This is a genomic window from Flavobacterium cryophilum (genome assembly GCF_048286555.1).
Lineage (GTDB): Bacteria > Bacteroidota > Bacteroidia > Flavobacteriales > Flavobacteriaceae > Flavobacterium.
Genome location: NZ_JBLVPZ010000004.1, coordinates 1 through 57671 on the forward strand (window position 1 = coordinate 1; position 57671 = coordinate 57671).

46 protein-coding genes (1 of these 46 running past the window's edge) are annotated in these 57671 nt (G+C 33.5%); 34 read left to right on the forward strand and 12 right to left on the reverse strand.

Annotated elements, in window-relative coordinates:
* Positions 1 to 245: 245 nt before the first annotated feature.
* On the reverse strand, positions 246 to 1886 hold the full coding sequence (locus tag ACNQGJ_RS07945; protein WP_417974953.1) for an AraC family transcriptional regulator: 1641 nt from the start codon (positions 1884 to 1886) through the stop codon (positions 246 to 248).
* A gap of 388 nt (positions 1887 to 2274) precedes the next feature.
* Here ACNQGJ_RS07945 and ACNQGJ_RS07950 point away from each other — a divergent pair, with 388 nt between their 5' ends.
* The gene (locus ACNQGJ_RS07950; protein ID WP_417974951.1) at positions 2275 to 2604 is read left to right on the forward strand and encodes a hypothetical protein; all 330 of its coding nucleotides are present in this window, start codon (positions 2275 to 2277) and stop codon (positions 2602 to 2604) included.
* Between the two features lie 77 nt (positions 2605 to 2681).
* Here ACNQGJ_RS07950 and ACNQGJ_RS07955 read toward each other — a convergent pair whose 3' ends face one another.
* Positions 2682 to 3527 carry an RteC domain-containing protein gene (locus ACNQGJ_RS07955; protein ID WP_417974949.1) on the reverse strand — a complete coding sequence of 282 codons (846 nt, stop codon included), beginning with the start codon at positions 3525 to 3527 and terminating at the stop codon, positions 2682 to 2684.
* A 653-nt stretch (positions 3528 to 4180) separates the two neighbouring features.
* Here ACNQGJ_RS07955 and ACNQGJ_RS07960 point away from each other — a divergent pair.
* A complete protein-coding gene (locus ACNQGJ_RS07960) occupies positions 4181 to 5305 on the forward strand; it encodes a DNA cytosine methyltransferase (protein ID WP_417974947.1) in 1125 nt (374 codons plus the stop codon).
* Positions 5306 to 5323: 18 nt separating this feature from the next.
* Here the strand turns inward: ACNQGJ_RS07960 and ACNQGJ_RS07965 are convergent, their stop codons facing one another.
* The 4 genes from ACNQGJ_RS07965 to ACNQGJ_RS07980 are packed head-to-tail and all read right to left on the reverse strand — an operon-like array spanning position 5324 to position 12378.
* Complete coding sequence (locus ACNQGJ_RS07965; protein ID WP_417974945.1) at positions 5324 to 7366, reverse strand: AIPR family protein; 2043 nt, start codon at positions 7364 to 7366, stop codon at positions 5324 to 5326.
* Positions 7367 to 7377: 11 nt separating this feature from the next.
* A complete protein-coding gene (locus ACNQGJ_RS07970; protein WP_417974943.1) occupies positions 7378 to 8322 on the reverse strand; it encodes a PD-(D/E)XK motif protein in 945 nt (314 codons plus the stop codon).
* Positions 8315 to 10966 carry a Z1 domain-containing protein gene (locus tag ACNQGJ_RS07975; protein ID WP_417974941.1) on the reverse strand — a complete coding sequence of 884 codons (2652 nt, stop codon included), beginning with the start codon at positions 10964 to 10966 and terminating at the stop codon, positions 8315 to 8317. Before ACNQGJ_RS07975 ends, ACNQGJ_RS07970 begins: the two co-directional genes overlap by 8 nt.
* The gene (locus ACNQGJ_RS07980; RefSeq protein WP_417974939.1) at positions 10963 to 12378 is read right to left on the reverse strand and encodes an ATP-binding protein; all 1416 of its coding nucleotides are present in this window, start codon (positions 12376 to 12378) and stop codon (positions 10963 to 10965) included. Before ACNQGJ_RS07980 ends, ACNQGJ_RS07975 begins: the two co-directional genes overlap by 4 nt.
* 673 nt (positions 12379 to 13051) lie before the next feature.
* On the opposite strand from ACNQGJ_RS07980, the gene ACNQGJ_RS07985 reads away from it, so the two are divergent.
* Genes ACNQGJ_RS07985 through ACNQGJ_RS07995 form a run of 3 tightly spaced genes read left to right on the forward strand, consistent with a single transcriptional unit; the run spans position 13052 to position 16992 of the window.
* The gene (locus tag ACNQGJ_RS07985; RefSeq protein WP_417974937.1) at positions 13052 to 14119 is read left to right on the forward strand and encodes an HD domain-containing protein; all 1068 of its coding nucleotides are present in this window, start codon (positions 13052 to 13054) and stop codon (positions 14117 to 14119) included.
* Between the two features lie 2 nt (positions 14120 to 14121).
* Entirely contained in the window at positions 14122 to 16032 is a 1911-nt protein-coding gene (locus ACNQGJ_RS07990) for an ORC-CDC6 family AAA ATPase (protein WP_417974935.1), read from the forward strand.
* Positions 16033 to 16035: 3 nt separating this feature from the next.
* Positions 16036 to 16992 carry a hypothetical protein gene (locus tag ACNQGJ_RS07995; RefSeq protein ID WP_417974933.1) on the forward strand — a complete coding sequence of 319 codons (957 nt, stop codon included), beginning with the start codon at positions 16036 to 16038 and terminating at the stop codon, positions 16990 to 16992.
* 129 nt (positions 16993 to 17121) lie between these two features.
* Here ACNQGJ_RS07995 and ACNQGJ_RS08000 read toward each other — a convergent pair whose 3' ends face one another.
* Both ACNQGJ_RS08000 and ACNQGJ_RS08005 read right to left on the reverse strand, forming a co-directional pair.
* A complete protein-coding gene (locus ACNQGJ_RS08000; protein WP_417974931.1) occupies positions 17122 to 17586 on the reverse strand; it encodes a hypothetical protein in 465 nt (154 codons plus the stop codon).
* A 374-nt stretch (positions 17587 to 17960) separates the two neighbouring features.
* Positions 17961 to 18203: a helix-turn-helix domain-containing protein gene (locus ACNQGJ_RS08005; protein WP_417974929.1), complete on the reverse strand. Its 243-nt coding sequence runs from the start codon at positions 18201 to 18203 to the stop codon at positions 17961 to 17963.
* Positions 18204 to 19251: 1048 nt separating this feature from the next.
* On the opposite strand from ACNQGJ_RS08005, the gene ACNQGJ_RS08010 reads away from it, so the two are divergent.
* From ACNQGJ_RS08010 to ACNQGJ_RS08020, 3 genes are read left to right on the forward strand one after another with little or no spacing between them, the layout of a single operon-like run.
* Entirely contained in the window at positions 19252 to 22293 is a 3042-nt protein-coding gene (locus tag ACNQGJ_RS08010; RefSeq protein WP_417974927.1) for a SusC/RagA family TonB-linked outer membrane protein, read from the forward strand.
* A 10-nt stretch (positions 22294 to 22303) separates the two neighbouring features.
* A complete protein-coding gene (locus ACNQGJ_RS08015) occupies positions 22304 to 23734 on the forward strand; it encodes a RagB/SusD family nutrient uptake outer membrane protein (protein WP_417974926.1) in 1431 nt (476 codons plus the stop codon).
* Entirely contained in the window at positions 23734 to 26349 is a 2616-nt protein-coding gene (locus tag ACNQGJ_RS08020) for an LpqB family beta-propeller domain-containing protein (protein ID WP_417974924.1), read from the forward strand. Before ACNQGJ_RS08015 ends, ACNQGJ_RS08020 begins: the two co-directional genes overlap by 1 nt.
* Before the next feature lie 55 nt (positions 26350 to 26404).
* Here ACNQGJ_RS08020 and ACNQGJ_RS08025 read toward each other — a convergent pair whose 3' ends face one another.
* From ACNQGJ_RS08025 to ACNQGJ_RS08035, 3 genes are all read right to left on the reverse strand, one after another.
* Positions 26405 to 26683, reverse strand: coding sequence for a DUF6520 family protein (locus ACNQGJ_RS08025; RefSeq protein ID WP_417974922.1), 279 nt, complete (start codon positions 26681 to 26683; stop codon positions 26405 to 26407).
* 83 nt (positions 26684 to 26766) lie between these two features.
* Positions 26767 to 28281, reverse strand: a complete 1515-nt coding sequence (locus tag ACNQGJ_RS08030) for a MauE/DoxX family redox-associated membrane protein (protein ID WP_417974920.1) — start codon at positions 28279 to 28281, stop codon at positions 26767 to 26769.
* Between the two features lie 105 nt (positions 28282 to 28386).
* Positions 28387 to 29283 carry a helix-turn-helix transcriptional regulator gene (locus ACNQGJ_RS08035; RefSeq protein ID WP_417974918.1) on the reverse strand — a complete coding sequence of 299 codons (897 nt, stop codon included), beginning with the start codon at positions 29281 to 29283 and terminating at the stop codon, positions 28387 to 28389.
* Positions 29284 to 30109: 826 nt separating this feature from the next.
* On the opposite strand from ACNQGJ_RS08035, the gene ACNQGJ_RS08040 reads away from it, so the two are divergent.
* The 18 genes from ACNQGJ_RS08040 to ACNQGJ_RS08125 all read left to right on the forward strand — a co-directional run bounded on the left by ACNQGJ_RS08040 (position 30110) and on the right by ACNQGJ_RS08125 (position 47753).
* Positions 30110 to 30979: an ABC transporter permease gene (locus ACNQGJ_RS08040; RefSeq protein WP_417974916.1), complete on the forward strand. Its 870-nt coding sequence runs from the start codon at positions 30110 to 30112 to the stop codon at positions 30977 to 30979.
* Between the two features lie 319 nt (positions 30980 to 31298).
* On the forward strand, positions 31299 to 32567 hold the full coding sequence (locus ACNQGJ_RS08045) for an ABC transporter ATP-binding protein (RefSeq protein ID WP_417974914.1): 1269 nt from the start codon (positions 31299 to 31301) through the stop codon (positions 32565 to 32567).
* 9 nt (positions 32568 to 32576) lie between these two features.
* Positions 32577 to 33344 (forward strand): FkbM family methyltransferase, encoded by a 768-nt coding sequence (locus tag ACNQGJ_RS08050; protein WP_417974912.1) that lies wholly within the window; start codon positions 32577 to 32579, stop codon positions 33342 to 33344.
* Positions 33344 to 34420 carry a DegT/DnrJ/EryC1/StrS family aminotransferase gene (locus tag ACNQGJ_RS08055; protein WP_417974910.1) on the forward strand — a complete coding sequence of 359 codons (1077 nt, stop codon included), beginning with the start codon at positions 33344 to 33346 and terminating at the stop codon, positions 34418 to 34420. Before ACNQGJ_RS08050 ends, ACNQGJ_RS08055 begins: the two co-directional genes overlap by 1 nt.
* On the forward strand, positions 34417 to 35106 hold the full coding sequence (locus ACNQGJ_RS08060) for a WbqC family protein (RefSeq protein ID WP_417974908.1): 690 nt from the start codon (positions 34417 to 34419) through the stop codon (positions 35104 to 35106). Before ACNQGJ_RS08055 ends, ACNQGJ_RS08060 begins: the two co-directional genes overlap by 4 nt.
* Complete coding sequence (locus ACNQGJ_RS08065; RefSeq protein WP_417974906.1) at positions 35103 to 36056, forward strand: hypothetical protein; 954 nt, start codon at positions 35103 to 35105, stop codon at positions 36054 to 36056. Before ACNQGJ_RS08060 ends, ACNQGJ_RS08065 begins: the two co-directional genes overlap by 4 nt.
* The gene (locus ACNQGJ_RS08070) at positions 36046 to 36606 is read left to right on the forward strand and encodes a GNAT family N-acetyltransferase (protein WP_417974904.1); all 561 of its coding nucleotides are present in this window, start codon (positions 36046 to 36048) and stop codon (positions 36604 to 36606) included. The genes ACNQGJ_RS08065 and ACNQGJ_RS08070 overlap by 11 nt, the downstream gene beginning before the upstream one ends.
* Entirely contained in the window at positions 36566 to 37507 is a 942-nt protein-coding gene (locus tag ACNQGJ_RS08075) for a glycosyltransferase family 2 protein (RefSeq protein ID WP_417974902.1), read from the forward strand. Before ACNQGJ_RS08070 ends, ACNQGJ_RS08075 begins: the two co-directional genes overlap by 41 nt.
* A gap of 10 nt (positions 37508 to 37517) precedes the next feature.
* The gene (locus ACNQGJ_RS08080; RefSeq protein ID WP_417974900.1) at positions 37518 to 38426 is read left to right on the forward strand and encodes a glycosyltransferase; all 909 of its coding nucleotides are present in this window, start codon (positions 37518 to 37520) and stop codon (positions 38424 to 38426) included.
* Positions 38416 to 39438, forward strand: coding sequence for a glycosyltransferase family 2 protein (locus ACNQGJ_RS08085; RefSeq protein ID WP_417974898.1), 1023 nt, complete (start codon positions 38416 to 38418; stop codon positions 39436 to 39438). Before ACNQGJ_RS08080 ends, ACNQGJ_RS08085 begins: the two co-directional genes overlap by 11 nt.
* On the forward strand, positions 39435 to 40682 hold the full coding sequence (locus tag ACNQGJ_RS08090; protein WP_417974896.1) for a glycosyltransferase: 1248 nt from the start codon (positions 39435 to 39437) through the stop codon (positions 40680 to 40682). Before ACNQGJ_RS08085 ends, ACNQGJ_RS08090 begins: the two co-directional genes overlap by 4 nt.
* Positions 40672 to 41511, forward strand: a complete 840-nt coding sequence (locus ACNQGJ_RS08095) for a glycosyltransferase family 2 protein (RefSeq protein WP_417974894.1) — start codon at positions 40672 to 40674, stop codon at positions 41509 to 41511. The genes ACNQGJ_RS08090 and ACNQGJ_RS08095 overlap by 11 nt, the downstream gene beginning before the upstream one ends.
* Positions 41508 to 42443, forward strand: coding sequence for a glycosyltransferase family 2 protein (locus tag ACNQGJ_RS08100; RefSeq protein ID WP_417974892.1), 936 nt, complete (start codon positions 41508 to 41510; stop codon positions 42441 to 42443). The genes ACNQGJ_RS08095 and ACNQGJ_RS08100 overlap by 4 nt, the downstream gene beginning before the upstream one ends.
* Positions 42444 to 42522: 79 nt before the next feature.
* Entirely contained in the window at positions 42523 to 43728 is a 1206-nt protein-coding gene (locus ACNQGJ_RS08105) for a glycosyltransferase family protein (protein ID WP_417974890.1), read from the forward strand.
* 6 nt (positions 43729 to 43734) lie between these two features.
* Complete coding sequence (locus ACNQGJ_RS08110) at positions 43735 to 44589, forward strand: FkbM family methyltransferase (RefSeq protein ID WP_417974888.1); 855 nt, start codon at positions 43735 to 43737, stop codon at positions 44587 to 44589.
* Positions 44590 to 44653: 64 nt separating this feature from the next.
* Positions 44654 to 45655, forward strand: a complete 1002-nt coding sequence (locus ACNQGJ_RS08115) for a glycosyltransferase family A protein (protein WP_417974886.1) — start codon at positions 44654 to 44656, stop codon at positions 45653 to 45655.
* Between the two features lie 197 nt (positions 45656 to 45852).
* Positions 45853 to 46863 (forward strand): glycosyltransferase family 2 protein, encoded by a 1011-nt coding sequence (locus ACNQGJ_RS08120; RefSeq protein ID WP_417974884.1) that lies wholly within the window; start codon positions 45853 to 45855, stop codon positions 46861 to 46863.
* A gap of 5 nt (positions 46864 to 46868) precedes the next feature.
* Positions 46869 to 47753: a glycosyltransferase family 2 protein gene (locus ACNQGJ_RS08125; RefSeq protein ID WP_417974882.1), complete on the forward strand. Its 885-nt coding sequence runs from the start codon at positions 46869 to 46871 to the stop codon at positions 47751 to 47753.
* Positions 47754 to 47800: 47 nt separating this feature from the next.
* On the opposite strand, the gene ACNQGJ_RS08130 is transcribed toward ACNQGJ_RS08125, so the two are convergent.
* Complete coding sequence (locus ACNQGJ_RS08130; RefSeq protein ID WP_417974880.1) at positions 47801 to 48484, reverse strand: class I SAM-dependent methyltransferase; 684 nt, start codon at positions 48482 to 48484, stop codon at positions 47801 to 47803.
* Between the two features lie 256 nt (positions 48485 to 48740).
* Between ACNQGJ_RS08130 and ACNQGJ_RS08135 the strand changes: the two genes are divergently transcribed.
* The 8 genes from ACNQGJ_RS08135 to ACNQGJ_RS08170 all read left to right on the forward strand — a co-directional run.
* Positions 48741 to 49418 (forward strand): acylneuraminate cytidylyltransferase family protein, encoded by a 678-nt coding sequence (locus tag ACNQGJ_RS08135; RefSeq protein ID WP_417974879.1) that lies wholly within the window; start codon positions 48741 to 48743, stop codon positions 49416 to 49418.
* 8 nt (positions 49419 to 49426) lie between these two features.
* Positions 49427 to 50467: an N-acetylneuraminate synthase family protein gene (locus tag ACNQGJ_RS08140; protein WP_417974877.1), complete on the forward strand. Its 1041-nt coding sequence runs from the start codon at positions 49427 to 49429 to the stop codon at positions 50465 to 50467.
* 44 nt (positions 50468 to 50511) lie between these two features.
* Complete coding sequence (neuC, locus tag ACNQGJ_RS08145; protein WP_417974875.1) at positions 50512 to 51633, forward strand: UDP-N-acetylglucosamine 2-epimerase; 1122 nt, start codon at positions 50512 to 50514, stop codon at positions 51631 to 51633.
* Positions 51633 to 53030: a hypothetical protein gene (locus ACNQGJ_RS08150; protein ID WP_417974873.1), complete on the forward strand. Its 1398-nt coding sequence runs from the start codon at positions 51633 to 51635 to the stop codon at positions 53028 to 53030. The genes neuC and ACNQGJ_RS08150 overlap by 1 nt, the downstream gene beginning before the upstream one ends.
* Complete coding sequence (locus ACNQGJ_RS08155; protein WP_417974871.1) at positions 53023 to 54093, forward strand: glycosyltransferase family 4 protein; 1071 nt, start codon at positions 53023 to 53025, stop codon at positions 54091 to 54093. Before ACNQGJ_RS08150 ends, ACNQGJ_RS08155 begins: the two co-directional genes overlap by 8 nt.
* A gap of 61 nt (positions 54094 to 54154) precedes the next feature.
* Entirely contained in the window at positions 54155 to 55588 is a 1434-nt protein-coding gene (locus tag ACNQGJ_RS08160; protein ID WP_417974869.1) for an MBOAT family O-acyltransferase, read from the forward strand.
* A gap of 768 nt (positions 55589 to 56356) precedes the next feature.
* Positions 56357 to 57199, forward strand: a complete 843-nt coding sequence (locus ACNQGJ_RS08165) for a hypothetical protein (RefSeq protein WP_417974867.1) — start codon at positions 56357 to 56359, stop codon at positions 57197 to 57199.
* A gap of 2 nt (positions 57200 to 57201) precedes the next feature.
* Positions 57202 to 57671, forward strand: partial view of a glycosyltransferase family 4 protein gene (locus ACNQGJ_RS08170; RefSeq protein WP_417974865.1) — the 5' end (the start) only. Its footprint extends 670 nt past the window's final position; 470 of the gene's 1140 nt are visible here — the first part of the coding sequence; it begins with the start codon at positions 57202 to 57204; its stop codon lies beyond the right edge, outside the window.

The following is a 57671-nucleotide window of genomic DNA, read 5'->3' on the forward strand; positions in this document are numbered from 1 at the left end:
GCGAGTTAGAAGTACACATTAGTTCGATGATGCTTTATCAGTCAGCTTAGGGTCACTCCCTTCGGCCGGCGCTGAAATCCTTATCGTGATTTTCTGGTTTAAAAATATAAGGGCGGGTTGAAGTCGGAACTTACTTTGATTTTGCGTCGTCCTCGGGATTACTGCTGTGGCCAACACTGATAATCTTACCATGATATTTTGATATGGTAACTGTAAGGGTGTCTCAGATGATATCTTGTTATTATTTATGAATGTTGCTGGCTTCTTAATTTACTGATGAAGTAAGTGGGAGATAGGCCTGTTCGGTTATTGAATGCCCGCGTAAAGATTTGTGTGGAACCGAAACCGGATTCTTCACCCAGTGCCTTGTTGGTGTAATTGCGGTATTTGTTTTCGATTTTAAGTAATTCTATAATATGGTCAATCTTTAAATGGCTGATATAGTCAACGGTTCCTTTGTTTCGATATCGTGCTATAATTTTTGAAGCGTATTTCATATTCGTGTTTAATATTGAAGCCATTTTTGCTAAAGTCATGTCTTTTTCGAGATATTTTTTATTACGCTCAAATTTTTCTAGATTTTTTAGAATGGCGGCAACTACTTCGGGATTGATATCGAGTTCAGTTTCTTTATTAGTATTGTTTATAACTAATGATTGGTGCGTTTCGGGTTTGCGATTCATCAGCTCTTCAAATAATCTTTTATTTTTATAATGTCTGTGCATCAGTACCGCTATGATTACTGTCATTATCGAGACTACAATTGTCAAGTATTGTTCAATGTTTTTTTGTCTTTGAAATAATTTTTTTGTGTCGTATTCTTTGATTATTTTCCCCGAAAGGTATTTGTAATCTTTAAGTAGCACCTGGTCTACTTTTACGAGCGTGCTGACATAATATAACTCTAATTCTTTGTCGTTTCGTTGCTGATAATAATCAATTAATATTTCATAGGCTTCCCGTAAATGAGGACGTATGTACTTTTGTTTTTGGAACGCTTCATCTATCTTTTTTAAGTAGGGTAATGCCTTTTCCTGCAACTCTTGAGCCCAGTAACTTTTACCGATGTAAAAATAGGCCGTCGTTTCGTTTGTAAAATCTTTATTATCTATCACAACAGGCAGTGTCTTTGTCAATTTCTTTATTGCGTCCCTATAATTGTGTTTGAAATACTGATTTACTCCTTCGGAATGGATAAAGTAGGGCTCCATTTCTAAATTTTTAAATCGCACTCCCTCGTTCAGCCCCATTTGATTAATCTGGCTGCACAGCTTATATTTACCTATGCGGTTGTAACAAAGCCCTAAAGAGTGAAGTGAATTTAAATAGGCACGGTCATTTTTCTCCTTGAAATAGCTGACACATTCTTGAAATAATGCTGTTGCCTCATCGTAAAATCCAAGTTGATATTTGATCTGAGCAATAACATATTTTACTTTATATATTAGGTAGTGGTTGTTTGTCTTTGAAATGTATTCGTCCGCTATCAGGTAGCTGTCGAGGGCGTCCATGTGCTCTTTACGATCGAATTGTACAATCCCTTTTGTCATGTAGCTCGATCCGATTAATTCCATGTCGGCTGTCCGTTTCGCTGCTGTCAACATACTATCGGCATATACTAATTGTAGCTTATTATCGCTTGTATAAATTAAAGCTTTATAAGACTGGGTCATTTGACCGAAGTTTTTCTCCCGTTTTGCTTTAGTTAACCATGATTGTGCATACAGCTTTTCTTTGATGCTATCTTTTTCTTCATATCGTATGTTGTGGCTAAAATATTCATAGTTTTTAGCTGAAAGACTGTCCGGAATTACAAAATTATTTTGTTGTGCATAGGCATTATGACACAGGCATACCCAAAGTATAAGTAAGTAATTTTTCGTCATAGATCTAAAATATTGGGGGCTTACAGATTAGAAAATACAGAATTAGTGTATTGCATTATTCTATTCCTGTGCACTAAATGTAACTAAAATTACTTCATTGATGCAAGAATTACCTCAACAAATGGCTTTTCTATCTTGATGAGTACAAGTCGCTGGATGGTTGTTGTTTATCTAAAAATGTTACGTATTCAATTCGAGAATTGCGTATGGTAGATTCCCGAATCGAACAGTTATTGGCTTGCCGGGGAGGAAACGGCCCACTAGTTTTGCCCTGAATTCAAGCGGTTTTGTTATGAGTAAAACCAACAACCAACACTGTTCAGATTACCCCGGGAGAAATGAACTGATGAAAAAAAGTAATCAGTAACATTTAAAAACATTAACCAAAATGAAAAAATTCTATCCATGTCTTAGCACTTTAATTTGCTTGTCCTTTTTGTTTACACTTGATTCTTGCACTGCCGATTCTGTTTTTGTATCAGATGATACTTTAGACAAGGTAGATGCGAAGAATGAGAATCCTTATTATAATTCCAGAAAAGAAGATGTAGTGCCAGTCAATAGTGAGGATTTCTATGCCTCAGCCAAGCATATTCCTAATGCGTTAATGGAGACTCATCATGCGCCGGATAGTATTACGACTTATTCGACTACGGAAGCAGATAAGATTATTGACCCAGACTGGAAAAAGCTTATAACCCGCTTGGGTACCGAGTAGGGAACTGGATTTCAGTTTTATGATAGACAGTTTGTACAGTCAATTCTAAAAAGGTTGCTCATTTTGAGCAACCTTTTTTAATTTTCATCTGCTTTTTCCATCCGGATTATGAGTTTGTTTTTGAGTGTATTCAGAAATTTTGTTCTCTCGGATTTTCTGTTTCGAATTTCCAGAAAAACCCTATTGAACTGCCCTAAATCAATATTAAAAGAATACTCGAAAAAGCTTGTGACTTCTTTTAGTCCTGCGGTTCCGTTATTAAAAACGCCTTCGGTGTGAAGTGCATAAATCAACTCGATCAGTTCTACTTTTGATCCTGTCCATTTCGGGTCTTTATGGAGTGGGGAAGGTGATTGTATTGTTATTGTCTTTCGCTTTAATTTTGCTATTTGCTCCTCCAAAAAAACTTTTATCTCATCGTTGGCTAGTATGCGAGCTACTTTATAGTCATGAGAGGTAGAGAAGCGTTGGTCTGCTTGAAAATAATAACTGTCTACTAATAGCTTAAAATCATATTTTGCCCGTATAAAATATTTGTCATCGAGGTAGTTGTCAGCGGTACGGTAGTAACGGTAAAACGCCTGATTCTTCTCGAAAAAGACTTTTAATTTATTGAGTTCTGCTTTATAATATTTACCTATTGTTTTTTGAGACCCGAATGGCTTGTTGGTTTCAATAGTATAGATTTCGTTGTAGTAAATCAGTTTAGCCGCAAACTTTGGCTTGATGTCCCGGAAGAATTCTATTTCCTCTGTTTTGTTTAGCCTTTTATATTTTATGAAAAAGGTTTTTAGTGTCTCTAAGGCTGCAACGCTATTCTTTATTGCCTGCTCAGCCGATTGTATCGGATTTTCTGATTCCAGATGGATCAATTTTAATTGATGTTCTAATTCGGACATCAATGATTCAGCAAACAATTTCATTAGGACAGTTTTAGATTTACAATTTGACCGATTCAGTACTTGAATGGGAGGCAAATCTATTTGATGGTTGCTTGGGTTGCAAATGGTGTGGTGTTCGATTCCCGAATTGAATAGTGAAATTCCGGAATTGCATAGCGGTTATAATTTGTTTTTTTTCTTGTTACTGACTCTATGTTGATAGTTTTTGTAATTATGCGGTAAATGATAGTTTTAACGACCACAAAAATGATGTTTTTGGAAAAGTTGGGAGACTTTTATTGCGTTTAGGACTTTTAAGAATTAAAAAAAGCGTAAATTCATAAAGCTTTACCAAGTGGGTAATTAAGTGCTGATTTTACAAAATATTATAATAACGTAACACTATTCTATCTGTAGTAAATTGAAAAATGATTGATTTATTCTAAAAAGGCATCTGTTTTTTCTATTTCTTAACCTATTATGAGATGAATATTTTAAAAAAAAGATTAAAAAAAATCTTAACAAGCTAAGGCTGTTTTTTTTATGTAACAATTTGATAATATTATGCTTACAGGATAAAAAAAATATTGAAGTTATTAATAAATATACTTAAGTTTGTAACTCAAGCATATTATATCTATAATTTTATAATAGATATTTTTTATATAAATATTTTCTTACATTAAAAATTGTATATGAAATGTACCGAAGAAGTTGAGAGCGATAAATATATTAATAATAAAAGTAATCTTAACTTTGATGCTGTAGACATTTTTAGTGGTGCTGGAGGGTTAAGTATTGGAGCCGAAAGAGCGGGGTTAAATATTGCCATTGCAGTTGAAAAAGATGTTTATGCTGCTGAAACTTTTTTGCATAATCATCCTTTCGCTAAAATATTGTGTAACGACATTTGTGACATTAAACCTTTAGACCATACTAGTGTTAATCCTTTTATAGTATTTGGTGGACCGCCTTGCCAGGGGTTTTCTACATCTAATACAAAAACAAGGTCATTAAAAAATGCAAATAACTTTTTATTTCATCAGTTTCTTAGGTTTGTTGAAGAATTGCAACCATCTTGGTTTTTGTTTGAAAATGTTGAAGGAATAACCTCATTTGACAGTGGTAATACTGTAAAAGAAATCAAGAGATTATTCGGGGAGTTAGGTTATAGTACAACTGAACAGGTTTTATTTGCTTCAGATTATGGAGTGCCACAACATAGAAATCGATTTATAATGGTGGGTAACCGGCTAGGAATTGATTTTAAATTTCCAGAGAAATTTGATTATAAAGTATCCGTTGAAGATGCTATTTCTGATTTGCCATCACTTAAAAATGGAGATAGTATTAATGAACTTTCCTATTCAAAAAAAATATCAGAATCCAGTGATTACGCTAAGTTGATGAGAAAAAATTCAACTAAATCGTTTCAAAATTTTGTGTCCAGAAATAGAGATTATGTTTTGGAAAGATACAAGCATATTGGACAAGGTCAAAATTGGAAGGCGATTCCTGATGAATTAATGCAAAATTATACAGATAAGAATAATTGTCATAGTGGTATTTATAAACGTCTAAATTCAACAATACCTTCTGTAGTTATTTCTAATTATAGAAAGAATATGCTAATACATCCTTTTGAAGATAGAGGATTGTCGGTTAGAGAGGCAGCACGGCTTCAAAGTTTTCCGGATAATTTTATTTTTAAAGGAACATTATCTCATATACAACAACAAATAGGTAACGCTGTTCCACCTTTATTGGCAGAAGCCATTTTTAAAGCGATTAAGCTTCAGCATAGACAAGCTATTGATTAAGCTAATAAATAAAAATTGTTAAGTTAGTTTTAAACCTTCGTCTTCCGCTACTTTTTTTAGATTGTATAGTATTGCTGATTGTTTTTCTGACGGCAGTGAGATTTTCCCGCTTCCCATTTTAAATAAAATATCAGCTTGCATACTTGATAATTTTAATTCAGATTTATCTGCCGAATAATAGCTATTGAGCTTCTTCCAAGCTTCGATAGGAGTATTTATAATCTTAATTTGTATTTCTATTCCGGTATCGACCACTTTTTTCTTTTTCTCTTCTTTCTGGATGTATTTGATTTCTTGATTGTCTACAAACAGGGAATTATCTAGATTTTTAAATTCGACTTTTAATTCCTTTACACTTTCCCAACATTTTGCGTTTTTGGTCCATTGACTTATGTTCGCGAATCCTGCAGGTGGCGAAGTTATTTTAAAATATACCTTATTAGCAATTGTATCCAAGATGTTAAATAATGTTTCAGGGATAACTTGATTCTCCCAAATATTATTAAAGTTTAAATTGAACCCCATTTCTTTAACTATAAAAGAAAGATACGCCATACTATAGGTCACCGTTTGAGCTCTGAACCCCCCATCGTACCAGGTTGATTTTGTAATTAGCCTTTCTATAGTGCGAAACATGATAATTCTTGCTATAGCATCTTTAAAATATGATTCTGTTATTGCTAAGTTATCATTTTCCAATATCTCACTAATATTATCGGCAAATCTTTTGAAACTATCTTGTGCCCCTTTCGAAACAATATCAGGTCTTTGATTCCAAGAATTCTCTGCTTTGGAAAGTAGCGTTTTATCAATTAATTGATGCTTTGGATTTTCGAGAAGAAATTTCCTTTTGTCAAAAGCAGAAAGATAGGCTTGGTTATTCAAATATTCACCTCTAACTCTCTCATAATACCAATGTGTCCTTCTTTGTAAACCTTCGGCTGCTGGCGCAAAAATTCTAGTCGAATAATCTTTCATATCTTTATGAAATGGACTGTTAGAAAAGAAATCGGAGTTATTGATTTTATTTTGAGTATTTGCATACTCGGCTACTTTCGAAACAAAATCATCTTGATTATTTAGTTCTTTAACAACAGATAATTTCATTTGTACAGAAACTTTTGAAACATCAATTTTAGAAACCTTATTAGCAGAATAAATAGCAGAGGTAGTTTGACCACCATTCACAATCTGGAAATTTTTAATTAAGTTGATGTTACCATTATCTCCAAATTCAACAGAGGAGGCAGTTGCTGTTATACCATTATTATAAGCAAAAAACATTTCAGGTGCTGTTTCAATAGTATTACGTAATCCTCTATTTACACCTCCTCGGAATTGAAGAAAAGTTCTAACATTTTGTTCAAATAGTTTTTGGCCATAGTCTTCATAAATATCAACAAGAATGCTTCCATTAATTACAGCTAAATACGACTGATAAGCATCACTATCATGATTAATTTTAAGGTATGGTAAATTAACTTTTACTTCAAATTCGCCAATTCCATTGGCTGAAGTATAAATCTTATGGAGGTATTCAATATCAACTATTCTAAATTCCACAGGAATATTCAAAAAAGTTTCAGAGAAAATATCTTTTAGCGTTCTTGTTACTTTTCCATCTGTCAATAACATTAATCGAACTTTTAAAATCTGATTTCTGTCTTGATATTTTTTTAAATTATATGCCATAGAATAGGCATCAGATGTTTCTTCCATTTGAGAATGAAAACCTTCAAAGCTTTTTTTTAAGAACGATTTCATTCTGGTAAACTTTGAATCTAATTGGGTCCTTGTCAAAGTCTGTATTACATCATCTTGAAAATATTGGTGATTTAGAATTGTTAGAACTCCTCTTTCTTCATCGAAATCAAATCCAAATGCTTCAGTACCTTTTTTAATATATTCTGCATAAGTATAATTTTTAGTTAAATCCCCTATTGAGACAAGATCTTCACAAACAATTTCGAAAAATGCTTGTGGTCTTAGCAATGTTCTACTTTCAGCATCACTAAGAATAGATTGTGTAAAATATTGATGAAATTCTTCAAGACTAATCATGTAATTATAATTTAGATTATACTATTTACATCTATTTCAAACCTTGTACAAAGTTGAAGGTCAATAATGTAATTGACAGCAATTATTTCTGAAGGAGTTTGATGTGGTAAGATTCTTGGAAAATCTTTTTCTACTGTAAATCCTCGTTCACTATCAACAACAAATTTATACATAACATCATAAACCATTCCAGGCATATACCCAAATTCAATCAGTTTTTGTTCAAATGATTGAATGACTGTCACAGATTCGGATGAAAACAAATTATCCAATTCGTTAATTAAATCAGCTATTGATTTCCCATTTTTAGCTTCTGTCAAGCCATAGGCGACTAAGAATAAAGGTTTATCATTTGAAAATAACTGATGAGATGATGAAATGGTAACTTGAGGACCTCTACTCGTTTTATATGATTTTATTTCAATAACTAAGTCCGCAAAAGAAAAATCTTGTTTATCTGCTTCGGGACCACCCCAAGCTGTTATCGTTGCCGTTGCACCTCTACTCGGAATAAGTACATTTTTTAGAAAAAATAATTCAGCAAACAAACCCATTTGCATCATTAATGATAAAGAAACCACCGCATTTTGCATTAAAAATGCCTGCCAACGTTTTAGTCTGTTTTCAACTGCAATTACCATTTTTTCATTACTTGGGCATGAGGCGCATATTGAGATTATATCTTTACATACTGATAGAAAAAGTTCCCAGTCATCTTGACGATTGACAATTAGAAATAATTCTCCATTGTTTTCATGATTTCTTTTTATAAACGAAATGCCTCTTAGTTTGATATCAATTTCGATATTCTTGAATTCTTCCGTAGTTTTTAAATAAAAACCGTAATCCCCTTTTTGGTCTATCATCCAAAATAAGTTATGAATAATTTCAGAATCAACTCTTCGAGCAGAATCTGGCAGCATATTCAGCCATGGGTTGAGTAGTTTATCAGTCATCACTTTCTTTATCTGCTTCTATTTCTTTGAGTAGATTGCTATAATATACTGTATTAATTTTCAATGTTACAGTGTTGTCATTTGTGATGTCACCAGGAAAACTTATTCCAAATGCTGGCAAAACATCAACGGTTAATGTTGATAATTTTGATGTAGGCTCAAGAATGTGTAGTCTCAGTAATGGACGAGGTAAAAGTCTTCGAGCTTGCGGTCTATCAGTTCCTACTTGTTTTCTTTCTGACTCTTGTAAGGAAATTGCTTCACTCGTTCCCGAAGAAACCTGTCTGTTTTCAAGCTGATAATTTCCATCGTCATCTAGACGGACAAAACGTTTTTCTTTTTGTATAGTAACATCTTCGGAAACCCTAAAACTAACTCCTAGACCACTGAATAATGCAATGTCCCAATTGGTTTCATTTTCTTCAATGTACCTTTTTACAAAACTAACAGGCATTCTTGCCATTAATCCTAATGGGTCATTTTGAAATGTAATAAATTTTTCAAGAAAATTGAAGATTAATTGTCGATCGATATCCCTCCAAAGATAATGGCTTATTACCCGTTCAGGTTCTTTAGATAACAATCCTACGAGGTGTCCAATAGTTTCCAAATTCTTTTTAATGTCCTCTGGCTTTGAACTTATAACACTTGTCTCCTTCCCTTTACCATTAAGTTGCATCGAATAAGTAAATTCTCGGACGTTTTTTTGTTTGTTCCTTGCTGTAATCTGTAATGCACTGCTTGGATTTTGCTTAATTGCTAACCCAAATTTTTCTGGAGTCATATTATTATCAGCCATTATTTTAAAGTCATCCATGAGTTCTTCAGTTGCAGAAATTATTTCTGCAAAATCAACAATTTTATTATAAGGCATATAAATTTTGCATAAATCTTCATAACCTGACCTATAACCAAACCATCTTCCCATCTGCATTAAGGTATCATAAAATACGGTATTTCTTAAAAAATAACTTACACTTAATCCTTCGAGTGTATATCCTCTTGCTAAACTTGTTCCGCCAATTACTATTGCATTTGTTGGGATATCTTTTCTATATTCCAAAGGAACTGTTGTTTTCTGATGTACTTCACGGATTAATATTGTACTTACTTGATCTGTTAAGGTATTTAAGACTTCGTCCCATGAAAATTCATCTTGATTGAAATATTTTATATAAGTGTCCCACAAATCTTGAATATAAATACTTTGATTTTTCGCATCGTTTAGTTTGCCATATGCAATAATATCTTCTTGTATAAAATCAAGATAATTTGTTATCTCGATTGCAATTTTTTGATGAACTGCTGTAAAGCGAGTTGCATGAACTAACATACTATTATGACTATTTGCATATCCACGTAGATTTCTAACTGCTATATTTAAAAGAAATACTTGGATTGCTTCTTTTAAACTATTTGGAATTGATGCTATTTCAAGATCTTTTTTATGTCCTGTCGGTAAATCATTTTCATTGTCAGTCACCTCTATCAAATGTCTTCCATCTGTGTCTAAGAAAATTTTTCGAGCTCCAAAGTAATTTGTTGGGGCATCTAGTGCATAAATAAAGTCTTTGGGGAATAAATCACGTCCAATACTTTCGTTTTCGGCTTCATGGTCAATAAAAATATTTGCATAAGGTGTTGCGGTATAAGCTACATAAGCACTACGTGAAAACAAGCTTAGTAATCGTCTTATTCCTCCGTTTATTGCCGTTGGATCTTCTTCTTCTTTAGTATTTACAGATGCGTAGTCGGATTCATCATCAATAACAAGCATTGCATGGTCTGCAACTTTATTTTTATATTGTTTTTCTAACCAGCTAATTACACTTTTTAATGTTGAAGTGTTCTTTTTAATAACAATTAAAACAGGTACATTTATAGTTTCAAAATTAACACCTTGTGAGGCCCTATCTGCATCATGCCTATTAAAATCTCTAAGCACCGTTGTAAGACTGTAAGGGGTTTGGTTTTTATCTGAAGTTCCTTTTCCAGCACCGACTTGTACACCATTAGTTTGCCCAACAAAAGCTTCGTTTAAGCGCTCTTGAGTCTGATTTCTCAGATTGTTCATTCCTCCTGCAATGACAACAATAAATTTATAGCCAGCATCAGCAGCCTTGCAAACTAATCCTGAATAATTACCTGTTTTGCCTGACTGCACATGACCAACCACCATTCCGTATCTTGAAAAATGTGTCACATTAGGGTTTTCAATATTATTCATTACGATATCGGTATCGTCATCAATTGCTTTTACAACACCCGTAGGCAAGAAAGATGAAATATGGTTTTTATACCTTTCCCAATAATATTTTTTATTTCGCTGTTTTTCAACACCTGTCCACCATGTATTGTCACGTTCTTGTTGTTCGGCACCTTGAATAAGAATACCTGCTTCCATTTTTACGTCGAAATGTGTTTCGAGTTCACGGATTATTCTTTTCCAGTCATTGTCTTCCAATTCAGGGAGAGATTCTATTGCAATTACCTTTGCAAACATTTCATAGCCAATTTGAGCTATCACTAATTTAGTATTCTTTACCTCCTCTTCAATTTTATTTTCCGGCAATGTTCCATCAATCTTTTTAAGATTGTTGAAAACATGTTCTTTAATAGCTAAATACCCTGTTGTAGTACTCATGATTTAAATATTTCTGGTCGATTTTTAAATATTTCTGTCTTTAATAATTCTTGTTTATATTCCTCACTTAAACCTGATTCTTGAAGCATAATAAATAATTTATTAATATCATCTTCAGTTAAAGCACTTTCTTGCTTTATTGAATGAGGATCCGTCTGTAATTTTGATTGGATAGCGTCTAACGGTAAGTATGCTTGCACACCGTTTAAATAATATTTTAGTTTTTCTTTTTGGTAATCATCGAGACTAGACAGTAGATTAATAAATAATGGATGGCTCTGATTTATTGCAAAGCGGAAATTCTCTTTCACTGGAAATGTTTCCCAAAATTGGATGATTGATTTATCTTCTATTTTTTTTCCTCTTGCCGAAAATGGTCGAGCACCTTTGTCAGTAACCTGCGAAATTATGCGACGCAAATCAGATTTTATAATATCAGCTGGTCTTGCCATTGATTTTTTTATATCAATACCCCAATGAGAATCCATTGAATTTGGTATTTCAATCCTAACTCTTATGAGTTTATGTGCATCAACCGCCTTATGAAGTCCCCACCAGGTTCCATAGATTATTATTCTGTTTTGGCGATACAGATAAAAACCTTGAGACTTTACATAACCTTCCTCTGTTGCATACAATTCATATTCTTGTTGTGATATTTTTGAATGATGAGGCAGTATGAATGGTTGTATAGAAACACTTGAGCCGTATATGTTTATTTTTTCAGATGTGATTTGTTGTGTTGCAGGGTGATTAATGTTAAAAGGATTAAATGCTTTAACCGGGTTGTTGTTTACATGGATCTTTAATTTTTTTAGAGGCATTTGACCTTCTAAAAATTTATGAAAAACCAAGGATAAATGTTTTCGTAACTTATCAATCATTTCTGCAAAATTTGCCGAAGGAATTTTATCAATCTCTTCCCAAATTACCAAGGTGCCTCTATCTAGTTTAGCAAATTCATCATAAAGTGGGAAATCGTTATAATTCTGAGGTGTAATTAAAAACCATTCATTTTTTTTAGCGATATAATTTAAGTCCCACTGACGACATGAAATCTGTCCTTTTCTTTTAGTAACAACTGTGAGTTTTTTACATTGCGAAAATGAAGCCGTTTTAAGTCCTAATCCAAATCTGCCCAAATCATTTTTGCTACGGATATCTTGTGGGTTTGTGTTGGCAAGTCTCATTGCTTCAATAAGCATTTCTTCAGACATCCCATTTCCGTTATCTAGGATTGCGAAAGAGATACAGGGCTTTGTGACAGCATAAATATAGATTTCGGAACTGTTTGCGGTTATGCTATTATCTATTAAATCAGCCACTGCCACTTCTGTTGAATAACCAATTTCTCTTAATGAGTCAATGAAATTACCAACATTTGGAGATACTATTTGAGTTTTTAGGGGCATTTATAGGTTATAAAAATTGAATTTATACAATGCTAATATATAACTAATATATGATTAATACATATAAAATTCTTATAACAAATAATGTAAATTTCTTATTTAGTCCTTCAGAAATAACGTCCTGTTGTTGGATTTTTTGTAATCTATAAAGCAAAACATCGCCTTAATTACCTTTGATAATGAATTATTACGTCTTAAAGACCTGTCACGGTTAGAAGAACTATTTAAAATTAGAATACAAGATATAATTGAAATTTTTGAATTGCAGATAAAAAGTATTCGGACATAGCGACATGGTAGTTGCTTCTGGGTTAATGTTCATTTTAAAATAATTATGAAACACATTTGAATCATTTGTCCTTTTTCTTACCTTGCGTTCCTATTTAACTTTATAATAAATGCTGTATTTGATCTATTATTATTAGTAAAAGTATTGTTTGAAGGACAAAACGTATTGTTTTTGCACGCAAATATTGGTGCTCTTAATTAATAAATTGAAAGTAAATAAAGAAAAAAAATATAGTCATTAATCAAGAAGATTTACAAAATTGACTATATGACAGATATTTTTGTTTTCTTTTGTTCATAATATTGGTTAGAAACAATAAGAGGTAAACTTCAATTTAGTTACTTTTGAAAAAAAATGTCGAGAATAAAATATTTAAATATTTAAATGGATTTAACATTTCATAGTAACAATATTGAAACTTGGTTTCTTGATAGAAAGCCTAGTGATTTTCCTGATAATGGAAATAATTACATTGCAAATTATAACGTAATTAAAGATAAATTAAAACCAATACATAAACAAGTTACTGCAGGAGCAGACAGTGTTAACAATACTTCTTTGACATGGCATGATGAATGTCATATAAATAAAGTAATAAAGCAAGCTTCAAAATTATTAAGCTATACGCACACAAATATAACTGCATTTGAGGCCTTTGTTTTATTAGTTGCAATTCAGATTCATGATATCAAAAATATTCAAGGGCGTGAAGAACACGAAAATAAAGCTACAGAAATATTTTACGACTTAGGTATTGGTGGACTCATTGATTCAATTTTATTAAAAAACATAGGCTTTATTGTTAGTTGCCACTCAGGTTCAATCACTGTTGACGGAAAGCAACATAAGGATAAGATAAACTTATTATCACCTGAACTATACAGAGATGAAAAGGTAATACATTTGCGGTTTTTAGCAGCGGTTTTAAGGCTTGCAGATGAATATGCTGATGATGCCGAAAGGGCAATGGTTTATTTACTTGAACATGGCATGATAGCCCAAGGGAGTATAATTCATCAGAAACATGCACAATGTTTAGGAAATGTGGGTTTATCACCTGACACAGGAAAAGTATATTTTGACTATCATCTTACAATGGAGGATGCTTTAGAAACATTCCCTAAATATGTAAAAGAAACAGACAGCTTTACAGAAGCGTATTTACTTGATGAAATTTTTGAACGAACGGTAAAATCACATTACGAAACGGTTTACTGCATGAGATATTTGAGACCGTATATTTCAATTAATAAAATAAGTGTTAGTATTGAGATAGAACATCTAAAACTGCATGAGCAACTTAAAATAGCCTATGAACTGGAAGAAACGGGATATCCTACTGATAATTTGACAATTATGGAACTTGCAAAAAAGGATCTAAAATGTGAAGGTGGTTACTGGACCGGTCAAACATTAAAAATCCATCTGGCTAATAATCTAATAAAAGTATAAATGTGGAAGTACTAAAAGAAAACCCTTTTGTTGTTTTGACTCCTGATGATAAAGGTTTTCATAACGAAATAGAATTAAGTAATGCCCAAATCATTCATAAATTATTTGTAGATGTATTTGAAGATTTTAAATCTATTCCGCAACAAGGACATGTATTTCTAAATGGACCAAGGGGTTCAGGCAAAAGTATGATGTTTAGATTTTTACTCCCCGATTGTCAGCTAATCGACAAAGAAACTATTCATTATAATGAACTGCCCTTCTTCTCTATTCATATTCCAATAAAACTGACGAGCATCAACAATCCAGAGTATGAACTGATAAAAGACTACGGTAATTCAATTTTTAATGAACACGTATTATGTATTTATTTCGCCGACTTAATATTTGATTCATTCACAAAACTTAATTTCAAGAATATAGATAAAGACCTTCTTTTAAATGAAATAAAAGATTTTTATAGTAAAAATTTTTTAAAACGTTTAAGACAGTGCGGAGGCGATATAAAAACATTGCCGGATTTTAATCCTCAAAGTCCACAAGAGGCTTTTGTCATAATTCAAGAGATTTGCTCAGATATTTTCGTTGAAGCTAATCAATATCTTAAAAGAAATGTACAAAACTTAAAATTTCCTAATCAGTTTAGTGCTGTACAATATAACGGTCCATTGTGCGATTATCTGTCTTTTTTATTTCCATTATTGAAAGATTTAAAACAAATTTCTTCATTATTTCCGAACAAGCCGTTCTTTTTGCTTATAGACGATGCAGATAATTTGACAGACGCTCAAGTTGTTGTTTTAAATACTTGGGTGTCTTACCGTACAAATTCAGAAGTATCATTAAAAATATCAACTCAATTAAATTATCCAAGTTATAATACTATTAACGGAACTAATATAGACAGCCCTCATGACTATTACGATATTAATATTTTAACTACTTACTCATCTTCAAAAGATATTTATAATAAACGTGTTAGGCAGATTATTGAAAGACGTCTAAATTTTTTTTATGAGGGCAAGGGATTAGATATTTCTCCAGATGACTTTTTTCCAAATGATTTAGAACAGGAAAAAAGAATTAATATTATAAAAGAATGCTTAAGAGAAAATTATAACGAAGGAAACGGTAGAGGCGCTACTGTAAATGATGATATAAAAAGGTATGCTATTCCAGATTATATAAAAAGTTTGAAGGGTACTTCTAAATCGGGTTCTACTTTTAAATACGCAGGATTTGATATGTTGGTAAGTATTTCGTCTGGTGTAATAAGACATTTTTTGACTCCAGCTTCTAAAATGTTTAACGCACAATTTAGAGATTTAAAATTAAAAAATGATAAATTACAACCAATAGACGTTCTACTAATAGAGCCTTCAATTCAAAATGAAGAAATTCGAAACTATTCAATTGTACAGCTCTTTGACGAATATGATAAGTATACGAAAGATAAACTACAACTGGCGAAAGATGAAAAATATCTCTCCAAAATTGCGAAATTGCGAAATTTAATAGAATCGGTAGGTGGTTTATTTAGTGAGTATATAACATCTACTGACAGGAGTGAGAGAAAAGTATTTTCATTTGCAATTACAGGTTTTGTTGATCCTGAACTTAAAGAGGTTATCGATTTAGGTGTTAGATTAGGTTATTTTCATAAGTCAACGATTGGTAAGAAAAATGGAACTGGTAAAACGAGGTTATATGTTTTAAGCAGAATATTAGCTCCTCATTTTCTATTGGATCCGACAAGTTTCGCTGGCTATCAATTTTTCACTTCTGAAAAGTTGATGAGAGCAATGTTGAAACCAGATTCTTTTATAAAAGAAATGCTAAAAATTAAAGAAGGGGAAGAAGAGAAAGAAACATTACAAGCAAAGTTTGATTTTGATTATCCATTAGAAAATTGAGTTATGACTGATACATTAGATAAATTAAAAGATTCTTTCGATAGTAGTTATGACGTTTTTATAGTCTCTGCGAGTTATGAAGAACGTTGTCTTTCAATTATTAAAAATATTGAAACAGAAATTTCTTTTGGGTATAAAATTGTTTCTGTAAGTACGCCACATAAAGAATTGATAAGCGATAACTTAAATATCTTTCTAGAAAAAGATTTTACTGTTGTTGAAGTGGATAATTCTGATCAAGTAGGAACAATGATGAGCTTACTCTCTCCAATAATAGATATTCTGGAAGATAATGAAGACGCTTCGTTTTTAGTTGATATAACTACTTTTACTAGACAGACTCTTTTAATTTTATTGCGCTTACTTAGAAACATTTTAACAACAAAAAATCTTGTACAATTCGTATACGCTCCTGCAAAAGAATACTCTATTGGTCTAAAACATTGTGACAAATGGTTAACACAGGGAATATTAGAAGTCAATTCTGTATTTGGATATTCGGGTGTTATAAGGCCATCAAGGCCTTATCATTTAATTATACTTTTAGGATTTGAAGTTGAAAGAGCATCTTCACTCATTGATGCGTATGAACCAACAAAAATAAGTATCGGTTATGCAAAGAAATTAGATTCTTTAAGTCCTGAAGATTATGAATTAAATAAGGAAAAATGTAAAGAATTATTATTAGAATATCCAATAGCTGAATATTTTGAGTTTTCCTGTGTCCATGTTGAGGAGTGCAAAACTGAAATATTAAATCAAGTCCGCAAGCATGGAAAAAGTAATGTTATTATTTCACCTATGAATAATAAAATATCTACAGTTGCCTGTGCTTTAGCAGCATTTGAAAATGAAGAGATTCAGTTAGCAATTGCTATTCCTGCGACCTATAATCATGAAAATTATTCTTCGTCTGGAACCAGTTTTCATATACTTGAAGTGACTGATTTTATTAAATAGTTTAATTTCCCTATTCAGCTTTTAAGAAAAAACTATAACCTTTTAAACACGTAAAGGTTTATTGTAAACATATTAAACCATATTACCAAATATTTTCAGGTACTGCAATGCGGAATTCATTTATAAGTTCTATTTTGTAAATAACAATATTTGGTAATTTCCTCGGTTAGATTTAAATGAAAAACCTGTTTGTTGAAATCCATATTTTTTTAATAAGTGAATCATTTTTTCATTCTTTTCTCGTACAGTTGCGTAAATATTTTTCTCTAAACTCGTTAATAATTCAACGATTTTATTTCCACTTCCACTTTTTAAACTGACTATCCAACCTAATTCAAAATTATATTCACTTGAATCCTTTTTGGAGTTCGACAAAGCAAAAACTTTCTCTTTATATTTTTTATTAGGAATTTTTAGAGCACCGATTCCATCTATATTTTCTTTATTACCAAGAATTATAATTTTTGGATTCTTGTCTATTAAACTTTTAAATGAATCTTCAGATACTTCACCAGCATTAATTAATATTTTTTTAAAAAGAATAATTTCACTTTCCGAAAAATCCTTTGCTTCTTTATAATCGTATTTTATCATCTCATTTTTTTTTCAAACATACAAAACCATTTCTACTATTCTTTATGGTTTTCCTCATGCAAAATACAGTAAATAAAAAAGATGCCTTACTAGCATCTTTCATTATTTTTTTCGTCTATCCTTCCAGCTATCATTATAATGCCTATTCCTCAAATGTTCATAAAACTTCCCTGTCACATAAAGACCTAAAAACCAGACCACAATTAGCCCTATAATTTCATACCATTTCATATTTTGAATCTTTAATTAAGTTCAAAATAGGTGTTTAAATTTTTTATGTGATATGCATTTTGGAAAATTCAATATGCAATTTGGGAGTATTTCTTAAAAATAATAAAAGATGCCTCACAGCACCTTATTTATTTATAATCCAATTATTCTTTTTTTAAATCAAATTCAAAATCAAACAATTCCTTAGGAGGTATTTCTAAACCTTTTGCAATGGAGATTATTGTTCCCATTGATGCTCCATGTTCCCCATTCAATACTCTGTAAACTTGTTTAGGCTCAATCTTTCCTATAGATGCCACTGTCATGACATCTTTTCCATATTTAGTTAGAAGAACCTGCAGATTCTCTCCAAATTTTATATAATATTTTTTTCTAATTTCTTTCACAATGTGAAATTGATGCAAATTGCAGAGAAATAATTGTCAAATTTGACAATGCAAAGAATATATTTCATATATTTGCTTTTTAGATTATGTATTTATTTGAAATAATAGATAATCATTTATTAAATTTGCGATTCTTCATAAAAAAACATTTGAAGCATTCGCTTAGAATCTCGCCTTAGGAAACTGGTAATTTTGCAACGAGATAATAAGTACGATGCTCACGTCCCATGGCGTGGGCTCACTTATTGTTGCACGGTATACCAGTACCTCTGAGGCAGTAAGCTGAGTTCCATGCCATTTTTTTGGCCACTATTTTGGCCACACTCAACTTCATTCTTAGCGCTACATCTTCATTTATTAAGTCTCGCACCAGTTTAAACCGCTAAAACCCGCGTGCCTATGATATAAAAAAATCACTATAAATATAATGCCTGTGCTGTTTCTTTATTTTGAATTAGTGTTTCAGTGCAGGCTCTTTTTTATTGTGAATCGTGACTAGCAACGAGGTCATTTTTATTTAAAATTTTAAATTGTGGTAAAGAGCAAAGACGTTGATGTTAAAAATCAATCTTCCTTCTTTATACCACCCTTACGCCACATTACCTTAGGAATACAACTGGGTTTACAACATCTGAATTATTATAATGAAATACTACAAACAAATACAAATAGGAATAATAATACTTTTTATAGCAACGATGTTCATGTGGCTTTATGGTTGAGATAGTTTCACCGGAACTGATCTTCCAAAATCATATTGAGAGGAGCAAAGAGGTCATTCGTTATTTTAAATTTTGAATGTTGAATTGGGATAAAAGAATTAAGAACAAAGAATTAAGAACAAAGAATAAAGAGTATAGAACAAAGAAGCAAGAATATAAATCTAACTACAAACACGCCTATGACAGAATAACATTATAGAGGTTGCTTTCCGCCACGGCGGACAAGCTGTGCCTCGCAATGACAAAAAGGCCCTCCAACCGTCTCGACAACTGAAAAGAGGACCAATGCTAACAAAACTAATGTTTCATTTAACTATACCAATATTATGAATAAATTTTCATTTTACAAGGGTAAATGGTGGATTCCTATACTTTTAGGGATTTACTTATGCTATTCTCCAGCACGTTCCTCTACAATAAGCCCTTCGACTGCGCTCAGGGTGACAAAAAGTGATTTATCACAACAATACAATATTACCGGAATTGTAAGTGACAGTCAAGGTATACTGCCCGGTGTTACTGTATCTCTAAAGGGAAAATCGACCGCTACAGTTACCAATTATGACGGTACTTATAGTTTGACTGCTAGTACTACGGACACTCTTGTTTTTTCTTTCGTAGGTTATAAAACCTTGACCGTTCCGATAGCGGGACGTACTACAATTAATATACAACTACAAGAGGATGCCACCCAACTGCAGGAAGTGAAAATTAATGCAGGTTATTATTCCGTTAAAGAAAGCGAACGTACGGGGAGTATTGCGAAAATTACATCAAAAGATATTGAAAACCAGCCTGTAACCAATGTTCTTGCTGCGATGCAGGGGAGGATGGCGGGGGTGAATATTACCCAGACTACCGGAACTCCAGGAGGAGGATTCTCGGTACAGATCAGAGGATTGAACAGTGTTCGTGCTGCTGGTAATAATCCGCTGTATATTATAGACGGTATACCTTACTCCACTGATGCTATTGGCAGTGGGCAAAATGCTACCGGTTTTCCCAGCAGGCTTAGTCCGTTGAATAGTATCAATCCAGATCAAATAGACAGTATTGAAGTATTAAAAGATGCGGATGCTACAGCGATTTACGGCTCAAGGGGAGCGAACGGCGTTGTACTGATTACCACCAAAAAAGGCAGGCAGGGCAAAACGAAATTTACTACCAACCTATCTACAGGTGCCGGATCCGTTACCCGTTTTATAGACCTTGTCAACACCGAACAATACATAGCCATGCGAAAGGAAGCGTTCGTTAATGACGGGATTACGCAATATCCACAAGCGGCCTACGATATCAATGGGGCATGGGACCAAACCCGTTATACCAACTGGCAGAACGCATTGCTTGGTGGAACATCGCTGATTAGTGAACTCCAATCTTCCGTTTCTGGCGGTAGTGCCCAAACACAATTTTTGATGAGTGGCAATTTTAATAAACAAACCACCATCTATCCTGGGGACTTCGTCTACAAGAAAGCCAATCTGCATTTGAATATTAACCATGAATCAGAAGACAAAAAATTCCATACTAGTTTTAGTGGAGGTTATACTTTGCAGGACAACAACCAATCGCGGATTGACCTGAACACAACTGCCTTACAACTTGCTCCCAATGCTCCAGCACTTTATGGTGAAAACGGCGAACTGAATTGGGAAAACAGCACCTTCAATAATCCGCTTGCTAATTTTGTTGGAGGTTACAATGCCAAGACCCATGACCTTTTAGCAAGCTCACTATTGTCTTACAGGATTAGCGATTCTTTTGAAATCAGATCTAATTTTGGATATTCGACTATTTACAACGACGAGGTGAACGGTCTGCCTTCAACCATGTTTGATCCTGCCTCTGACACAGGGCCAGAATTTTCGACTTTGATAGTGGGACGTAACACCAGGAAAACATGGATTGCAGAACCACAGATGAATTGGAAAAGACAGTTCAAGAACATTGCTGTGGATGTACTGGCAGGTAGCACATTCCAGTCCCAAAGCAGCACACAGCTGGTGCAAGTTGGACAAGGATTTTCGAGCAATAGCCTGCTGTATAACATTGCATCGGCAACCACAGTTACCATTCCTGCAAATGATGAAACGCAGTACAAATACCAAGCATTATTCGGCAGGCTCAATCTGAACTGGAAGGAAAGGTATATTGTGAATCTTACTGGCAGGCGAGACGGATCAAGCCGTTTTGGTCCTGGAAAGCAATATGCCAACTTTGGTGCTGTTGGTGCAGCATGGCTCTTTTCGAAAGAACGTTTTGCAGCGTTGTTTCCTATACTAAGCTTTGGAAAAATCAGGGCTAGTTATGGTGTAACGGGAAATGACCAAATAGGCGATTATCAATTTCTTGATACTTATGGCTCTACGGGAGTTAACTATGGAGGAACGATAGGGTTACAACCCACACGTCTATATAACCCCGCCTTTGGGTGGGAGACTAATAAAAAGTTTGAGATTGCGCTTGAAGTCGGTTTTTTTAAAGATCGGGTCTTTTTAACGGCAGGATGGTACAACAATCGTTCTTCGAATCAACTGACCGGAATACCATTGCCGGGAACCACCGGATTTACCGTCTTGCAGTCTAATCTTGATGCACTGGTAGAAAATAAGGGAACAGAGCTTACTTTGCGTACGGTTAACCTTGAGAATAGCGTACTTACTTGGTCTACAAATTTAAATCTGACGTTTGAGAAAAATACTTTATTGGAATATCCAGATTTAGACACCTCTACATTCCGAAACACATACGTAATTGGAGAACCACTTAACATCAAGAAAGTGTATCATTTTACGGGAGTTGATCCGCAAACCGGCATCTACACTTTTGAGGACAAGAACGGAGACGGTCTTTATACAACAAAAGACGACAAAACCGAAGTACGGGACTTTAATCCTGAATTTTATGGTGGATTACAAAATACTGTAAAGTACAAACACTGGCAGCTTGATTTTCTTTTCCAGTTTGTAAAACAGCTGAACTACAATGGTGACGCGGCGTATACCTTGCCGGGGAGCATGTTTAACCAGCCCGTCAGCGCATTAGACCACTGGCAACAATCGGGCGACATTGCCTCGCACCAAATTTATACTGATGGAAGCAATACCGCTGCTGTAGCTGCTTATGACCGATATCTCGCTAGTGATGCTGTGATTTCGGATGCCTCTTATATACGACTGAAGAACATTTCGATTTCATATGACCTGCCAGAAAAGATCCTAAAGAATATGCGATGCAAGATTTTTATGGAAGGGCAGAATGTGCTGACTTTTACAAAATACCAAGGCGCTGACCCGGAATTTAAGTCGGTTGGTTATTTGCCACCGCTTCGAATTCTTACTGCCGGACTACAATTTACATTTTAATACTACGACTATGAAAAACAATACCACAAGTACGATACATATTTGGTGCCCTAAAAGCACCTTACGCCGTCGTTTTTATTCGGCTATTTACATGATAATCCTAGCGCTAACTTTTCAGGCTTGTGATGAGTTTGTTGCGGTCGATGTGCCCAAGAATCAACTTATTGCCAGTGGTGTTTTTGAGGAAAAGGCCACCGCCAATGCTGCCATGACTGATATCTATTCGAAAATCAGGGATTTTGGTCTGCTTACCGGAACACAGGCAGGATTATCGCATACCTTAGGGCTTTATGCCGATGAACTGGTGTTTTATGGTACTGCGCAAAACGGGAATACTGCATTTTATACTAATACACTAGTTGCCTCTAGTGTTGAGGTCAGGAACATCTGGAATTTGAGTTATAACCAAATCTATGCTGCCAATTCGGTTATCGCCGGCGTTGACGGAGCGGTCAAACTGCCACAGTCTGACAAAGACGCATTAAAAGGAGAAGCTTTGTTTGTTCGCGCGATGCTACATTTTTATCTCACGAACATTTACGGTGGGATTCCCTATATAACCACCACAGACTACGAGCAGAACAGAAAGGTGTCAAGAACCTCCGTGAGCGCCGTTTATGATTTGGCCAAAGCTGATCTGAATGCCGCTATAGCTTTATTACCGAGCACCTATAATGGAGCAGGACGCACTCGTCCCAATAAATTTGCTGCGTATGCCTTGCTTGCAAGAGTTTGTCTGTACGCCGGTGCGTGGGAAGAATCTTCAAATGCTGCCTCGGCGGTACTTAACAATACGGTACTCTATCCCTTTGAGACCGATCTTAATAAAATTTTCCTAAAGGAAAGCACTAGCACGATTTGGCAGTTAAGCCCAAAATCACCGACCGGCAATACTAATGAAGCCGCCACGTTTATATTTACCAGCACACCTCCAGCATTGTCTGCTATGAACGGAGATTTGGTTTTAGCTTTTGAGGCGGGAGACCAGCGTGCTGTCAAATGGGTTAAAGTAATAACCAATGGGGGATCAAGATGGTATCATTCGTTCAAGTATAAAAAGAGAACTAATACAGGAACTGTTGAGAACAGCATCATTTTTAGGCTTGGTGAATTGTATCTTATCCGTGCCGAATCAAGGGCACGAGCCGGAGAACTCATAGGAGCAAAAGAGGATTTAAATGTTATGCGCAAAACTGCAGGTCTTGGAAATACGACAGCGTTAACACAGGAAGAACTTTTAACAGCCATTTTACGGGAGCGAAGAGTTGAACTGTTTGCTGAATTTGGACATCGCTTTTTTGATCTTAAGCGATTTAACCAAATCAATCAAGTGTTGTCTGCCAGTAAAAACGGTTGGGATGCCAATGATGTTTTGTTCCCCATTCCCGAGACGGAAATTGATCTTAACGGTACTCTTGCACCTCAAAATCCTGGATACTAATGAAGACTATACTCCAACATAATTTTTTAATTTGCTTTCGTTTATTTTGGTTTTTTGTAACCGTATCGAGTTTCGGACAGGTTTCAAAAGGCCACCAATTGACTATTGCAGATTATCCTTTGTGGCATACACTGCGACAACATCAGCTTTCAGATAATGGAAACTGGCTGAGTTATAAACTAGACTATGACGGTTTACCCGATACTCTTTTTGTGAAGCATACAAAAAGTTCCAAGAGGTACACTTTTCCGAAAGGGTATAGCGATAGCTTTATAGGGAATAATGCATTTGCCTGTTTGGACAACAGCAAAACATTTCATCTTTTAAACCTTACGAATGGTGTTGTCCTTAGGAAAAGCAATATCACATCATATGAATCTTTAAGAGGCAAGGTGATATTGTTTAGTGATTTAGAAGGAATTAAAGGGAATTTGACTTTAACTGATTTAGATCTTAAAGTACTTCAGACTTACACGGATGTTCACAGTTATGCCATAAGCCATGATCGAAAATCGGTGGCTTTCACTACGAGTTCCGGGACTAAAAATGCTGTCTATGTTATTAATTTGGATACGGGAACGGAAAGCAAATTAGTGGTCGAAAGCACTACCCATTCCTTTACTAGTTTGACCTGGAGCGGTACTAAAGATTCGTTTGCCTTTATCAGTAATCCCACGGGTGCATTACATTTGGCCGATGCCATAATTTATCATTACAGTGAAAAGGAAGCATTGCAAAGTGTTACTAGGGCAGAGGGAAACTGGACTGAAAATTTTGAAATTGCATCTACTGACCTCTCCGGGATTCATGTATCGGATGACGGCGAACGTGTTTTGTTTATCCTGAAAGAGAAGTTAGAAAGCAGTGAAAAAATGGCAGTATCAGCAGTGCAGGTGTGGAATGGTGATGACGAAACATTATATCCTTATACTAAAGTGAGCAGGAAGTCTCCGAACCACTTGGCAATATGGTGGCCTGCCGAGCATCGAATGATAGTAACCGGCAGTGCCGATAAAGCGATTGCAATGGTAGGCGGGGCACAAAAGTTTGTGCTTGCAAAATCATTTTCGAAATTGCAGCCCTCGATAAAATACTATCCAGACAGCGATTATACGTTTACTGATTTTGAAACCGGAAAAGAGCACCCCTTTTTGAATCAGCAACCCGGAGAGTCTGATTCTTTCTATACGTCACCCGGTAATACTTTTATCGTTTATTTTAGGAATGATCACTGGTGGGTGTATGATATTAGGAAAGGAACACATTTGAATCTTACCAAAAATCTAACAGTGCAATTCTCTGAAGAAGATTATGATCAACCAAGCGCACCACCACCGTATGGCATTGGTGGGTTTACCAAGGATGATAGGGCATTGCTGCTTTATGACAAACATGATGTTTGGGAAATAAGAAGCGATGGTTCAGAGGCAAAAAAACTCACCGATGGACGCAGTACTCAAATGGTGTACAGACTGTCTGGAATATATGATGCTACTATTCTTGTAAAATCATGGATGATGCCACAGATTCCTGTTGTTGATAACAATAGTATGTTAGTGGAGGGCATTGCTTCTGATTTCAGTATTTCGGGATATTATAAATTGAGTAAATCTAAAATTCATACTATGACCACTGTTTCAAAGCGGTTGAAACATCTTACAAAGGCGAAGAATTGCGATTATTACACTTTTACACAGGAAGATTACAACAGTCCCTTAGAAATAGTTGGAATGGATGGAAGCGGGAAAACAAGTAGTATATTTAAGAGCAACAAGCAGCACTATCAGTATAATTGGGGTAAATCTGAACTGATATCGTATCAAAATGAGAAGGGCAAAGCACTTAAAGGGATCTTGTTTTATCCTTTTGATTTTGATCCTGCTAAAAAGTATCCCATGGTGGTGCAGATCTATCAAAAACAAAGCCAACTGCTGCATGCTTATACTAATCCCGGGCTTCATAACGGAAGTGGATTTAATAAAACAAACCTGACCAGTACTGGTTATTTTGTACTCTATCCTGATATTGTCTATGAAATAGGAAATCCCGGTTTTTCAGCACTAGATTGCGTGACATCCGCAACAAAAGCTGCAATTGGATCCGGATTTATTGATACAGAAAATATTGGGCTGACAGGGCATTCTTTTGGAGGCTACGAAACGGACTTTATTATTACGCAGACCAATATGTTTAAAACAGCAATAGCTGGAGCGGGCATCTCTGATTTTGTAAGCGGTTATCTTTCATACGGGGTGAGTTATAAGCGACATGATGCTTGGCGGTTTGAAAATGACCAATTTCGGATGAAAAAATCGCTATTTGAAGATTGGGAAGGGTATAGGAATAATTCCCCTATAACATTTGCAGAACAGGTACAGACGCCTTTGCTTTCATGGGCAGGCGAAATAGACGCACAAGTAAATAAAGACCAGACTATGGCGTTTTACTTTGCCTTGCGAAAACTGAATAAGTCGCATGTAATGCTGTTGTATCCCGGAGAGGGACATGTACTAATGGATAGGAAAAATCAAGAGGATCTTTCCAATAAATTAGTTGAGTGGTTTGATTATTATCTGAAAGGAAACGGAAGAAAGCCTGATTGGCTGAACCCTTAACAATTCGTCTTAAATTAGAAATGCAGTTCCAAGAGGAACTGCATTTCATTTTGAACTATTCTTCAATGCGGTACAGTTCCACCGGACAATCGGCGTCCAAAGGATTTACTTTACCCCACAGTCGCGCACCGGCATTTGTACAGATCGTTCCCGTGTCATCAGTGTCACACATTGTGCTTGTCTGACATTTGTTTTGCGCGGAAATGAATTTGTACCCTGTTACGTGCGAAAGGGCTTTTGTGCTGCTCATTGATGTTGTAGTGAATGCACCACCAACTCCAAGAACCATTACTGCCAAAGGCATCATCATTTTTTTTAAAAAAATTGTTCTCATAATAAAAATATTTAATGGTTATGATTTACTCTTTTACAGGTTTTCAATCTTACCCCTGAATACCGGCCAGTATATATTGTAATTTAATTTTTAGGAATGAGGTCATCCAGAAATTCATAGCATACCAAATGATTATTAATTAGTGCATATAAATGATTGTCGAAAACAATGAAACTTCTCATTTTTTTGTTTTTGATATGATAAACATAAAAACTAGATTGGTAGCTTTTCTTTGTCAGGTTATATACATCTATTATACTTGCGTTTTTCCAAACACTTTCAGCATCATATTGCCCGGGTAGAAGCGAGTTTACATAAAGATAATCACCATTGACAGCGCTGCTTTTATTTACAACAAGTGCAGGCTTTACTAATTTAGTGACCTTGCTTTTCCCAACTTCGGCAATTTCTAATTGAGCCTTTGAAATGGTGTCTATAGTATTGCCACGGTATTGCAGTACCAGATTTCTATCTGTGACGCTATATTGATTCCGATATCGATAAACATATACTATTTTATCCAGATTGGTATTAAAATGGAGGCTGCCATCGGTATCAAAAACACCATCGATCTGTTTCTGCAGAATATCTGGTGCATAAGTAACTGCCAAACTATCGGATGTGTTAAGAATGCCAAGTAGGCTTTCTCCTGATTGCGGCGATTTATATCGAACCGTTAGATTTATAGAATCTGTCGATTCTGCCTGTGAGAAACGAGCACCGGAATTAATCTTTAGTGTTGCGATCCAATTAGAAATACTTCCTTTAAATACATAAGGGACTGCTCCCTCAAACACAAAGAAGTTCTGATTGAAAACACGAATTTTCGGAACCCGAAAAGGCAGGTCAGTTTGCTTTAAACTGATTTTGTGAGAGGTTGTATTTTTGGTTTTTAAGTCGAATATTGTAATTAGCAGTGGGGCAGTCCGATTACCCAAATATATTTTTCCGTTTCCTGTTCCGGCAAAATAGTAGGAGTTGTATAAAAGATTGATTTTATATCTTTCCTGTGCGGCATGTTGCGGAAAGCGACGGGTGAAATTATTGTGATATTGGATGATGTTTTCTGACAACAGGAATAGTAGCACTACTACAGTACTTCCTATAGCCGCAGTTATTATCAAGACCCAAATTTTTCTTTTAGAGTTCATTGACGAAGTGAACCCTCTGTTTTTGCAGTTTATGGGTTCGTAAATAAGCGCTACAGCGAGTAGTACAACAAATATTAAATTAAAAACCAGATGTTGGTTCCATGTCATTTTTTCCAGAATGCCACCGCAGGAGCATGGAATGTAGGCGCTGAAATTTAAAATTATGTAGATATAAGCTGTAAACATCATCATTAATGCAAAAGCTGACAGCAGACCAAAAAATCTAAATTTATGACTGAATAGTACAATTGCAATTAGGATTTCAATCACAGGTACCAGAATTGCAACCCAAGCTGCAAATGCACTTAGCAGTGGTGACTGCCCAAGTTGGATTTGGAAGTTCTCAAAATCGATTAATTTACTGCTTGCAGCGTAAATGAAAAGAAGCGCTGTAAGGACGCTAATAATGAAAACGAAATTGCTTTTAAAGTTTTGGATCTTGCTCATTTTAGTAGTTTTGATATTGTAAAGTTGCAACTGTTATTTTGGTTGACTTATGCAAATGAGGCTTTTCGTTATACTAAAAAGAAAGTTCCATAAACAGGGGTCAATTTACTCAGGTGGTCGGTTGAGGTCGCTAGGAGCATAGCCATAATGCTTTTTGAACGCCTTGTAAAAGTTTAAATAGGCGCTAAAACCACACGTAAAGGCAATTTCCTTCAAAGAGATTTGAGTATTCTGAATGAGTAGATGCGATTTTTTAAGGCGTTCCAAATGATAAAAATTGTAAACGCTAGTATTGAAATACTTACGGAAACCTATCTTTAGCTTGTGCTCTTCAGAGTCAAACATAGCAGCCAATTTTTTTAGGGAAGGAAGGGGCTCTTCCAAGTGATTTAAGATGTAATCATAAATACTTTGCATTACCACAGCTTCGGATTGTTTATCTGCGGTTATTTTTCTTGAATGAGAAGCGTGTGGCAACAACTCGTGCAATATCGTGGTAATAGAACTTATTACTATTTTATCACTGTATTGTAATCGTGAAATAGTGCAAAATGAAGGCAGTAATTTATTATTACCTGTTATAAAAATAAGCTGAACCGTACTGTGGTAATTATCATCAAGTGAGGCTTCCATCTTTTTTTGATTCCAAATACTGAAGGACTTTGGCGCAATAAATTTTCCAAAGTCAACGTGAAATAATTCTTCAGATTTGCAGCATAGTGCTTCGGGTACGTGTGCATTAAAATTGCTGATTGTAAATTTATCATTTAAAATAAATGTTGTTTGCACTAAGTTTTGATAACTGTAGTGTGGGTTAATGTAACCTAATCTTAGTATAATATCATGCATTAGTCTGGCGAGATTGTTAAGCATTTCAGACAGTTTGTCAAGTTCATCATTTTGATCTGTTTTGATAATTCTAAAAGAGAGGTTGCCGGTTGCCATTTCAAAAAGCATTTGGTAAATCGCCTTAATCCGTTGTTGGTTTTGTTGCGTATCCATGATGATGTATTAGTGAAGATTTGTCGGAATGGAGTGGGGAAGCGGTGACAAAATTATATAATACAATTCTCTGAATCAAGAAGTATAGTGTGCAATTCGGGAATTACACACCTGATTTGGGGCTATTTTAAGCATAAAAAGCATTACAATTTATTTGCAAAGTTGTTTCTATTTTGGTTGTTATTATTAAGTAATAAGTGAACGAAAATTATTTTTAAGTCAAGAAAAAATCCTGCACCAAATAAAAAGTGCATTTGATAATTTGTAAAGGATTATTTATATTTTTGCTTAGTTGTGAATTGCTTTCAAAATTGTATTTTAACTTATAATTTCCAACTGCTATTTGACTATCTAAGTGAGGAAGATTGTTGTTAATTGTTGCAATTATTTATGAAGGAATAGTATATTAGCCGGAAAAAAACTTTTATTACCAAATGGGCTTTGCTTTAAAACTGTTGTTTAGAGTTGCGAAGCGCGTCCCAAAATTTAGATTTTTTTTGGCACTGAAATAAATTTAGGCATTAATTAAAGAGAGAATCGCACCTAAAAATAAATATTTTATGACGTCATTTTTGCGTAGTGTAAAATATTTATATTTGCTTGGGAATGATACTGTTTAGTTTTTAAAAAAATATCTCTCGTCTCACGTCTCTCGACTGCGCTCGAGATGACACGCTCGAGATGACACGTTCGAGATGACACGTTCGAGATGACACGCTCGAGATGACACGCTCGAGATGATGATCTTCTAAAGATAAGCACGAAATTACTCTCTCTCGACTGCGCTCGAGAAGACACAATGAACAACAAGATTTTAGCATAAACGATGAATCAACCTGAGCATACCAGCACTACTTGGCTGTTTGAAATAACGCCTAAAAATAAATTCTTCTCGCTGAACCTCAAGGAAGTTTGGCAATACAGAGATTTGCTGCTGCTTTTTGTAAAAAGAGATGTGGTGACGGTTTATAAGCAAACTGTTTTAGGGCCACTTTGGTATCTGATACAGCCGTTGTTTACTTCCATTACTTTTACCATTATTTTTAACAATGTTGCGGGGATTAGTACGGGAACGGTTCCTCCTTTTTTGTTCAATTTAGCAGGAATTACGGTTTGGAATTACTTTACCGCTTGTCTTACCGGAACCTCAAATACCTTTGGTGCTAATGCTGGAATTTTTGGTAAAGTATATTTTCCAAGGATTATTGTGCCGTTGTCCATTGTAATTTCTAACTTGATTAAATTTGGAATTCAATTTGTAATATTTATTGCGTTTTATATTTTCTATTATCTAAAAGGAGCAACAATTGGACTAAACGGTTCTGTGGTATTCTTCCCTTTGTTAATTGTACTGATGGGAGTTTTAGGATTGGGATTAGGGATGTTTATCTCTTCCTTGGTTACTAAATACAGGGATTTTAGTAATTTGATTGGCTTTGGAGTACAATTGTTGATGTATTTGTCAGCTGTCATGTATCCTATGGCATTAATCAGAGAAAAATTACCCACTTATGGCTGGTTAGTCGAATACAATCCTTTGGCGTATGTGATAGAAACCGCCCGTTATATGTTGTTGAATGTTGGGCAGATTTCCTTTTGGGGATTAGGTTATACGTTCTTAGTAACGGTGATTGTGTTTTTTATAGGAGTATTGATTTTTAATAAGACGGAGAAAAGTTTTATAGATACGGTTTAGAGTCCTCCCCCCGGCCCCCTCCGAAGGAGGGGGTGTTGAGTCTGGGAAGGGGATAAAAACGTTTTAGATACCTTGCTCCCCTTCCTTCGGCGTGGATGCAAGTATTACTAACATTGGGTAAAAAATCATTTATTATTTAGCGATCTTCCTGCGGAAGTTATGCCAGACAAGATTTAAATTATAATTTGGTTGTTGTAGTAATTGCTGTTAAGAATATGCTCAGTAATAAAATTTAAGAATATAAAGTAAGTAAAAAACATTCAACTAAGTACTGGCTCACCCTCCTTCGAAGGTGGTCGGGGGGAGGATAACACCAATTATGAGTAAAGACATTATATTAAAAGCTGAAAATATCTCGAAGCAATATCGACTGGGTCAAGTTGGTACAGGTACTATGGCACACGATTTGAACCGCTGGTGGCATCAGGTGCGGGGCAAGGAAAATCCGTATTTAAAAATTGGAGATACTAATGACCGCAGTACTAAAGGCGAGAGTGATTATGTTTGGGCCTTACAGGATATTAATTTTGAAGTGGAACGTGGCGATATTTTGGGCATTATTGGTAAAAACGGAGCGGGAAAATCTACCTTATTAAAAATATTATCCCGGGTTACGGCACCTACCACGGGAAGTATTAAGTTTGGGGGACGTGTGGCTTCCTTGCTCGAAGTAGGTACAGGTTTTAATGGAGAAATGACGGGTCGTGAAAACATATTTCTAAATGGCGCTATTTTAGGCATGACCAAAAAAGAAATTGCCTCCAAGATTGACGAAATTATTGATTTCTCAGGATGTGAGCGTTATATTGATACCCCCGTAAAGCGCTATAGCAGCGGCATGTATGTGCGTTTGGCTTTTGCTGTTGCAGCTTTTTTAGAACCTAATATTTTGATTGTAGATGAGGTTTTGGCTGTGGGCGACGCCGAGTTCCAGAAAAAAGCCATTGGGAAGATGCAGGATATTTCTCGTGAAGGTGGTAGAACGGTTTTGTTTGTGAGCCATAATATGGCGGCGGTGAAGAGTTTGTGTACTAGGGGAATTGTGTTGGAGCATGGGAAAGTGAAATTTGACGGTAAAATAGAAAATGCGGTTAGTTATTATCTAAGTGGCGATTCAGAATCCCAAAACAAAAAGATATTTTCATCAGATTATGATAAAAAAGATTTTACCCTGCATGAGATTAGCCTAAATCCTATTGGGAAATCTTCGGACGATGCATTGGATGAATACCAAAAAATTGAAATTAATACGGTTATCACTTTAAAAGATATAAATGAAAATTTGCAAGTTACTTTTGTTTTGAATAACGAGTCGGGTGAAGCCTTATTTACTTTTTCGCATGTCAACAACAAACTAAAATTAAATCGGGGTTTAAATAAAATTAAATGTACATTGCCTGAAGGTTTTCTGAATATTGGGTCTTATTATTTAACTGTTTATGTTATTGAAAATTCCAAAACAACCTTGTTTGTCGAAAAAGATATTATGTCATTTATTATTCAAGAAGGTGAAAGAGCCATTGGAACGTGGATGGGAAAAGAACCGGGTTTTATTAAACCAAAATTTGACTGGTCAATAGAAGCATAGCTATAAAAAATGAATAAGATTGTAAAAAAAATAATTAAAAAAGCATTTGAAAAATTCGGTTATAAATTAAAAAAAATAGGCGCTGATGTTAAAATGGCACCAACAAACAATAAGGATTTTTTATTATTTAATTTTTATACTACTTTAAAACAGTTTAATTTTTATCCAAAACATATTGTTGATATTGGCGCTAACCATGGTACCTGGACTAGAGAAGCGTTACAGCATTTTCCAGAAGCCTATTACACTTTATTGGAACCGCAGCATTGGCTAAAAGCCTCATTTCAAGATATTCTGGAAACCATTCCTAAAGTACAGTTTCATCCTGTGGGTGCCGGAGAGCAAGAAGGAACATTTAAATTTACCATTGTCGATAGAGATGATAGTTGTTCCTTTAGATATACCGAAGAAGAAGCAAAAGTGGCAGGATTTGAACAAATAGAAATTCCTGTGGTTACGTTGAATAATTTGTTATCCAATAGCGAATTACCTGTACCGGATATTATCAAAATAGATGCCGAGGGATTGGATATCGAAGTACTGAATGGTGCAAGCAATTATTTTGGAAAAACCGAAATATTCATGGTGGAAGCTGGAGTGGTCAATAAATTATTTAATAATAGTTTTTTGAAATTAATTAATTTCATGGATGAAAAAGGATATCGATTGTTTGAAATCACAGATTTAAACAGACCTTTTGAACCACAAGTTCTGTGGCTGGTAGAATTGGTATTTGTAAAAAAGAACGGATTTATTGACTCGCAAATAATAGCATAATGATAAATGTTACCAAAACTTTTTTGCCTCCAATAGCAGAATATAACAAACAAGTGCAACGTGCTTGGGATAATCAATGGTTGACCAATAGAGGGGAATTAGTTTTGGAATTAGAAGAAAAGTTAAAACAGTATTTAGCTGTTTCTAATATTATCATAACTACTAACGGAACCATTCCATTACAGATTGCCTTAAAATTATTGGGTAAAGGAGGCGAAATCATTACAACTCCTTTTAGTTATGTGGCTACCACAGCATCAATAGTATGGGAACATTGTACACCAATTTTTGTAGACATACATCCCGAATATCTAACTATTGATGAAACCAAGATTGAGGAAGCTATAACCGATAAAACGACAGCTATTTTAGCGACACATGTTTTTGGAAATCCATGCCATGTAGAAGCAATTGAAGCGATTGCAGAAAAACATAAACTGAAAGTGATTTATGATGCTGCTCATTGTTTTGGTGTACGCTATAAAGAAAAGTCCTTATTTGATTATGGTAATATAAGTACCTGTAGTTTTCATGCTACTAAATTGTTTCACACTGGCGAAGGTGGCGCAGCGTTTACTAATGATCCGGATTTACAACATCAATTATTCTATAGCCATAATTTTGGACACAACGGTCATTTAGCTTTTCATGGGTTAGGAATCAACGGAAAAATGTCTGAATTGAATGCCGGTTTGGGATTAGCAGTTTTGCCGTATATAGAAACCATACTTACAGAAAGAAAAAAAGTAGTTGATTATTACAATCAAAATCTTGATTTTTCAAAACTTCAATCACTAAAAATCAGAGAAAATACCCATTGGAATTATAGCTATTATCCCGTTGTTTTTGAAAATGAGGTTCAATTGCTAAAAGCTCAGAAAGTATTTAATGATAATTCGATTTTTCCGAGAAGATATTTTTACCCATCGTTAAATACGATTGATTACACCAAAGGACAAAAAATGCCAGTTTCGGAAAGTATTGCTTCAAGAATTATGTGTTTGCCTTTGTATGTGGGATTGACTAAATTAGAATTAGAAAAAATAGTTACGCTAATCAAAAAATGCTTAGGATGAAAGTGGCTATTATGCAACCATATTTTTTTCCATATATTGGTTATTTTCAACTAATCAACGCTGTAGATATTTTTATAATATATGATGATGTTAATTTTATTAAACAGGGTTGGATTACAAGAAATAGTATTTTATTAAATAAAGAAAAGCATTCTTTTATTTTAGAAGTAGGTGGAGCAAGTTCGTTTAAAAAAATAAAAGAAATTACTTTAGGCAAAAACAATAAAAAATTACTTAAAACAATAGAACAAGAATATAAAAAGGCTCCTTTTTTTAGTGACGTATTTCCCATTATCCAAGAAATTTTATTAAGTAATGAAAATAATTTGTCAAAATTTTTGATGTTTTCTTTAAGAAAAATTGCTAAATATTTACAGATTGATACCGTTTTTAGATTTTCTTCGGAGATTGACAAAAATAATGAATTAAAAGGGCAAGACAAAGTTATTGCAATATGCAAAAAATTAGAAGCGACAAATTATATTAATGCTATTGGAGGACAAGAATTATATAATAGTGACACATTTAAGAATCACCAAATTTCATTAAATTTCATTAAATCTGAACCAATAGAGTATACTCAATTTGATATTGATTTCATACCTTGGCTATCTGTTATTGATGTAATAATGTTTAATTCTATTGAAGAAACTAAATTGCTCTTAAATAAATACGATTTAGTATGAAAGCTATAGGTGGTTATTTTGAATTGGAATTAGATAAAAAATTAGAATATCATGAAGATGCCATTCGGTTGAATGCCGGTCGAAATGCATTTGAATACATCTTGCTTGCAAATTCCTATTCTAAAATTTATTTACCTTTTTTTACTTGTGATGTTTTGTTGGAACCCTTAAAAAAGCATCAAATAATTTATGAGTTTTATCATATAAACGAACAGTTTGAACCTTTGTTTGATTATAATAAAATTAAATCAAATGAAGCGTTTTTGTTTACAAACTATTTTGGGTTGAAAGATTCATTTGTAATTCAAATCGCTAAATTTTGCAAAAATTTAATCATTGATTCTGCTCAATCTTTTTACTCAAAACCACTAACAGGAATAGACACTTTTTACTCGCCAAGAAAATTTTTTGGAGTTCCTGACGGTGCTTATTTGTATAGTAATAAAAAATTGAAGATGTCTTTTGAAAAAGACGTTTCATTTAATAGATGTTCTCATTTGCTGAAACGCATTGATTGCAGTGCCGAAATTGCGTATGGAGATTTTATTATTAATGATTCAAGTTTGAAGGAGCAAGATAGTAAGGAAATGTCCACTCTAACGCAAACACTTTTGGCGGCTATAGATTATGATTTATGTGCTGATAAAAGAACACGTAACTTTAATTTTCTTCATCAAGCATTACAAGAAACTAATGAATTAGAAATTGATATTTTAAATATTGGTGTGCCAATGGTCTATCCTTATTGGAGTGATAATCAAATTTTGAGACAAAAATTATTGGATAATAAAGTTTATACTGCTATTTATTGGCCGAATGTGCTTGAATGGAGTAAGAAAAATTCTTTAGAATATAGTATGACAAAACAAATAATCTATTTGCCAATTGATCAAAGGTATGATGAAATTGATTTAAACAAAATTATAAAAATTATAAAAAATGAATATTAAAGGTAAATTAGTAACACTTAGGGCAATTGAAATAGGTGATCTGCCATTATTACATAAATGGGCAAATGATCCTGATATATGGTATATGCTTGGTGGATGGCATTTCCCGAGTAATTTGGAATATATGCAAAAGTGGTTTGAAGCGTTGAAAAACGACAATTTGAATCAAAGATTTGCTATAGAAGCACCTGAAATTGGATTAATTGGAACAGTAAATCTTGTTGAAATAGATTGGAAGAATAACCATGCTTTTACGGGATTACAACTTGGAGATATTGACATACGTGGTAAAGGATATGGTATTGATACTTTTATGGCAATTCAAAGATATGCTTTTGAAGAATTACATCTTGAACGTTTAGACGGCTCTGTAATTGAATATAATGATGCAGGTTTTGGATTTATTACAAAACATTGTGGCTGGAAAGAAGAAGGCAGACAACGTAATTGGTATTTTAGAAAAAATAGATATTGGGATAAAATAACTGTAGGAATAACTAGAGGGGATTATGAAGAACTCATACAAGATAATAAATACTGGGATAAATAGTCCGGACATTGCGATTGCTATGTTAGCCTATAATCATGAAAATTATATAGGTCAAGCTATTGAAAGCGTATTGATGCAGAAAACTAGTTATAATTATAAAATTATTATTGCGGAAGATTATTCTACGGATAACACTAGAAAAATAGTTTTAGAATACCAAAAAAAGTATCCAGATAAAGTAAAACTAATTTTACAAGATAAAAATGTAGGGGCAAATCTAAATAATATTAATTTATTGTCTAATTTAGAGGGGAAATATGTAGCAGCTCTAGAAGGTGACGACTACTGGACTGATCCTTTAAAACTTCAAAAACAAGTTGATTTTTTGGAGGCTAATCTCGATTATGTGTTGTGTTTTCACCGAGTCAATATTTTAAAGATTAATGGTGAGATAGTGGATGATTTCATCACAAAAGTTCCTGAAAATCATGAAGCTATTGAGACCCTGGCTCGCTTGGGGAATTATATTCATACACCTTCAGTAGTCTTTAGAAATGTTCTCAAGGAATTCCCATTTGAGTTTGAACATAGTCCAATTGGTGATTATTTCTTATATATGATGCTTGCAGAACAAGGTAAACTGAAATATTTAGATGAAAAAATGGGCGTGTACAGATATGGAGTTGGGGGTTTTTCAGGAAATTCGAGATTGACAATGGCCAAAACCAATCTAAAGTTATTTACCTGTTTGCTATCATACTTAAAAGACGATGAAATAAAAAAGATTATTTTTGACAGGCAGATATATGCGGTTGCTCATTTAGAAAAAATACTTCATGAGGAATACGATAGTTATTTTGTTTCCAATCATATTTTTTTTAGAGCTGTTAAATCCACTCAGACTTACTTGACAAAACCTTCAAAAATATTAAAAAAGATAATCTTAAAATTTAAAAAATAAAATAGTATTGATGTTAGCCATTATTATTCCTTATTACAAACTGACATTCTTTGCGCAGACATTAGAATCATTAGCCAATCAAACCGATAAACACTTTACTGTTTATATTGGCAATGATGCCAGCCCAGAAGATCCATCTGATTTATTAGAAAAGTATAAAGGGAAATTTGATTTTGTTTATCATCGGTTTGAAAAAAATTTAGGCGCAATCTCGCTTACAAAACAATGGGACAGATGTATTGAGTTGAGTGAAAACGAAGGATGGATTATGATTCTTGGAGATGATGATGTTTTGGGAGAAAATGTTGTTGCTTCATGGTATGAAAATAATAAAATATTTACTAAAAAATCAAATTTAGTAAGGTTTGCATCGAAGATAATAGATGAAGAGATGCAATCGCTTTCTGAGGTTTATTCACATCCTATTTGGGAATCAGCAACAGATTCATTTTACAGAAAATTTGAATATTTGACAAGAGGTTCATTGTCAGAATATATTTTTTCCAGAAGCTCATATCTGAAATATGGTTTTTATGATTATCCTTTGGCATGGAATAGTGATGATCGTGCTTGGCTGGAATTTTCAGATAATAAACCTATTTTTACAATAAGCGAAAGTATCGTATTGGTTAGGATTTCAAATAGTAGTATTTCCGGAAAAAAAGATAATTTTTGTCAAAAGGATTTGGCAACACTTGAATTTCATAAACTTATAGTTTTAAAAAAATTAAAATTTTATAACAAACAGCAACGTAAACGACTGCTTGATAAATATGAAAATACTATTAAAGAAAATAGGAAGCTTTATTTATCCGAATGGTTTTTAATCCTATTTTCCTATTTGAAGTATTTTGATAGTTATTCGTTAAAAAAGGTTTTTAAAAGATTTATAAAAAGTGTTATAAAACATGAAGTTTAGTCCTGCTATTTCAGTTATCATGCCGGTTTATAACTGCGTATCTTTTATTGAAGAAGCGGTTAATAGTATATTAAATCAAACCTTCGCTAATTTTGAATTAATTATTATTGATGATGCATCAACTGACGGAACAAGTGATATTCTGAAAAACTTTACTGATCCGAGAATTAAATTTGTTTTCAAGGAAGTAAATCAGGGAGTGTCAACTGCTACAAATGAAGGATTTAGATTGGCTAAAGGAAAATATATTGCCAGAATGGATGGTGATGATATTTCAGTAAAGGAACGATTTGAAAAACAAGTAGGAATTCTTGAAACCAATCCTGAAATATTCATTTGTGGAGGTTTTGTAAAATACTTGGGTGGTTCAAACAGTATTATTGTATACAAAGAAACGCATCAAGAAATTGTTACAGGACTTTTGCTCTCTAATTCCATTTGTATGGGTGTTTCCATGTTCAGAAGAAAAGAATTATCACACTGTTTTTATGATCAAAATAAAAAAAGCGGTGAAGATTATGATTTTTGGACCAAAGTGGCATGGCTTGGAGAAATGTATAACATTCAGGAAGTATTATTATTGTATAGAGTACATCCTAATCAAGCATCAATTGCGCATAAACCACAGCAAATACTTGATGATATTAAAATTAGATTGTATTTATTCAAAAAAATAAATTACGATACAAAAATATATACGGATGAATTTATATCAAAAATGTTGTTATTGAATGAGCCCATTACTATAAAAGAATTTGATTTATTTTTGAAATGGATAGAAGAGCTAGTCAAATTGAACAGTAAGTCTAAAGTGTATCCACAAAAAGAGTTACAAAACGTTTTGCAAAGAATAAAAAGAATACTGCTTTTTTCGCTTTATTTTAAAAAAAGTGCCATCGGAATTAGCAAACTATGGCGTTTCACGGCATTGTTAAAATTGCCAATAAATGACGCTTTATATGTGCTTAAATTAAAGAGCAAAGAAATAATCAAAGCTAAAGTTAAGATATGAAAAAAGCAAACCATATCGTTTTCAAACTTCGGGAATTTCCCCATTTGTCTGAGACATTCATTATAGCTCAAATAATTACGGCGATACAACTAGGTTATGAAATTACAATCCTCACAAACAAACTACTGAATGTAAGGGAGAGTACCCATGAGGATTTATTAAAAGAGTATCAATTAATAGATAAAATATTGATTGAGGACTATAAGATTCCAAAAAACAAGATACTAAGATTAGCGAAATGGATTGCTCTTTTAGCATTAAATCTTAAAAAGATAAATTATATATTTAGCTTCTACAAGGAAAATTCAAAATTCAGTCTTTCTTGGTTGTACCAATGGGTTTTTTATAAACAATTTAACGAAGCCGCCATTTTTCACGTGCAGTATGGAACCAATTCCAATACTGTGACCTTATTAAAAAAAACAGGTTTTTTTAAACCATCGCTACTGGTTACCTTTCACGGGCATGATGCTTTTTTTCCAATAAATGGCTTTATCCCTAATAATGGTTATTATGATAATCTATTTAAGTATGGGAATTTAATTACGGCGAATACCCCCTATTTAGCTGATAAAATTATCGAGTTAGGTTGTCCAAAAGAGTTGGTTTCAATTGTTCCGGTGGGCGTAGATACCAACTTTTTTTATCCAAATAATGATGAAAAAGGAAAACATAAAACATTAAAATTGATAACTGTCGGACGATTGGACAAAGTCAAAGGACATTTCTTTTGTGTAAAAGTGGTTCATCAATTAATTAATAAGGGAATTGACGTTACTTTGACCATTATTGGGGAAGGTGCGGAATGGAATAATTTAGAAAGTTTAATTGCAACATACCAGCTGGAAGAAAACATTTTTATGAAAGGAAAAAAATCCCCATTGGAAGTGCGACAAGCATTATGGGAACATGATGTTTATTTGCTGACGGCAGTTGCATTAGCTGATGGGAGAAGAGAAACGCAGGGATTGGCTACATTAGAGGCACAAGCTTGTGGATTGCCAGTAATTGTATTTGATTCCGGAGGCGTAAAATACACTTTAGAAGATGTCTTTTCTGGATTTGTTTGTGAGGAGCATGATGTTGGGGCTGTTGTTACTAAAATTATAAAATTTATAGAAAATCCAAATTTATTGACGAAAATGAGCAATCAAGCAGTTGCTTTTGTAAATAAAAATTATTCTCAAAATGAGATTGATAGAAAATGGGGAATTATGTATAGCAATTTGAGTAATGGTAAATAATATTTTAATTTCGATTGTAATTCCATGTTACAACGACGTACAATATGTTGAGCAATCGGTTCTTTCTGCATTGAATCAGACCTACCCTAATATTGAAGTAATTGTAGTAGATGATGGCTCTAATGCAGCAACTAAAACAGTTTTGAAAAAGTTAGGGCCTAAAATAACCAAACTGATTGTCCAAGAAAATCAGGGGCAAAGTACCGCACGAAATGTTGGGATAAAAGCAGCAAAAGGGGAGTTTATTGTTACTTTAGACAGTGATGATTTTTTTGAGCCTACTTTTTGTGAAAAAGCAATTGAAGTTTTTTTAAACAAAAGAGATACTAAAATAGTGACGTGTTATGCCAATTTACTTTTTGAAGATAAACCTTCTTATGTTTTTAAAACTTTAGGTGGTTCAATTGTTAATTTTTTATATTTAAGTGATGCATTAGGGACATCAATGTTCAGAAAAGAAGATTGGGAATCTTGTGGTGCATATGATGAAGGCATGAGGTCAGGTTTTGAGGATTGGGAATTTTTTATTCGTCTTTTAAAAGATGGTGGTACGGCTGAGGTGATTAAAGAACCACTTTACAATTATCGGAAAAGGTCAAATTCTACAAGTGTGAATGCTAGAAAAATTAAATTTGAATTATGGAAATACATTTTAACAAAACATAAAAATTTATACATAGCAGAATTTGATACGTTTGTTGCACAAATGTTGTTGAAAATAGAGAGAGAAGAAGCAGAAAAGATTAAAAATATTGAACGATTAGAATATAAGATAGGGGCAACTGTTTTAAAACCCTTACGTTTTGTAAAATCATTATTTAATAAATGAAGCCGAAAGTATCCATAATTATTCCCTCCTATAATCGAGCTAATCTTATTGGAGAAACTTTAGATAGTATTATTGCACAAACTTACATTAATTGGGAATGCATTATAGTTGATGATGGATCTACAGACAATACGTCTGAAATTATTAGTAGTTATTTAAAAAAAGACAATCGTTTTCAACTCTATGCAAGACCAAAACATAAACCGAAAGGACCTTCGGCTTGCAGGAATTATGGAATTGAAAATTCAGTAGGAGAATACCTTATTTTTTTTGATGATGATGATATTGCACATCCTCAAAATTTAGAATTATGTGTTTTGGAATTGTCACAAAAAGATATTTTTTTTTGTAGGTATGTTCGTGATATATTTTTTGGCAATTTCGCAGGCAATTTTGATTATTCAAAATCGTATACATTTTTTTTTATAAATACTAAGGATGTTGAAAGAATATTAAAAAATGAACTTTTTTTTATTACAAGTGCTGTAATGTGGAAGAAAGAATGTTTTGCGAATCATCAATTTGTAGAATATTTAATGTATGCCGAGGATTGGGAATTATACTCCAGAATAATTTCAGCAGGATTTAGAGGAATCTCTATTGATAAATGTTTGTTTTATGGAAGAAAGCACTACAATCAGATTACTGGAGATTTTTATGGTAACAATTTGATTAGTAAAAAATCATTCTATGAAGCAATCTTATTGGTTATAAAAAATCTAAAGCAACAACAATTAATTTCGGATTCTTTATTGCGTTATTTTGTTCAGATGTCCTTAGACTTCAAAGAATACAATTTATTCAAAAAGATTTTATATATTTTGAATTTGCCTACATTTGAAAAATTAAGATGGCAATTATTCTATACGATCTTACCATCTAGGTTAGTATTTCATCGAATAAAGAAAGCTATAAAAAAGAGGGTTAATTAATCAAAAATTTTCAGATTAGATAGTTTAGCAATCGTTAGGGGACAAATACTGATCCTGAAATTAACATAATAGTTAGATAATGAATTTTTTAGTAATAGAACAAGACTTAAGAGTGTCAGGAACCAGTCAAGGTATTATTTCAAGGTCTTTTTTGGCGAAATTAAGAATAGCTTATCCGGATTCAATTATTGACGTTGTGTATTTGAAGCATCATCCAAGCGATGATCAATTGCATTTGTTGCCGGTTAATCATATAGAAACCCATGCTCTAGATCTTAAAATTCCGTTTTTAACCAAATTTATCAATCGGTTTTATTGGCGATTGTTTCATGTTTCACTTAACGAACGTTACATTCATAAAGTGTATGGATCTCATATAGCAAAGATTGACTATCAAAAATACGATCATATTTTTATCAGAAGTACTGGACTGGACTGTGAAGCAATTTTGGGAGCTAAAGATTTACCTATTCTTAAAAGATCTATTATTACATTCAATGAACCTTATCCTTTATTTTGGTGTACCGGTTCAAAAAGCACACTGACTAATCTCGAGTTTTTTAAAGTAAAAGAAATGTTTGAAGTGATTAAACAAGCACAATCGTGTATGGCTACTGCATTATTGGCAGAAGATATGCAATACTTATATGGTTCGAGAAAGAGATTTTTCGCCTTACCACATCAATATAGTGAAACTGTTTTTGATTTGTCAGACATTGAAAATGTTTTGAAAAAGAATAAAAAAATAATGATTTCCTATCATGGAGCGATTCAGTTTGGCAGAGATATAGAAATCCTATTGGATGCCTACGAAGAATTGGTAGCGAATAATGCCTTGTTTAAAGAAAATACGGAGTTTGTTTTGCGGGTAAAAGGGATTGATGTAAAGAAATTGGCAGCGAAATATTCAAAAACCCCCAATATTATAGTGCTATACACTTTAAATTTCTCCAATTCCTGCAACGAACAAATGAATGAAGCCGACATTAATATCATTTTAGAAAACGGTCCTCTTTATTGTAACATTCTGGTTGGAAAAGCCCCATTTCTAGCGGCAATAGGTAAACCAATTCTTTCTGTTTCTCCTGCCAGAAGCGAATTGCGAAATATAATAACAGACCATCAATATATTGCCAGTTGCAATGATAAAGATGAAATTAAACAAAAATTGGAAAATTTAATCATCAACAGAATGAATTCCAATGAGTTTGTGTATCCGTTTGGTGAATATTTTTCTGATGAAAATTTTAAAGTTATGTTAGATAAAATTTTAATTTTAATTTAAATTTTAATGAAGAAAAATATAGTAAGATTATTGCTCTTTATTTATAAAAATTTTAAAAGGAGTAATTTTTTAAGAAGTTTGATTAAAAAAATAATTGGAAATGACAAAATTGAAATTGCTTTTAATAATTTTAAAGTTAAAGCTGGAATAAAAACTGCACTTGAAACGGATGTTATTTTTGATAGTTATAATGAAGTAATGATTTTGGAACTCATAAAGACATATGCTTTAAAAGGGTATGATTTTATTGACATAGGAGCTAATATTGGGTTGCATTCATTAACTGCGGCAAATTCAAATTCTGATATTGAGATTTATTCATTTGAACCAGAACCATATAATTATCAAAATTTAATTAAAAATATCGTTTTAAATCAATATTTAAATATAAGACCATTTAAAATGGGATTAAGGAATTTTACGGTTAACAAAACTTTAAATATTAATGAAGGGTGGAACAAGGGGAAACATTCACTAAAACTTAATTTTGAAGGAAGCAATAAAAAAATAAATATACCAATATCTACATTAGACTCTTTCAGAGAAAATATTAAATGCAAAAATTTAATTATAAAGATTGATGTTGAAGGTTTTGAAAAGGAGGTAATAGAAGGAGCTAAATTTGTTTTGTATCAAACTGAAAATATTATTCTAATAATTGAACTTTTAGAGGAGAATAATGGATTTTTGACTTGTGAGGAAATTACAAATAAATTAAGAGAAAACAATTTTGAAGATATATACAAAATAAGAGATAATAATAGTTTGTCTAAAGTTGATGATTTTAAAGGCAGTGCAGATTATGTATTTATAAAAGGACTAGCGGCCAAAAAACATATTATGAATTATTACAAATGTTAGTTAGATTTTTATAGAAATTTTCTGTAAAATTATTTAATAAATGGTTAAAACTATAAGTAGTTAAATGAGACTAGGATCAAACCCCCAAAAACTGGAAAGAAAAATAACAGTAACTACGCATCACAGAGTAGTAGTAGTGGTGTACATTCCCAATGAAGAAGGATTTTATAAAGATTCTTTTGCTGTTTTTAAACTGTGTTTGGATTCATTGGTGTCAACAATGCATTCATCGGCTGCGATAACAGTTGTTAATAATGGTTCACATCAGAAAGTGTCCGATTTTTTAAATCTATATTTAGGAGAAAAAAAAATTGATACTTTAATTTCACATACCACTAACATAGGGAAGATAGATGCCTTAATAGGTGCCGCAAGAGGAGCAAGGGAGCAATACATTACGCTTACTGATTCTGATATTCTTTTTGTCAAGGATTGGCAGGAAAAAGTGGAAGAAGTTTTTTCTATATTTCCCAATGTAGGTTCCGTCTCTCCAATACCCATCAGGAATGGTTTATATTTTGGAACAAGCTCTGTATTGAAACAGATACTATTGCGAAAAATCAAGTTTATGTATATTCCCATACCGGAAAATTTCACCAACTACAATAAGTTTTTAGAAAGTATCAATTGGGGTCTTGAAACCAAGGATAATAATGATTGGTCTGTGGTCGAAAAAAATGGAATTAGAGCAGTAATTGGTAGTGCACACCAGGTGCTTACTATAAATAGAGACATCTTATTTAAAACTATACCTTCAAATCCTTCATTAACATTGGTTGGGAATCTTTCAGAACATAATTATATTGATATTCCCATTGATAAAGCAGGTAAATTGAGATTGTCCACTTACAATAATTATGCTTTTCATATGGGAAATAAATTAGAAAGCTGGATGAAAGAGGAGCAGGAAGTTAATGCTAAAAGCATAAATAACAAAAATAATAATGAAATGATGTATCCGTCTTCAGATTTATTTAATTCAAAAATAAAAGGTAAATGGTATGGGTTAAAGAAAATGATGATAAAGCGAATGTTTTCTTTTTTTTATACTAAGGAAGTAATTTAAGATTTTTAACATCTCTTTCATGATGTTTATAAGGTCAAAAAAAATAAGGATTCGATTTGGCTTAATGCTACTTAAAACTATCACTCTCAAAAAGTGGTAATACGATGGACAGTATTTTTTGATTGATACGTATTCCTTTTAAATAGATAAATCATATCCAAAAAACTTGGATATATTATTTTGTGAAAGATAAAGAAATGAAAAAATTAGCAGTTTTATTGCCTACTTACAATGCGTCGCCGTACCTAAACGAAAGTATTGATTCTATTTTGAATCAAACCTTTACTGATTTTGATTTGTATGTTTATGACGATTGTTCTATAGATAATACGGAAGAAATTATTTCACAATACAGAGACCCTCGGCTTTTTTATAGAAAGAATATAGAAAATTCAGGTATTGCTAAAACATTGAATATAGGATTAGAAGAATTGCTTCCTCAATATGAATATATTGCCAGAATGGATGCCGATGATTGGGCTTATCCTGAAAGATTTCAAAAGCAATTAGATTTTCTTGACAAAAATCAAGAAATATCAATGTGTGGCACGCAAGGGTATTGGTTAAAAGACATCAATCAAAATCCTACATCGGGTTGGAAATATCCTCTTAATAATGATTATATTAAGTGTTATTTGCTTTTTGCGGCTACTTTTAATCATCAATCAATTATTTTTCAATCAAAATTTTTAATTGAAAACAGTTTAAGATATGACGAGAGAATTACGACTTGTGAAGATTGGGAAATGTGGACACGTATAGTTAAGGTTAGTAAAATAGTTAACCTTCCAGATTTTCTTATTAAGTGTCGAATTCTTCCATTTAGCAATCATCATTCGCCACTTAATAAAAAGAAACACCTCCAAGAAAGATCAAAAATAATTTCAGATTATTGGGCTAATTTTAATATTGCCTTAAAGCCAGAACAGGTATATGAATACTATTATGATACTAAAGTGATTCTTAAATCAGAGTTTGTGAAAAAAATTAAAATTCTGATTAAGATTTTCAATCAGCTTTATAAGACCAGTACAAATGATTTGGGTTTAGAGGAAAAAAAAGAGTTCGCTTATATGTTGGCACGGAAGATGTTGGATTATTGGAAGCGTTCAAAAGTCAGTAGGTTTGATCCAATGATATGGATTTTAATCGTTAAAGAAGTGAAATTCATAAATAAAATAAAATTATTAAGAAGCCAAATCAGATAATTTTTATGCGAGCATCAGTATTAATTATATCAAAAGATAGGAAAGCTGAATTGGATTACACCCTTCAAGTTCTGGAGCGAATGGTTGATTTGTCGAATAATGAAGTATTGGTTTTTTTGGATGGTTGTACAGATGATTCTTTAGTTTTAAAAGACAAATTTAAATGGGTTAAATGGTATTCGTCTGAAAAAAGCCTCGGAGCTTCATCAGCTAGAAATCAACTTTATCCTAAAGCGCAAGGACAGTTTTTAATTGGTTTAGATGATGATGCGCATCCCTTACATTTAGATTTCATTCACCAAACTATAAGCATTTTTGGCAAATATTCGAATGTTGGGATTATAGCTTTTCAAGAAATAAAAGGAATTTTTAATTCAGATGAAGAGGCATTGACTAAATTTGAATCTTTAGAAGAGGAATATTATACGAACGAGTTTATTGGTTGCGGTTTTGCCATCAGAAAAAAGGTATATGAATCGACGAATGGTTTCCCAGTTTGGATAGATATTTATGGGGAAGAGTCTTGTGTTTCCATAGAAGTAATGGCGATGGGTTATGATATTGTTTATTCCAATAAAATTAAAGTGAATCATCGTGTAGATAAAGAAGCTCGAAAACGTGCCGGAAAAAATTATTTTAGATTCGGCAAACAACTGAAAAACGTAACGTATTACTATATGGTTTATTATCCAAATCCATTGCTTAAGATATTGAAATTGTATTGGCATAATTTCAAGAAATATGTTTTAACGGATAAGGAATGTTTTAAAATATTTTTTAAAGTATGTTTTGAAGTAAGTTTAAACATTCCTAAAGTTTTAAAATATAGAAAGCCGATTGATAGAATAATAATTAATAAGATGAATCAATTGTCATCCATTAAATATTAATACAGGTATAAAAAAACAGCAACATTACTGTAACTGTTTAGATAGTATTAATGGTTTAACTGATTTTTATTTTTCGCAATTATTAACTGAGTCCATTGGCGTTTATTAGATACAATATGCTCAATAATGTCAAAATGCGTTCCCACATATTCTTCTAATTCCTCAAAACTCCATTCTCTGATATGAGTGGGGTTAAAAGGAGGGCCAAATTTCTCAGTGGGCATTAAATTTCTATCGGGTGTACTTATGAAAATATATTTTACATTTTGAATCTTCTTAATGTTATGTAATAAATCATCCGGATTCAAAACATGTTCTATAACATCTGAGCAAATTACGATGTCTGCAGACAAAGTATTCATGTCAAAATCACCGAATTGCAACCAATCTCTAGCGGGATACTTCTCTTTTAGAAATTCATAAGTTGGTGATACATCGATACCTATTGTTTCATCAGTTTCGAAATATTTCATCAATTTATATGCTGAGCCACAACCATAATCTATGATAGATTTGCAGTTATTTTTTACGGCGTATTCTTTTGCCTTAGAATAGACTTCCAATTGCCATTTATCCGTATTTAAGGTATCATCAAAATGAACATATTCATTTTTATGAATATACCCCCTTTTGATTTTGTATGTTTCTTTAAAAAAGATATAAGTATGAATTACCTTTAAATTGTAATTAAATCTCGAAGTAAGATACTTTACTTTGCTTTTAATACCCATGATATTTAATATGTTTCCGCATAGGTACAATTTTTTTTGCTATTTTTTGTCTTTACTAAAAGACTTTTAATCGGTTTGCATAACAATTCATTGGGATGAAAATATGTTGATTTCATGATATTAATTAATATCTTTAAATTCGCCTTAATTCCGTAGGGCTTTCTTTATTATTTGTCTAAAACATTAAAAATTAGATGTCACTAAATTATATTGTGTGCAAAAAAAATAAGTATTTTTACAATTCTATACTTTTTTAATGAAAACAATAGCAATAATTCCTGCACGGGGAGGATCTAAACGGTTAGCAAATAAAAACATTCTTTTGTTTGGAGGCATTCCCCTTATTGCTCACAGTATTTTATTAGCCCAAAAGAATAAGAGTATTGTAGATCAAATTTATGTATCCACAGATGATGAAGCAATAAAAAAAATTGCATTACAATACGGAGTTCATGTAATTGACAGACCGGAACAGTTATCAGGAGATTTAGAGCCAACAATTACTGCTGTTCAACATTCGTTGGAAGTCATTGACGATAGTACTATTGAAAATGTAATTTTATTACAGCCCACAAACCCATTACGACCTGAAAATTTACTGCAGGAAGCTTTTGAAAGTTATCGAATGAGTGATTCTGATAGTTTATTCACAGTTACAAGGAATTATCAAAAATTGGGCAGGATAACAAACAATTGTTTTGAACCTTATAATTATAGCATAGGACAGCGCAGTCAGGATTTGGAACCGCTCTATTTTGAAAATGGGTTGTTGTATATCAGTAAAGCAACATTAATAAGAGATGGCAAAATATTTTCTGAAAACAGCATCCCTTATGAAGTAAATCATATTTTTGCCAGTATTGATATCGATACGCAAGATGATTTTGATTATGCGGCGTATTTGTATCAAAAACTTAGAACTGATAATTCATAACTCATATTATGAACCCATACATAGAAATAGCAGGAAGAAAAATTGGCCCCGATTATCCCCCTTTAGTTATTGCTGAAATAGGAATTAATCACGAAGGTTCTTTGCAAGTGGCTAAAGAAATGGTCGATGCAGCCCATAGAGCTGGTGTTGAGGTAGTCAAACATCAAACGCATATAGTTGCTGATGAAATGAGCGGTGCAGCCAAGAAAGTGATTCCAGGCAATGCAGACGTATCGATTTATGAAATTATGGAACGTTGTTCGCTGAACGAAGCGGATGAATTAGAACTGAAAAATTATATAGAAAGTAAAGGGATGCTATTTATATCAACGCCTTTTTCTCGTGCTGCCGCCAATCGATTGCAGCAATTTGATGTTCCTGCCTATAAAATTGGTTCGGGCGAATGCAACAATTATCCACTATTGGAACATATAGCTTCTTTTGGCAAGCCGGTAATTTTAAGTACTGGAATGAACACGATTGAAAGTATCACCAAAGCCGTGGCAATATTCGATAAATACAATATTCCAGTAGCCTTATTACATACCACCAATTTATACCCGACACCAATACATTTAGTTCGATTTGGAGCTATGATAGAAATGCATCAGGCTTTTCCTGACACCGTTTTTGGTTTGTCCGATCATACCTTGAATAATAATGCCTGTTTAGGAGCAGTTGCTTTAGGTGCGAGTATTCTAGAGCGCCATTTTACAGACAACATGCAACGTACCGGACCAGATATTGTATGTAGTATGGATGAGAATGCCTGTACAGAGCTGATTAAGAGTTCTAATGAAATCTGGCAAATGCGCGGAGGTACAAAAAAACCTGCATTAGAAGAACAAGTTACAATTGATTTTGCTTTTGCAACAGTTTGCACTATTGCCGATATCAAACAAGGAGAAACATATACTAAAGATAATATCTGGGTAAAACGGCCCGGTACAGGAAAAATATTGGCCGAACATTTTGAAAGTGTCATTGGCAAGAAAACCACTCGAGATATAGAAAATGACGAACAATTATGTTGGGAGGATATTGATTAAAACGTATCGGCTGTGTTCGACATGATAATAAGTAGTAAAAATAAATGAAGAAAATACTGTTCCTTACCGGTACTCGTGCCGATTTTGGCAAAATTAAATCGCTAATTAACATCCTTGAAGAGCATGAAGGCTTTGAAGTATTTGTATTTATTACGGGAATGCATTTGCAAGAAACATATGGGTACACGCTGATTGAAATTGAAAGATGTGGTTTCAAAAACATTCATACTTTTCCAAATCACACTCATGAAACCACCATGGACCTAACTTTGGCTAAAACCATAGAAGGACTTTCAGCTTATAATAAAACAATTAATCCTCATATGATTATCGTTCATGGGGATCGGGTGGAAACGCTTGCCGGTGCAATAGTGGGGTCTTTAAATAATATCTTGGTGGCGCATATAGAAGGCGGGGAATTATCAGGAACAGTGGATGAGTTGATACGGCACAGTGTTAGTAAGTTGAGTCATATTCATTTTGTTTCCAATGAGGCGGCGGCTAAAAGACTACGGCAAATGGGAGAAATGGAGTCTTCTGTATTCACCATTGGTTCACCGGATATTGATATTATGTTTTCGGATACGCTGCCAAATTTGGCTGTTGCCAAAACCTATTATCAGATTACTTTTGATAATTATGCGGTGGCGATGTTTCATCCCGTAACTACCGAGGCAGAGGAAATGCAGCGCCATGCGAATCATTTTGTGGAAGCCTTATTAAAAGATACCCATAATTATGTTGTTGTTTTTCCAAACAATGATTTGGGAACTCATGTTATTTTGGAGGCATACAAAAAACTGGAAAATAACAGTCGCTTTAGGATTTTTCCTTCCTTGCGATTCGAATATTTTTTGACACTGCTTAAAAATTCACAGTATATTATAGGAAATAGCAGTGTAGGGATTCGTGAAGCACCATATTATGGTATTCCCATTATCAATATTGGTACCCGGCAACAAAACAGGGCGATTCATGCTGATATTATCAATGTGGATTATGAAGAAAAAAATATTACGGAAGCGTTAAGAGTGATCGATTTCCATCAAGTTTTAGAGTCTGAAACTGATTTTGGTCAAGGAAATAGCGCACAATTATTTTTAGAGTCCATAAAAAATAAAGATATTTGGACAATCAATCACCAAAAACAATTTAGAGATATATAATGAATAAATTAGGAATAGTAATTACAGATGGGGTGGGGTATAGAAACTTTATTATGAGTAATTTTATAGCTGAAGCTTCACAACAGTTTGATACCGTAACCATTTATTCCGGTTTGCCGATAAAGGCGTATCATTCCATTTACCAATCGAATGTGTTAATCAAAGAACTTAATGTTTTTGTGGAAGGAAAATGGACTTGGTTTTTTAGAAAATGGAAAGAATTGGCCCATTTGCAAAAAAATCAATCTTCTTATGGGATGAAAGATAATTTGGTTTCAGGATATCCCGCAACTAATTCAATACGATCACTTGTAGTTAAGGGGATTTATTTTTTTACGCGTTTGATTCATTCCCATAAAAGTATTTTATTGGCTGAAAAATTCCAATTTTTATCCTTTTCTAAAAATAAAATCACAAAATCATATCTTCAATTGCTTCAAGAAGACCAGCTCACTCATGTCTTTTTTACACACCAAAGACCTCCTTATTTAGCGCCTTTTCTATACGCAGCTATCCAATTAAAAATACCGGTAAGTACTTTTATTTTTAGTTGGGATAATTTGGCTTCCAAAGGCAGGATGTTGGGCACTTTTGATTATTTTCTGGTTTGGAGTCATTTGATGAAAGACGAATTGTTGCATTTTTACCCTAATGTTAAAAAGGAAAATGTAAAAGTGGTTGGAACGCCTCAATTCGAACCGTATGTCATGGGGAAATATGAAACTAAAAGAGAATATTTTTTCAATAAATTTCATTTGGATGCCAATAAAAAAGTGATTTGCTACAGTTGTGCTGATGTTTCGATTGGAAAAAATGATCCTTTAGTCATAAAAACGATTGCTCTAGGGATTCGGAATAATAGTATATATACAAAAGTGCAACTGCTAGTGCGAACTTCTCCAGCGGAAGATGATGCCAGATTTAAATCCATTAGAGATGAATTTCCAGAAATCAAATGGAATGTACCAAAGTGGATTTTGACTCGGGAAAATCATGTTGAAAGCTGGTCACAGCGCATCGCTAGTGAAGAGGATATTAAAGATTTACGGTCTTTGTTGGAATGTGTCGATTTGAATATTAATATGTGTTCTACGATGAGTTTGGATTTCATGTTGTTTGATAAACCTGTAATCAATACGGTTTTTGGCAATCTGGAAAATGGTTTATATGATGATCAAAGATTTCTAAATTATGGGCATTTTAAAAAAGTAGTCGATAGCCAATCGGTAAGTATTGCCAAAAATGAAAAGGAATTAATGGACCAAATTAATGAAGCTTTAAATAATGGAGTGAAAAGAAAAACCGAAAGAAAAGCAATGATTGATCTGCAAATAAGTAAACCTTTATTAGGAACCAGTAAAAGAATTGCGGGTGCTTTATACAATTTCCATGACTAATCAAAAAAATATCGCTATACTCTGTAATTACGAACTGCTGCCGGAAAGGATAGGCGGAATGGATTATTTTTTTTGGATGTTTGACGAGAAATGCAAAGAAAATGGGATTCAGGTCGATTGGTTTTTTCCTAATCAATCCAGTCATGGAAATTATTCAAGGTTGACGATTCATGCAAGTAATTATGAAAATGTAGAAAAGCATTTTTATTCGTATTGCCTTGATAATAATCGAAAGTATTCAGTTGTTGTCACCCATTTTATAGAGCTTTGTACCCCAATATTTAAAAAAATAAAGGAGGTTACAAACGCTAAAATTATTGCAGTGGATCACAATCCTAGGCCGACTGAAGGTTATCCTTTAAAGAAGAAATTTGAAAAAAGAATCAAAGGAATATTATTTTCCAGATATATCGATTTGTTTGTGGGGGTATCAAAATATTCCAAAAGTGAATTAATTAAAGAGTTTGGCACACAAATCAGGAAGAAATCAATTGTTGTTTTTAATGGTTTAGAGATTAGTAAATTTAAAAATAAAAAATTTTTTAACTCTACCAATCAATTTATTGTGGCTTCTCATCTTAGAAAAGACAAAGGAATTCAAGACCTGATTTTAGCGGTCAATGATTTAAAATCGTTTGATTTTACGATTGATATATACGGTCAAGGGTATTTTGAAGGAGAATTAAAAAAAATGATCCAAGATTTTGGCCTTCAAATTTTTTTTAATTTCAAAGGTAGTGTTTCCAATTTGAACGAAATATACTGCCATTATGATTATTTAATTCATCCTTCTCACGGTGAGACATTCTGCTACACAGTGGTTGAAAGTATGTTGAGTAATCTACCTGTGATAACAACTAGGAACCAAGGGAATGTGTTAGGGTTAATAGTGGAAAATATAAATGGGTTTTTATTTGAAGAAAAAAATATTGTCGAGTTGAAAGGAATTTTGGAGAATATTTTATCAGGTAAAAGTCAAATACTAGAAAATCCCACAAACATAAAATTGCAAAGTTTTACTTTAGAAAAAATGGTAAATAATTATTTAGAATTAATATTGTGAAAAAGAAGTGTTGTCATACGTTAAACCTTAATTTTATATTCTTAAATAGTTAAATTAGTCTATGTTCTTTAATTCCTTATCCTTTGCCGTTTTCCTTCCCATAGTATTTGTATTATATTGGTTTGTTTTCAATAAAACAAAAAGCAGCCAGAATTTGTTATTGATAATCGCGAGTTATTATTTTTATTCCTGCTGGGATTGGCGGTTTTTGTTTCTGTTGGTTTTCTCCACTTTTTTGGATTATTATACCGGTATTCGAATCGAAAAGGCTAAAACAGAATTCGCTCGAAAATTCTGGTTTTGGTTGAGTATAAGCGTTAATATTGGGTTTCTGGGTATTTTTAAATATTATAATTTTTTTTCCGATTCATTTTCAGAATTGTTAAATGGGCTTGGGTTACAAACCAGCCCCTTATTGCTGAACGTGATTTTGCCGGTTGGAATTTCCTTCTATACCTTTCACGGATTATCGTATGTTATCGATATTTATTTAAAAAGAATCAAAGCCGAATATAACTTTGTAGATTACTCCTTGTTTGTCAGTTATTTTCCATTGCTAGTCGCTGGTCCAATTGAAAGAGCGACCCACTTATTACCACAGGTGAAAGTAAAACGCAGTTTCGATTATCAAAAAGCCAAAGAAGGAATCTACCAGTTTGTTTGGGGATTGGTCAAGAAAGTGGTGATTGCCGATACTTGTGCGACCTATGCCAATGCGATTTTTGATAATTATGAATCGATGAACTCCTTGTCACTGATTCTTGGAGCTGTTTATTTTGCTTTCCAAATTTACGGGGACTTTTCGGGTTATTCAGATATGGCGTTGGGTATGTCTAAATTATTTGGAATCGATTTGTTGCGTAATTTTAATTACCCTTATTTCTCCAGAGATATAGCCGAGTTTTGGCGTCGTTGGCACATTTCGCTGTCGTCTTGGTTTCGGGATTATTTGTACATCCCTTTGGGAGGGAGCAGTGGTGGAATGGCGATGAAAATCCGCAATACGTTTATAATTTTTTTGGTCAGTGGTTTTTGGCATGGTGCCAATTGGACTTTTATTGCCTGGGGTTTCATTAACGCTTTGTATTTTTTACCGTTGTTACTGTTGAAACGGAATCGGACTAACATGGAAACAGTATCCTTGTATTGGGATGCAGCCTCCGTTAAAGTTTTCTTTAGCATTGTTAGTACGTTTGCATTAACCTGCTTGGCCTGGATCTTCTTCCGGGTAAAATCGATAGGAGAAGCTTTTGAATATATTAGACGTATTTTTACTAATGGAATTTTTGAATCACAGTATTTGGAAAATGAGCGTTACAATTATGAAATCATTATTTTAATACTTGCTTTTATTATTGTGGAATGGAACAGCCGAACACAAGTAGAACCAATTTCTGGGAAATATAGTTATTTGAAATTAACGTTATGCCTTACGGCGATTGTGGCATTGGGAACCTATTCCGATTATAAAGAATTTATTTATTTTCAGTTTTAAAGCGGGATTTTCGTTTTACCCCCTGCCCTAAAGGGAGCCGAAAATTTAGAATATTCTGGAATGTGACAATGTTGTATTTCTTTTCCCCACCCTTTAGGGTCGGGGCATGGAAAAAGAAATGAGGGTTAATCTTCGTTTTACCCTGATCTTAAAGGGCAATGTCATTAAGATAAGAGATTTTTGATTTTAGATTGAAGATTAACGATTGCAGATTTTTGATTTGATGTTGGTCAATATAAGATTGTCGATTTTACGGGGTCTATAATATCTGAAATCAGAAATTAAGAATCATGGGAGCCGAAAACTTAGAACATTCTGGAATGCGACAATGTTGTGTTTCTTTTTCCCACCCTTTAGGGTTGGGGCAAGGAAAAAGAAATGAGGGTTAACTTTCGTTTAGCCCTGCCCTGAAGGGCAATTTCATTAAGATAAGAGATTTTAGATTGAAGATTAACGATTGCAGATTTTTGATTTGATGTTGGTAAATATAAGATTGTCGATTTTACGGCGTCTAATTTTCGTTTTACCCCAGCCCTAAAGGGAGCCGAAAATTTAGGAGATTCGGTATTTAATTTCTGTTTTATCCAAGCCCTAAAGGAGCCGAAAATTTAGAACGATTGCGAAATAGGGTGCAGTTAACCTACTTTTACCGCTCCTTTAGGGCTGGAGGTCGAAAAAGAGATGACGGTTGTTTAAAATGAAACTATAAATACAATAAAGAATAAAACAATAATGAAGCAGTTTTTAATTTTTACAGTCAAAACCCTCTTGCTATTATTTGTACTGTTGGTCGTATTGGATTTTCTTTATACGACTGTTTATTTGCAGTCTTCAAATAGAGGAAAAATAGAGTATGTTTACAATTCAGAAGTCCGAAATTATGATGTAGTGATTTTAGGTTCTTCCCGAGCGAACAATCATTTTGTTGCGCCACTATTTGAAGAGAAGGGATTGAAAACCTTTAATTACGGCATGAGCGGCGGACATTTATTTGAAGCTTCTCTATTGTTGAAATTAATGATAGGGCGGAAATATGAAATAAAAAATGTGATACTGGAGACGGATTTGAATTTGTCTAATGAGAAGCGAGATGAGGGTGTTTCATCCCGTTTTCTCCCTTTTCTCCATGATTCTCAAACGATTCGAAATCATTTTTCAGAAGAGCCAGATTTTAAAAAATTGTATTACCTGCCTTTTTATCGATATGTATCATTTGACTCTAAAATAGGGTTTAGGGAACTCTACAAAACAGTAGTTAACGAACCGACCACCTATTTAGCTCATTTAGGATATTATCCATTAGGCAAAAATCCCAATGCCAATATGAAAAATAACCTGACAAATCTAAAACCGTTACACAATAAATATTATGAAGAAATAAAGCAAATTTGTGCAGCGAATAATATTAATTTGATTGCCGTTATGACACCGATGTGCACCAACACTAAAGGATTGGATTATTTTGAAAAAGTCCGCCAAGTCTATCCAGAAATTCATAATTATGAAAATGCGGTGGAAGGGGATCAATATTTTTCGTCCTGCGGGCATATGAACGATACCGGAGCTCGCAAGTTTACGGCTGTAATTATCAACGATTTTTTTAAAAAATAAATATGAAAATTGCCTTTCTGACTCCTGAATACCCCCACTCGAAAACCGGAGCCTTCGGAGGTATTGGCACGAGTATAAAAAATTTGGCTGCCGGACTTTTGGCAGAAGGTTGTTCGGTTCGAGTTTTGGTATACGGTCAGAAAGAAGATGGTGTTTTTGATGACAATGGCATTTGTATCCAACAAATACGGAATGTGAAATTCAAAGGATTATCATGGTATTTTACCCGAAAAAAACTTCAAAAAATAATCAATACCTTACATCAGCAAAAAGAAATTGATTTGGTGGAAGCACCCGATTGGACCGGTATTACTTCTTTTATAAATGCTACCTGTCCTATCGTTATCCGACTGAACGGTTCGGATACGTATTTTTGCCATCTGGATCAGCGACCTGTAAAGTGGTACAATAAACTTCATGAAAAACGAGCCTTACAAAAAGCGGATGCCTTGTTGTCGGTAAGTAAGTTTAC

Coding starts and splice junctions, on each gene's coding strand:
- ACNQGJ_RS07945 (WP_417974953.1), bottom strand. CDS start 1,886: ATGACGAAAAATTACTTACTTATACTTTGGGTATGCCTGTGTCATAAT.
- ACNQGJ_RS07950 (WP_417974951.1), top strand. CDS start 2,275: ATGAAAAAATTCTATCCATGTCTTAGCACTTTAATTTGCTTGTCCTTT.
- ACNQGJ_RS07955 (WP_417974949.1), bottom strand. CDS start 3,527: ATGAAATTGTTTGCTGAATCATTGATGTCCGAATTAGAACATCAATTA.
- ACNQGJ_RS07960 (WP_417974947.1), top strand. CDS start 4,181: ATGAAATGTACCGAAGAAGTTGAGAGCGATAAATATATTAATAATAAA.
- ACNQGJ_RS07965 (WP_417974945.1), bottom strand. CDS start 7,366: ATGATTAGTCTTGAAGAATTTCATCAATATTTTACACAATCTATTCTT.
- ACNQGJ_RS07970 (WP_417974943.1), bottom strand. CDS start 8,322: ATGACTGATAAACTACTCAACCCATGGCTGAATATGCTGCCAGATTCT.
- ACNQGJ_RS07975 (WP_417974941.1), bottom strand. CDS start 10,966: ATGAGTACTACAACAGGGTATTTAGCTATTAAAGAACATGTTTTCAAC.
- ACNQGJ_RS07980 (WP_417974939.1), bottom strand. CDS start 12,378: ATGCCCCTAAAAACTCAAATAGTATCTCCAAATGTTGGTAATTTCATT.
- ACNQGJ_RS07985 (WP_417974937.1), top strand. CDS start 13,052: ATGGATTTAACATTTCATAGTAACAATATTGAAACTTGGTTTCTTGAT.
- ACNQGJ_RS07995 (WP_417974933.1), top strand. CDS start 16,036: ATGACTGATACATTAGATAAATTAAAAGATTCTTTCGATAGTAGTTAT.
- ACNQGJ_RS08000 (WP_417974931.1), bottom strand. CDS start 17,586: ATGATAAAATACGATTATAAAGAAGCAAAGGATTTTTCGGAAAGTGAA.
- ACNQGJ_RS08010 (WP_417974927.1), top strand. CDS start 19,252: ATGAATAAATTTTCATTTTACAAGGGTAAATGGTGGATTCCTATACTT.
- ACNQGJ_RS08015 (WP_417974926.1), top strand. CDS start 22,304: ATGAAAAACAATACCACAAGTACGATACATATTTGGTGCCCTAAAAGC.
- ACNQGJ_RS08020 (WP_417974924.1), top strand. CDS start 23,734: ATGAAGACTATACTCCAACATAATTTTTTAATTTGCTTTCGTTTATTT.
- ACNQGJ_RS08025 (WP_417974922.1), bottom strand. CDS start 26,683: ATGAGAACAATTTTTTTAAAAAAAATGATGATGCCTTTGGCAGTAATG.
- ACNQGJ_RS08030 (WP_417974920.1), bottom strand. CDS start 28,281: ATGAGCAAGATCCAAAACTTTAAAAGCAATTTCGTTTTCATTATTAGC.
- ACNQGJ_RS08035 (WP_417974918.1), bottom strand. CDS start 29,283: ATGGATACGCAACAAAACCAACAACGGATTAAGGCGATTTACCAAATG.
- ACNQGJ_RS08040 (WP_417974916.1), top strand. CDS start 30,110: ATGAATCAACCTGAGCATACCAGCACTACTTGGCTGTTTGAAATAACG.
- ACNQGJ_RS08045 (WP_417974914.1), top strand. CDS start 31,299: ATGAGTAAAGACATTATATTAAAAGCTGAAAATATCTCGAAGCAATAT.
- ACNQGJ_RS08050 (WP_417974912.1), top strand. CDS start 32,577: ATGAATAAGATTGTAAAAAAAATAATTAAAAAAGCATTTGAAAAATTC.
- ACNQGJ_RS08055 (WP_417974910.1), top strand. CDS start 33,344: ATGATAAATGTTACCAAAACTTTTTTGCCTCCAATAGCAGAATATAAC.
- ACNQGJ_RS08060 (WP_417974908.1), top strand. CDS start 34,417: ATGAAAGTGGCTATTATGCAACCATATTTTTTTCCATATATTGGTTAT.
- ACNQGJ_RS08065 (WP_417974906.1), top strand. CDS start 35,103: ATGAAAGCTATAGGTGGTTATTTTGAATTGGAATTAGATAAAAAATTA.
- ACNQGJ_RS08070 (WP_417974904.1), top strand. CDS start 36,046: ATGAATATTAAAGGTAAATTAGTAACACTTAGGGCAATTGAAATAGGT.
- ACNQGJ_RS08075 (WP_417974902.1), top strand. CDS start 36,566: ATGAAGAACTCATACAAGATAATAAATACTGGGATAAATAGTCCGGAC.
- ACNQGJ_RS08080 (WP_417974900.1), top strand. CDS start 37,518: ATGTTAGCCATTATTATTCCTTATTACAAACTGACATTCTTTGCGCAG.
- ACNQGJ_RS08085 (WP_417974898.1), top strand. CDS start 38,416: ATGAAGTTTAGTCCTGCTATTTCAGTTATCATGCCGGTTTATAACTGC.
- ACNQGJ_RS08090 (WP_417974896.1), top strand. CDS start 39,435: ATGAAAAAAGCAAACCATATCGTTTTCAAACTTCGGGAATTTCCCCAT.
- ACNQGJ_RS08095 (WP_417974894.1), top strand. CDS start 40,672: ATGGTAAATAATATTTTAATTTCGATTGTAATTCCATGTTACAACGAC.
- ACNQGJ_RS08100 (WP_417974892.1), top strand. CDS start 41,508: ATGAAGCCGAAAGTATCCATAATTATTCCCTCCTATAATCGAGCTAAT.
- ACNQGJ_RS08105 (WP_417974890.1), top strand. CDS start 42,523: ATGAATTTTTTAGTAATAGAACAAGACTTAAGAGTGTCAGGAACCAGT.
- ACNQGJ_RS08110 (WP_417974888.1), top strand. CDS start 43,735: ATGAAGAAAAATATAGTAAGATTATTGCTCTTTATTTATAAAAATTTT.
- ACNQGJ_RS08115 (WP_417974886.1), top strand. CDS start 44,654: ATGAGACTAGGATCAAACCCCCAAAAACTGGAAAGAAAAATAACAGTA.
- ACNQGJ_RS08120 (WP_417974884.1), top strand. CDS start 45,853: ATGAAAAAATTAGCAGTTTTATTGCCTACTTACAATGCGTCGCCGTAC.
- ACNQGJ_RS08125 (WP_417974882.1), top strand. CDS start 46,869: ATGCGAGCATCAGTATTAATTATATCAAAAGATAGGAAAGCTGAATTG.
- ACNQGJ_RS08130 (WP_417974880.1), bottom strand. CDS start 48,484: ATGGGTATTAAAAGCAAAGTAAAGTATCTTACTTCGAGATTTAATTAC.
- ACNQGJ_RS08135 (WP_417974879.1), top strand. CDS start 48,741: ATGAAAACAATAGCAATAATTCCTGCACGGGGAGGATCTAAACGGTTA.
- ACNQGJ_RS08140 (WP_417974877.1), top strand. CDS start 49,427: ATGAACCCATACATAGAAATAGCAGGAAGAAAAATTGGCCCCGATTAT.
- neuC (WP_417974875.1), top strand. CDS start 50,512: ATGAAGAAAATACTGTTCCTTACCGGTACTCGTGCCGATTTTGGCAAA.
- ACNQGJ_RS08150 (WP_417974873.1), top strand. CDS start 51,633: ATGAATAAATTAGGAATAGTAATTACAGATGGGGTGGGGTATAGAAAC.
- ACNQGJ_RS08155 (WP_417974871.1), top strand. CDS start 53,023: ATGACTAATCAAAAAAATATCGCTATACTCTGTAATTACGAACTGCTG.
- ACNQGJ_RS08160 (WP_417974869.1), top strand. CDS start 54,155: ATGTTCTTTAATTCCTTATCCTTTGCCGTTTTCCTTCCCATAGTATTT.